General features: G+C 32.3%; 38 protein-coding genes and 1 pseudogene (1 of these 39 cut by a window edge). 27 read left to right on the top strand and 12 right to left on the bottom strand.

All coding sequences use genetic code 11. The annotated features are described in order from the left end of the window. Both H574_RS0105960 and pbpC read right to left on the bottom strand, forming a co-directional pair. A pseudogene (locus tag H574_RS0105960) lies at positions 1–1,001 on the bottom strand (hypothetical protein); the annotation flags it as partial. Positions 1,002–1,183: 182 nt separating this feature from the next. Continuing rightward, positions 1,184–3,535: a penicillin-binding protein 1C gene (gene pbpC, locus H574_RS0105955; protein ID WP_027879693.1), complete on the bottom strand. Its 2,352-nt coding sequence runs from the start codon at positions 3,533–3,535 to the stop codon at positions 1,184–1,186. 88 nt (positions 3,536–3,623) lie between these two features. Here pbpC and H574_RS0105950 point away from each other — a divergent pair, with 88 nt between their 5' ends. Beyond that, the gene (locus tag H574_RS0105950; RefSeq protein WP_051169837.1) at positions 3,624–5,495 is read left to right on the top strand and encodes a T9SS type B sorting domain-containing protein; all 1,872 of its coding nucleotides are present in this window, start codon (positions 3,624–3,626) and stop codon (positions 5,493–5,495) included. A 6-nt stretch (positions 5,496–5,501) separates the two neighbouring features. On the opposite strand, the gene H574_RS0105945 is transcribed toward H574_RS0105950, so the two are convergent. The 3 genes from H574_RS0105945 to H574_RS0105935 form a co-directional block, all read right to left on the bottom strand. Further along, positions 5,502–5,978, bottom strand: coding sequence for a hypothetical protein (locus tag H574_RS0105945; protein ID WP_027879691.1), 477 nt, complete (start codon positions 5,976–5,978; stop codon positions 5,502–5,504). Between the two features lie 42 nt (positions 5,979–6,020). Further along, a complete protein-coding gene (locus H574_RS0105940) occupies positions 6,021–11,594 on the bottom strand; it encodes an alpha-2-macroglobulin family protein (RefSeq protein WP_027879690.1) in 5,574 nt (1,857 codons plus the stop codon). A gap of 106 nt (positions 11,595–11,700) precedes the next feature. After that, entirely contained in the window at positions 11,701–12,768 is a 1,068-nt protein-coding gene (locus H574_RS0105935; RefSeq protein WP_027879689.1) for an isoaspartyl peptidase/L-asparaginase family protein, read from the bottom strand. A gap of 116 nt (positions 12,769–12,884) precedes the next feature. Here H574_RS0105935 and amaB point away from each other — a divergent pair, with 116 nt between their 5' ends. The 3 genes from amaB to H574_RS0105920 all read left to right on the top strand — a co-directional run bounded on the left by amaB (position 12,885) and on the right by H574_RS0105920 (position 16,107). Next, positions 12,885–14,438: an L-piperidine-6-carboxylate dehydrogenase gene (gene amaB / locus H574_RS0105930; protein WP_027879688.1), complete on the top strand. Its 1,554-nt coding sequence runs from the start codon at positions 12,885–12,887 to the stop codon at positions 14,436–14,438. 190 nt (positions 14,439–14,628) lie between these two features. Continuing rightward, positions 14,629–15,543: an OmpA family protein gene (locus H574_RS0105925; RefSeq protein WP_027879687.1), complete on the top strand. Its 915-nt coding sequence runs from the start codon at positions 14,629–14,631 to the stop codon at positions 15,541–15,543. A 12-nt stretch (positions 15,544–15,555) separates the two neighbouring features. Next, positions 15,556–16,107 (top strand): hypothetical protein, encoded by a 552-nt coding sequence (locus H574_RS0105920; protein ID WP_027879686.1) that lies wholly within the window; start codon positions 15,556–15,558, stop codon positions 16,105–16,107. 197 nt (positions 16,108–16,304) lie between these two features. Here H574_RS0105920 and H574_RS0105915 read toward each other — a convergent pair whose 3' ends face one another. The 4 genes from H574_RS0105915 to H574_RS0105900 form a co-directional block, all read right to left on the bottom strand. Further along, positions 16,305–17,435, bottom strand: a complete 1,131-nt coding sequence (locus tag H574_RS0105915) for an ATP-binding protein (protein ID WP_027879685.1) — start codon at positions 17,433–17,435, stop codon at positions 16,305–16,307. 34 nt (positions 17,436–17,469) lie between these two features. Further along, positions 17,470–18,099, bottom strand: coding sequence for an HD domain-containing protein (locus H574_RS0105910; protein WP_027879684.1), 630 nt, complete (start codon positions 18,097–18,099; stop codon positions 17,470–17,472). 3 nt (positions 18,100–18,102) lie between these two features. After that, complete coding sequence (locus tag H574_RS0105905; protein WP_027879683.1) at positions 18,103–18,855, bottom strand: SDR family NAD(P)-dependent oxidoreductase; 753 nt, start codon at positions 18,853–18,855, stop codon at positions 18,103–18,105. Positions 18,856–18,924: 69 nt separating this feature from the next. Then, positions 18,925–19,791, bottom strand: a complete 867-nt coding sequence (locus H574_RS0105900; RefSeq protein ID WP_027879682.1) for an aldo/keto reductase — start codon at positions 19,789–19,791, stop codon at positions 18,925–18,927. A 168-nt stretch (positions 19,792–19,959) separates the two neighbouring features. Here H574_RS0105900 and H574_RS0105895 point away from each other — a divergent pair, with 168 nt between their 5' ends. The 12 genes from H574_RS0105895 (at position 19,960) to H574_RS0105840 (ending at position 32,585) form a co-directional block, all read left to right on the top strand. Continuing rightward, the gene (locus H574_RS0105895) at positions 19,960–20,961 is read left to right on the top strand and encodes an AAA family ATPase (RefSeq protein WP_027879681.1); all 1,002 of its coding nucleotides are present in this window, start codon (positions 19,960–19,962) and stop codon (positions 20,959–20,961) included. A gap of 113 nt (positions 20,962–21,074) precedes the next feature. Further along, on the top strand, positions 21,075–21,941 hold the full coding sequence (locus tag H574_RS0105890) for a DUF58 domain-containing protein (protein ID WP_027879680.1): 867 nt from the start codon (positions 21,075–21,077) through the stop codon (positions 21,939–21,941). Positions 21,942–21,977: 36 nt separating this feature from the next. After that, positions 21,978–23,639, top strand: coding sequence for a BatD family protein (locus H574_RS0105885; protein WP_027879679.1), 1,662 nt, complete (start codon positions 21,978–21,980; stop codon positions 23,637–23,639). Beyond that, entirely contained in the window at positions 23,639–24,643 is a 1,005-nt protein-coding gene (locus tag H574_RS0105880; protein WP_027879678.1) for a vWA domain-containing protein, read from the top strand. The genes H574_RS0105885 and H574_RS0105880 overlap by 1 nt, the downstream gene beginning before the upstream one ends. Before the next feature lie 34 nt (positions 24,644–24,677). Beyond that, a complete protein-coding gene (locus tag H574_RS0105875; RefSeq protein WP_027879677.1) occupies positions 24,678–25,715 on the top strand; it encodes a VWA domain-containing protein in 1,038 nt (345 codons plus the stop codon). 77 nt (positions 25,716–25,792) lie between these two features. Continuing rightward, positions 25,793–26,635: a tetratricopeptide repeat protein gene (locus tag H574_RS0105870; protein WP_027879676.1), complete on the top strand. Its 843-nt coding sequence runs from the start codon at positions 25,793–25,795 to the stop codon at positions 26,633–26,635. 47 nt (positions 26,636–26,682) lie between these two features. After that, complete coding sequence (locus H574_RS0105865) at positions 26,683–28,467, top strand: BatD family protein (RefSeq protein ID WP_027879675.1); 1,785 nt, start codon at positions 26,683–26,685, stop codon at positions 28,465–28,467. A gap of 12 nt (positions 28,468–28,479) precedes the next feature. Continuing rightward, complete coding sequence (locus tag H574_RS0105860) at positions 28,480–29,238, top strand: tetratricopeptide repeat protein (RefSeq protein ID WP_027879674.1); 759 nt, start codon at positions 28,480–28,482, stop codon at positions 29,236–29,238. Between the two features lie 57 nt (positions 29,239–29,295). After that, positions 29,296–29,586 carry a hypothetical protein gene (locus H574_RS0105855; RefSeq protein ID WP_027879673.1) on the top strand — a complete coding sequence of 97 codons (291 nt, stop codon included), beginning with the start codon at positions 29,296–29,298 and terminating at the stop codon, positions 29,584–29,586. Between the two features lie 86 nt (positions 29,587–29,672). After that, complete coding sequence (locus H574_RS0105850; protein WP_027879672.1) at positions 29,673–31,259, top strand: SulP family inorganic anion transporter; 1,587 nt, start codon at positions 29,673–29,675, stop codon at positions 31,257–31,259. A 23-nt stretch (positions 31,260–31,282) separates the two neighbouring features. Then, the gene (locus tag H574_RS0105845) at positions 31,283–31,912 is read left to right on the top strand and encodes a carbonic anhydrase family protein (RefSeq protein WP_027879671.1); all 630 of its coding nucleotides are present in this window, start codon (positions 31,283–31,285) and stop codon (positions 31,910–31,912) included. A gap of 7 nt (positions 31,913–31,919) precedes the next feature. After that, positions 31,920–32,585 (top strand): DUF2490 domain-containing protein, encoded by a 666-nt coding sequence (locus H574_RS0105840; RefSeq protein WP_027879670.1) that lies wholly within the window; start codon positions 31,920–31,922, stop codon positions 32,583–32,585. A gap of 24 nt (positions 32,586–32,609) precedes the next feature. On the opposite strand, the gene H574_RS0105835 is transcribed toward H574_RS0105840, so the two are convergent. After that, positions 32,610–33,161: a CvpA family protein gene (locus tag H574_RS0105835; protein WP_027879669.1), complete on the bottom strand. Its 552-nt coding sequence runs from the start codon at positions 33,159–33,161 to the stop codon at positions 32,610–32,612. A gap of 52 nt (positions 33,162–33,213) precedes the next feature. Between H574_RS0105835 and H574_RS0105830 the strand changes: the two genes are divergently transcribed. The 7 genes from H574_RS0105830 to H574_RS0105800 all read left to right on the top strand — a co-directional run bounded on the left by H574_RS0105830 (position 33,214) and on the right by H574_RS0105800 (position 41,728). Beyond that, positions 33,214–33,570 carry a hypothetical protein gene (locus H574_RS0105830; protein WP_027879668.1) on the top strand — a complete coding sequence of 119 codons (357 nt, stop codon included), beginning with the start codon at positions 33,214–33,216 and terminating at the stop codon, positions 33,568–33,570. A gap of 165 nt (positions 33,571–33,735) precedes the next feature. After that, a complete protein-coding gene (gene pheS / locus H574_RS0105825) occupies positions 33,736–34,755 on the top strand; it encodes a phenylalanine--tRNA ligase subunit alpha (RefSeq protein WP_027879667.1) in 1,020 nt (339 codons plus the stop codon). Between the two features lie 146 nt (positions 34,756–34,901). Continuing rightward, a complete protein-coding gene (locus tag H574_RS0105820) occupies positions 34,902–35,402 on the top strand; it encodes a GbsR/MarR family transcriptional regulator (RefSeq protein ID WP_027879666.1) in 501 nt (166 codons plus the stop codon). A 4-nt stretch (positions 35,403–35,406) separates the two neighbouring features. Beyond that, positions 35,407–36,546 carry an efflux RND transporter periplasmic adaptor subunit gene (locus tag H574_RS0105815; RefSeq protein ID WP_027879665.1) on the top strand — a complete coding sequence of 380 codons (1,140 nt, stop codon included), beginning with the start codon at positions 35,407–35,409 and terminating at the stop codon, positions 36,544–36,546. A 27-nt stretch (positions 36,547–36,573) separates the two neighbouring features. Beyond that, entirely contained in the window at positions 36,574–39,711 is a 3,138-nt protein-coding gene (locus H574_RS0105810) for an efflux RND transporter permease subunit (protein ID WP_027879664.1), read from the top strand. A 4-nt stretch (positions 39,712–39,715) separates the two neighbouring features. Further along, positions 39,716–41,125: an efflux transporter outer membrane subunit gene (locus H574_RS0105805; protein WP_027879663.1), complete on the top strand. Its 1,410-nt coding sequence runs from the start codon at positions 39,716–39,718 to the stop codon at positions 41,123–41,125. Positions 41,126–41,131: 6 nt separating this feature from the next. Further along, positions 41,132–41,728 (top strand): TetR/AcrR family transcriptional regulator, encoded by a 597-nt coding sequence (locus H574_RS0105800; RefSeq protein ID WP_027879662.1) that lies wholly within the window; start codon positions 41,132–41,134, stop codon positions 41,726–41,728. A gap of 56 nt (positions 41,729–41,784) precedes the next feature. Here the strand turns inward: H574_RS0105800 and H574_RS0105795 are convergent, their stop codons facing one another. Continuing rightward, a complete protein-coding gene (locus H574_RS0105795) occupies positions 41,785–42,882 on the bottom strand; it encodes an HmuY family protein (protein WP_027879661.1) in 1,098 nt (365 codons plus the stop codon). Between the two features lie 12 nt (positions 42,883–42,894). After that, positions 42,895–45,027, bottom strand: a complete 2,133-nt coding sequence (locus tag H574_RS0105790) for a TonB-dependent receptor plug domain-containing protein (RefSeq protein WP_027879660.1) — start codon at positions 45,025–45,027, stop codon at positions 42,895–42,897. A 90-nt stretch (positions 45,028–45,117) separates the two neighbouring features. On the opposite strand from H574_RS0105790, the gene H574_RS0105785 reads away from it, so the two are divergent. The 4 genes in view from H574_RS0105785 to H574_RS0105770 are tightly spaced (at most 10 nt apart) and all read left to right on the top strand, a layout consistent with a single transcriptional unit that may run on beyond the window. Further along, a complete protein-coding gene (locus H574_RS0105785) occupies positions 45,118–46,020 on the top strand; it encodes a DUF6607 family protein (RefSeq protein WP_027879659.1) in 903 nt (300 codons plus the stop codon). Positions 46,021–46,023: 3 nt separating this feature from the next. Then, positions 46,024–47,496: an ankyrin repeat domain-containing protein gene (locus H574_RS0105780; RefSeq protein ID WP_027879658.1), complete on the top strand. Its 1,473-nt coding sequence runs from the start codon at positions 46,024–46,026 to the stop codon at positions 47,494–47,496. A gap of 10 nt (positions 47,497–47,506) precedes the next feature. After that, positions 47,507–47,989 carry a DUF2271 domain-containing protein gene (locus H574_RS0105775; RefSeq protein WP_027879657.1) on the top strand — a complete coding sequence of 161 codons (483 nt, stop codon included), beginning with the start codon at positions 47,507–47,509 and terminating at the stop codon, positions 47,987–47,989. 8 nt (positions 47,990–47,997) lie between these two features. Next, positions 47,998–49,831, top strand: the 5' portion of a protein-coding gene (locus H574_RS0105770) for a PepSY domain-containing protein (protein WP_027879656.1). It continues 356 nt past the right edge of the window; 1,834 of the gene's 2,190 nt are visible here — the first part of the coding sequence; its start codon is at positions 47,998–48,000; the stop codon falls past the right edge of the window.

Below are 49,831 nucleotides of genomic sequence, written 5' to 3'. Positions count from 1 at the left end.
ATATCCCAGTTACCATTACTATCTGCAAAAGTTGTTCCTGTCCATCCTGATGGTACATAGTTTGTATCATTTCCAAAATCTTCTGTAAAGATAAATGTTGATGTTCCACTAGAACATGTTACACCTACTGGTGCTGGTGGTGGTGTGTTAAACGTTGTGAAGTTTACTGGTCCTACCCAGTTACTAAACCCATCAGTATCACAATCAGCTCTTACATAAACTTCATAAGCTGTACTTGGTGTTAAACCACTTGCTGGATAAGGATTGTTAGTCGATGTTGTTGTACCATCTGTTGTTGGCTCTCCTGTTCCTGCTGGTTGTATCCAAATTTGCCATTCAGTCTCTGATCCGCCTGCTAACCATGTTATATCTGCAGTGGTATCTCCTGTTGTGACAGCAGTTATACCTGTTACGTCTGCACATGCTGGTGGCATTTGAGAATATAATGTTGGAGAACTAAAACACATTCCCCATCCCCAAATTCCTCCATCATCATAAAAGAGACGATATTTGAAACCAGATAACTGTGTTGCTGTAAAACCAGCTATGTTTAATTGGTCTGTAGTATAAGCTTCAGATGTTCCTGCACAAAAATCATTTGTTGGAGGTGTAGCTGTATCTGCTTGAATTGGTGATCCCCAAGGATTCCATGTTCCTGCATCTGCATCCCAATATTCAACTCCGATAGCATCAGAACTTATCCAGTTGAAAACATAATCTGTGTCAACAAATAGCCAAGTTTCGCCTGCACTAAATGCTGCTGATAAATCAATTACTGGTGATTCTGCTTGTATGGCATCTGTGCTACCACTACCTGCATCATCATCATCAAATGCAAAGTTTGCTGTTGTTGTAGGGTCTGCTTCAAAAGCTGTAGGATCTGTATTGTAGCTTCCAGTTACAGTCCAATTGGTATTGGGCCAGTTTGCTGGCTGATTAATTACCTGAGCTTGTACAATTATACTAAATAATAGTAAAATTAGGAGAGTAGTTTTTTTCATAGGTATGAAATGATTGTGTTAGTTTAATTTATATGATAAACATCCCAAAATTTCATTTGGAATCTTAAAGGTATATTTTTTTGTGAGACTATCTAAATTCAGATAGATATAATGCTCTTTTTTTCGTTGAAATGTTAGTGTTTTGTTAAAATAGGTATTTAATTTTCTGTGTTTTTTCTATTTTATTGAGAAATTTCTATGGTTTTTTTGATTTCGTTGCCGAATTCGTCAGTGACTGTAATTGTATATTTACCTTCTTTTGGTCGTATAGACATGTTGTGAATTGTAGTTGTTTCACCTAAAAAAATATGGTCTAAATACCAATATAATTTAGTATTTGGTTTAGAGTGTGTAACTTTTAAAATCAGATCGTTAGTTTTTTCATTGAAATCTTTAGGTAGAAAAATCTTTTTGATATCTTTAGGATAGATAAATTCCATTGTTTCTTTTTTAGAATTAATGCAATCCTCTCTAAAAGCGGGTAAGGGTTTGTAAAATGGATGTTTGTCTTTATAGTAGTAAGCCATTAAAGGAGGTAAAACAAACCAAGATGTGTTTTTAATTTCGTTTATATTTTCGCAAGAAGAATTTACTTGGAAACTCTCAGTTTTATCTAAATGTATTAATTTATGATAGGGACAAGCTTCTGTCTTTAAGCCACTTTTTTGTATGTATTTTTCATCTATTTTAACACAATTAACAGAAGCTCTATAACCGCTAACAGCGCATATATTTACCTTTTCCATTTCATCAAAAGGTTTTTGAAACCATTGACTATTAGGTAATAAATCAAACACATCAAAAAGTATTGGTGCAGCTGTTTGTACACCAACTAAGCCAGGTCTTCCTTCTCCATCTGCATTACCAACCCAAACACCAACTACATAATCTTTTGTAGTACCTATAGCCCATGCGTCTCTAAAACCATAGCTAGTTCCTGTTTTCCAAGCAATTTGTTTAGAATTATCAAAAAACTCCCAATTATCATCACCTTCAGGTCGGTTTACTTCTTTTAAGCTTTCATAAGTTAAGTAGATGGAAGCGGCATCAAAAAGAGTTTTTTCATTCGATTTTTTACCGAAGTCAATTTCTTCATTTTCAAAAAAAGTTGGTTCGCAAAACTCATTACTAAAATATTCGCTTGAAGTTTCGTTAAAATGATTAATGGTTGAAGAAAACGCCGCATAACTTTTACATAAATCCCAAAGGTTACTTTCTGCTCCACCAAGAACCAAAGATAATCCGTAGTGATTGGCATTAAACCTGATATCTTTAAGGTTAAGATTTTTTAAATAATAATGAAATCTGTCCAAGCCAAAATCTTGTAACATTCTAACAGCAGGAACGTTTAAAGATCTTGATAAAGCTCGTTTTGCTGGTACAGCACCATCAAACTCTTTATTGAAATTCTCTGGAGAATAATCGCCAAATTGTGTTGGTACATCTGCAACTAAAGTATTTGGTAAAATATCACCAGCGTCCAGCATTGCAGCATATAAAAAAGGTTTTAAAATACTACCAGTGCTACGAGGTTTGTTTATAATATCTACACTGTTTTGATGATTTTTATCCGTTGGAGCATTACCTACATAGGTTAAAACTTTTCTAGTTTTTACATCCAAAATAAGGACTGAAATATTATAAATTTCGTTTTGTTTTAAGGTATTATAATGATTAAAAACAATAGAGTTAGTTTGCTGTTGAAGACTCTTGTTAACGCTAGTTTTAATGCGTTGTCCTTTATCGGTTTTTGCAATAGTTTGCAGTAAATGTGGCGCAATTTGTGGTAAAGGATAAGGTTTTTGTGGTAACCTTTCGGATATAGAAAGATTATAAGTTAAACTATCAATAGTTTGATTATCTAAAAGCTTTTTTAGTAATCTATTACGTTTCTTTAATAGTTGTAATTGGTTTTTACCAGGATATATCAAACTTGGTGCATTTGGTAAGACTGCTAATGTTGCACTTTCTGCCCAAGATAAATCTTCAGAATTTCTATTAAAATATCGCCACGAAGCTGCATCTAAACCAACAACATTTCCGCCAAAAGGCGCATGACTGGCGTACAATGCTAAAATTTCATCTTTTTTATGCCTAAATTCTAGCCGCGTTGCTAAGATAATTTCTTTAAATTTTTCCCAATAAGTACGCTGTTTTCCTTTTCGCGATAAGCGTATAACTTGTTGTGTAATGGTACTTCCGCCTCGTTTAATTTTACCAGAATTTATATTTTCTTTTAAAGCTTTAAAAATTGAAATTGGATTAAAACCAGGATGATTGTAAAAGTATTCATCTTCAAAAGCTATGATACAAGTTTTAAATTTATCAGGAACCGAATCATTTTCAGGAAAGCGCCACTGCCCATCGTCTGCAATTATAGCACCTAATAACTCATTTTTATTACTTGTAATAACCGTTGCAGTTGGGTCTTTAAAAAGGTGTTTGGGTAAACAAAAATAGTAAGCCACAAGTAGTAAAAACAATATAATTGTTTTCTTTTTATTGTTCTTAAAGTAGGCTAACAGTCTTTGCATTAAAAAGTTATAGTTTATAACAAAGTTTTAAAAAGTGAATTTAAGCATTTAACATTAAAAATGACTAATTAATATTTATCTTTAAAACGTGAAAAACGATAAGTTACTTCTTAAAATAATTATAATTTTTATTGTTCTATTTTCTTTTGAAGATGGATACGCTCAGTTAGGTTTTTGTAACGGAAATTCTGGAGATCCAATCTTCACAGAAACCTTTGGGACAGGTACAACACAAACACCTTTGCCAGCAGGTACAACAACTTATACCTTTTCTTCTGCAACACCAAATGATGGGTTTTATACAGTTTCAAGTTCAACTGCGTTTTTTGATTGGCACGATGTACCAGATCATACAGAAGGTGATACTAATGGAAAATGCTTAATTGTAAATGCAGATTTTACTGCTGGCGAATTTTATAGAACAACAATTACAGGACTTTGTGAGAATACATCTTATGAGTTTTCGGCATTTTTAATAAACCTTTCAAGAAGTACGGGTTGTGGAGGAAATAATATTCCAATAAATGTAAGGTTTGAAATTTGGGATGATACTGATACTACACTTCTTGCAAGTGGTGATACAGGAGAAATTGACGCACAAGCCACACCAAATTGGGAGCAGTATGGATTAGTTTTTCAAACATTACCAGCGCAAACCGAAGTGATTTTAAAAATGAGAAATAATGGCGCAGGCGGTTGTGGTAACGACCTTGCAATTGATGATATAGTTTTTAAATCATGTGGAGATAATGTAACCATAGAAGATACAAGTAATGAAAGTGATGTTTTTATTTGCGAAACACAAACGCCTTATAATTTAAACTTACAAGCTAATCCTGACGGCACAATTTTTAATACATATGCATATCAATGGGAAACCTCTACAGATGGTATAAATTGGACAGAAATTGTAGGTGAAACCAATCAAAATTTAAACATCAATGTTAATACAACATCTTTATACCGTGTCAAAGTAGCCGAAGATGCTATAAACCTAGCTAATGCTTTGTGTAATGTTATTTCGGATGAGTTTTCTATTACGATAGTACCAACGCCATTAGCACCTGTTAGTAACGGAGATATCACAATTTGCGAAAACGAGAATCAACCTTTAGAAGTTACTGTACCAACAGATGTAACAGTAAATTGGTACGATGCTGTTTCTGGAGGAAATTTACTTGAAGAAAATAACATCAGCTTTTCACCAGAAAATGAAGGTGTTTATTATGCTGAAGCCATTTCGATAAACGGAAATTGTATTTCAAACACAAGAACAGCAGTAACACTTACTTTTTCCCAATCGCCACAAGTTTTTGATGAAGCAGTCTTTTTCTGTCAAGATGAAAGTGTTGAAATAAGTGCAAACATTAATAACATGAGTTACCTTTGGAATACAGGTGAAACAACCGAAAGTATTACAGTTTCAACCGAAGGTATTTATACTGTAGATGTTACAAATCTTGATGGTTGTACAGTCACAAAAACAATAGATGTTACACAATTAGATGCGCCGATAATTGCTGAAGTTTTTACTGAAAATAATGACTTAATAATTACTACCGAAAACCAAGGTAATTTCTCTTATTCTGTCGACGGAATTAATTATCAAAACACTCCAGTTTTTGAAAACCTTGAAGGAGGAAGATATACCGTTTACGTTACAGAAAACAGCGATTGCGGCATAGATACTCAAACCTTTATTCATTTTATAGTACCAAAATTTTTCACGCCAAATAATGATACTTACCATGATACTTGGCGATTAAAAGGCATAGAATTTTATGCGTCTTCTGAAGTGCAAATTTTTGACCGTTACGGTAAATTACTTTTTTATAGAAAGAACAAACCAATCTCTTGGGATGGAATGTTTAGGAAACAACAATTACCAACTTCAGATTATTGGTACGTTATTACTATTAATGGACAACGTCGTGTTGGGCATTTTACGTTGAAGCGATAAAATAATTTAGTCCAAACTATCTAAAAAGGCTTTTAGTTCGTCAATTTTTTGAGAACCGATTAAAAACTTTTTTCCGTTTTTAAGCTCTAAAGCTAAACCCATTTTTCCTTTAATGTTGTAAACGGTTCCGTAATTGGTCCAGAATCTAATTCCCCAACCGCCAACAAAACCATAATTTACAATTTGTGCTTTTTCAACTTCAGACCATTTCACAGCTCTTTTGGTTAACGGGAAGAAGTGTATTTTAATGTCTTGTTGCGTAATTTCGGTTCGCAATTGTATCATCCAGAAAAAAGTAATTAAAGTAAAAACAAATACAGAAAATACAATAAGTCCTTCATCAGACATAGGTTTATCTCCCATAGGTTCTCCTAAATAAAGCTGCTTGTATATACCAACAACAGGTAAAACACCAATACTAAGTAAGATTAGCCAAAGCCACCATTGTGTAAATTTTTGTTTTTCTGTGAATTGTTTTTTCATATTTCAATAATATAAAAAGATTCCCGCTTACGCGGGAATTTGTTATTTCTCAACCTCAATCCATTGTCCTTTATTTCTAACAAAAAACTCGTTATCATACATGGCTTCTGCTTGAATTCCTGGTAAATAATAAGACCCTAAGTAAGACGCATTAAGCATAACGTTAAAGGTTTTAGTTTCCTTTTGTTTTAAATCAAAATAGAAATTAACACGATCGTCTCTAATATCTGTAAATCGGGCTTGACTTGTTGTATTATCTCCAAAATCTGTAAAACGTGTGTTTACAATTTCCCAACCTGAAGGGAAAATTTGGGTTAATGCTACATCATTAACGCTATAGTTTTTAGCATTAGTAATTTGTACTGTTGCAACAAAATCTTCACCTTGTTTAAGTTTTGAGATATCTATTTTATCACCTTTTAGATTTTTAAAGACAACGTTTGCAGTTAAGCCTCTTTGTTCGGTTAACTCTTTGCCTAAAGGTAATTTACCTGAAGTTAATACGCGCACATACACTAAATTATCATAGTTGTTTTTAATGCTAATTTGATTAGCACCATCTTTGATTTTTAAATCGCGTTGTGCTAAAGCATTACTACTATTTACGGTTTCAGATTTACCATTAATACTGTAGTTAATTTTTATGCCTTTTCCGCCATTAGCAATAACCATTTTACCCATTGCAAGTAAACTGTATGCTGTAGTTTGTGTACTCATCCAACGTTGACTAGACAATTCTTTAGCAATAGTTTCGGCTAAATCTTTAAGGCGTTTATCTTTGGTTATAACCATTGTTTCTAGCGCCATAGCACGATTTCGGTCAACAGAACCGTAGGTGTAATAGTTACGTTTTACAGGTTGAAACTCGATATTTGCAGTTTTAGCAACTGCGTTACTAGCTTCGGTTTGACCTGCTAAAGCATAAGCTGCTGCAAGACGCCATTTGGCTTCGTTAGATAATTCTGAAAATTCGCGTAAGCGGTTCATTGCTGCTAAATCAGGACTATCAGCCAATGCTAATGTGTACAATCTGTAAGCTTGTGCTAAATCTGAGTTGTAGTTGCTGTAACTAGGTCTCCAGTTTTGCGCTGCTTCTTTTTGATATTTTATCCAATTGCTTTTAAACGTTAATGGTAATACAAAACCTTTCTTTTCGGCTTCAATCATAAAATGACCGGCGTAACTTGTTCCCCAATCGTTAGCGTTATTTTCTCCAATCCAATAACTCATACCGCCATTTGGTCTTTGGAAATGACCAAGACGTTTAATTCCGTTTTTAATATTATCCTGAATTTTTAATTGTTGATCTTGAGGTAGATCAAAAATATCTGTCAAAAATAATTGAGGGAACACGCTAGATGTTGTTTGCTCTACGCAACCATGAGGATATCTAATTAAATATTCTAAACGACGCGTAAAATCCATTGGAGGTAATGTAGAAAACTCAACCGTTGCGCTATTTGTACCTGTAACACCAAAGGTTGAAAAATCTATAGTTTTACTCTCGTTTGCGGTTAAAGATTCGTTGTAACTTTTAGTAGATATTGGATTAACATTTTCAACATCAATTTCAACTTTGTAAGTTGAAGTTTCGCCGTTTCCAGATGCTACAACTTCAATTGTGTTGATACCTTTTGCTTTGCTAACGTCCAGTTCAAAATATTCCATTTTTTCATCTGGTTTTGCAAAACTTAAAGATTTTGAAGACTCGCCAACTACTGAAATTCCGTTGCTTAATTTTAATTTAAGTGATACGTTTTTCACCTTAGGTTCCATAGCAAAAACAGTTACCGGAAGTGTCACTTTTTCGCCAGGACTTAATTTACGTGGTAGTGATGCTAACACCATTAAAGGTTGTTTAACTTGTACCGATTTTTCGGCATTACCGTAAGCTTCATTTTCTACATGACTAGCCACAACCATAGTTCTTACTGCACCAATATAATTTGGCATTTTTATGGTGTGTGATTTGCGATCTCCAGCCTCTAATTTAAATGGACCTAAAAAGGTAACCACAGGTTTAAAGCGGTTAGCCTTTTTGTTTTTTCCTGCTGCTGCATTGCCATCTCCACCAATAGCAAACACTTGATCAATACTACCGCTGTAAGCGCCAATAACATCATCAAATATATCCCAAGTTTTTACCCCTAAAGCCTCGCGTGCGTAAAATGCATCCCAAGCATTTGGAGTTTTGAATCGGGTTAAATCAAGCAAACCTTCTTCTACGACAGCAAGCGTGTACGTCATTGGTTTGTTATTTTTTTCTGAAATAAATACCGTGTAATCTTCTTTTGGTTTTAAGACACTTGCCATTTTAATTTCTGGATGTAAAATGGTATTTGGATCTTCTACCATTAATGGAATTACACCGTATAAACGCAACGGTAAATCGTTAGCAGTAGAGGCATGTGGTTGCAGTAATGATATGTTTACAAATACGTTTGGCGTCATTTGTTTGGTAATAGGAATATCTACTGTTGTTTCTCCAGTTTCGGTTTTAACCCATCTATGTTCTATAACTTCAGAGCCATTTTCTATACTAATTAACGCACGACCAGAAGTGCCAGACGGGAAAGTGATTTTTGCAGTTTCGCCAACATTGTAATTGTCTTTATCTGCTAAAAACACAAGCATACTTGCAGCTTCTTTGTCGTTTGATGGTTGACGTTTCCACCAATTTTTATAGAAATATGCAGTTTGACCTGTGGAATGTCCAGAAACAGGATCTTTAATTGTGATGTAATAACGACCACCTTCTTCATCAGGAACATTGATATTAAAAGACGTTTTACCTTTAGAATTGGTGTTTAATTTGCTTTCTAAAAATGGTTTGTAAAACGAACTTGAGGTGTATTTTGATAGATTGTCTTCTGAAGAATTCCACCACCAACGCCATTCAATTTTATAAACTTTTACTTCTAAACCATTACGTTGTATAGCATTACCTTGATCATCTACAACAACTAAATCGAAGTTGTTATTAGCATCCGTTTCATAAGAACCGTAACGTTTTGGTTCTGGTGATTTTAAACCAACAAACGAGTTGTAAGGAGCGTAAGGCATTGTGAATGCATCCATAGAGAAATCGCCACCATTTTCAAAAGCTCTGACTAAAAATTGTGCGTTTAACATACCTGGTGCGCCTTTACCAATAGATAAGTTTTTGGTAATGTTGGCTAAACCATCGGCATCTAAATTGCCTTCAAAAATGGTGATTTCTTCAGTATTGAAAGACTTTGCTGGATCTCTAAATTTGTAATCTGGATAGTTTTTAAATCCTGAATAGGAATTAGAAAACTTTGCTTTTACTTCTGCTTTTAAATTTTTTGCTGGTGCGCCATGTAGCCAATTAACGGCTAATTTTCCTTTTAAATTAGAATTGCTTTTTAGGATTTCGTCATTAAAATCTATCTTAATTTTTAGACGGTTAGGTTTAACGGTTTCAACTTTTAACCCTTTATAAAAATTAGCACCACCAACGGTTATTTTTGCATTCCAATTACCAGTTTTGTCTTCGGTAGCTGTTGGAACGGTAAAGGTGTAAACATTGTTTAATCCGTTGCTTTTTACTTCTTTAAAGGCTAATTTTCCGTTAGGATCTGTAATTTCAAGTTTTACTGGATGACCTTTAGGTAGTTTATTTGCCGCATCATTAAGCATAAATGATAAATGAATCGTATCTCCAGGTCGCCAAACACCACGTTCTCCATAGATGTAACCTTTTAAACCACGTTGTAGCGTTGTTCCCGAAACATCAAATTTACTTAAGGATAAAGAGTTACCATCGTTAAGTTTTACATAAGTAGTGTTGTAGCCTTTTGTTACAGTTGCAAAAGCAGCGTGCTTATTAGCGCTTATAGTTGCAAAACCATTACTGTTAGTGGTTGAACTAACTATTTTTTGTTGCTGAAAATTATATAATGCTATAGTTGCTCCTGCTTCTGGATTAGTATTTAAGATATTACTTACTGCAAATAAATAGTTGTTATTAGCTCCTTTTTTAACAATAGTACCAAGGTTAGAGCTAATTAAATTTTGAGCAATAACACGGTTAGAGTTGTAGTACGATTCGTGGCAAGGATTGTTGCGTTCTCTCCAATTGTAATTATCGTTACGGTAGCTATAGGTTAGATTATCCCAATACTCTTCTTCTTTAAGGTCTTCGTCTTCGGTGTTGGTTTGGTTATAATTGTCGTTGTAATAATCGTCGTAATAGTAATCGTCTTCATAGTAATACTCATCTTCGTCATCATTACTACTAGAAGCTGTGGTATTACAGTCGTAAAGTGAATAGGCTTTTTTAAAGTCAATTTCAACTCTATAAATAGCGCCAGGATCTGCTTTTATGTATTTTGAAAGATCTACGCTGTAGGTTTTCCATTTTCCGTCGTTATCTAAAGGGTTTTCAATTAGGTTAATGGTATGTTTTGCAATGCGTCTTCCTACGCGTCTAATAGCTCTACTATTGTTGCTATATAGTTCATTATCTTGAAGAAATTGAAGTACGTTATCTTCAAAAATTTTAATAACTCTAAGATCTACAGCTTTTAAATTTACTGCTTTAAAATTGAATTTTAATTCTTTAGAATTTGGTAAAAACACACCGCTATTTACCAGTTTTACTTGTGGTTTTATATCTTCAAAAGCAATAGTTTGACTGTAAGGTGTTTTTAATTTGTACCCATATGTGTTTTTTATACCTTGAAATACATCAATTTTTAAATTACCTGACATTTTGGATTGTGGATACACTTTAAGCACATTACCATCTACAATAAATTTTGGGTTTTTAGCATTTTGAATAGTTACTAAGCCATCAAAATTTTGTTGTTTTTTTATTGGGTCTGAAAAATTAATAGATAAAAATTGCTCTGGTAATTGAAACACTTCTACACCAACAATTTTAAAGTTGTTAATACCAGGAATGGTTACTTTGTTCTCTCCAGAATTGTCTGCATTTATTGGTTTTCCGTTCCATTTTACTAAAATATCTGCATCATCAATTTTTCTAGTAATACTATCAATTTTAAATTCAAAATATTTTGAAGGAAGCAGTTTTTCATCCCAAACAATGTTTAATTTTTTTCCATCTTGACTGGCTTCAACCAGTAGCTTTGCTTTATCAATAGTAGTGATATCTGCTAATTTTAACGCGCCATTTAAATACTGTAATTCTTTAGTGTAAGATTGTAGGTTGTTAGTTTCAATAATAAAATTTGGTGTAATAGTTTTAAAGCTAAAATCGTAAGTATCAAAACCATCTGGTAAATCGTTATAAAGATCTTTTAGTTTTACAGAAACGGTATATTCTGTGTCTGGCGATAAGTTTTCGTCAGGAATAAAAGTAAACGCGTGGTCATTTACAACTTTAAGTTGTCCTTCTACAAAAGGTTTGATTTTAAAAAGACTTTTGTCTAACTCTTTGTCAGCTTCCCAACCGGCTACAGTTTTTGCAAGACTAACGTTAATATGATCTGCAACAGATACTCGACCAGCAGTTGTGTAACTAATATAATCTCTATATTTAAAAAGATTGTCTGTTTTAGGTGTTTTTTCTTTACATGAAAATGTTATGAAAAAAACTAATAGAATGGTGTAGAAAGATTTTAACTGCATTGATTAATAGGTTTGTAGATGAATGTTTATCAAGAGAAATAGTGTTAAATAAATTACGTTAACATTTTATGATTTAGTTTGTATGAGATGTTAAAAAAAAGATAAATTATTGATTGTAAATACCAATATATAATTCGCCTTTATCATTTATAGACGCACGATACATGCCAGCAGTATTAAAATCCATAACAATATTTCCAAGTTTATCTATAGCTATAATACCGCCATTTCCTCCAAGTTTAGGTACTTTGTTTTGGATCACTTCTTTTGCAGCTTCTTTTAGTGATAATCCTTTGTATTCCATTAAAGCAGAAATATCATGAGCAACCGTAGCGCGAATAAAAAATTCTCCCCAACCAGTTCCAGAAACAGCGCAAGTAGTATTGTTTGCATAAGTACCAGCTCCAATTATTGGTACATCACCAACCCGACCAAATCTTTTATTAGTCATTCCTCCAGTAGATGTGCCAGCAGCTAAATTTCCGTTTTTATCAAGAGCTACACAGCCAACGGTTCCAAATTTTGAATTTTTTATTTCAGCGTCATAAAAAGCTATTTGCTTTTCTTTATTAGTTTCTTTCTCTTTAATTCTTTTTAAACTTTTAAGTCGTTTTTCTGTTTTAAAGTAATTAGGGTCTACAATTTCAAGTTGTTGTTCTTTTGCATACTTTTCTGCACCTTGACCTGTCATCATTACATGTGGAGAAACATCCATGATTTGTCTAGCTAAATTAATAGGATTTTTAACGTTTGTAATAGCAGCACATGCACCAGCATTTAAGGTTTTTCCATCCATAATTGAAGCATCAAGCTCAATAGTTTCTTCATTTGTAAAAACAGCACCTTTACCTGCGTTAAATAAAGGAGAATCCTCTAGTATATTTATTGTTTTTTGTACAGCATCAAGACTGCTGCCTCCTTCTTTTAAAATGTTGTAACCAACCATTACGGCTTCTTCTAATTTTGCTTTGTAGGCTGCTTCATTTTGTTTAGTCATATTCTTTTTTAAAATAGTGCCTGCACCACCATGAATAACTATAGCGAACTCATTTACTTGAGTATTGGTAGTTTTGCTAACTATGTCTGATTCTACATTTTTTGATTTTTCTGTAGAATTGCAGCTTAGGTTTAATAGAAATAAAAGCGATAGAATAGATTTTAGTAAAGTCTTCATTAGATAAAAATTATAGCATTAAAATTAGCAATTTTTAAACGGTTTTTATGCTAAATAACCAATGAAATATTAGTATATTCGCTAAAAATTAAATAATTCGTAAAAAAGAAACATTTATGGAAGCAATTGCTACCGATTTCGGAATAAAAGAAGCTTTAAAACAATTAGGTATTAAAGACGTTAATGATGGTACTTCTACAGGCTCTGATAGCTTTGGAAGTGGTGAGTTAATTTCATCTTACTCTCCAACAGATGGACAATTAATTGGTAAAGTTTCTACTACAACAAGAGAAGACTACGATAAAGTTATAAAAACAGCTCAAGATGCCTTTTTAGAGTTTAGAGCAATGCCAGCACCGCAAAGAGGTGAAATAGTAAGACAGTTTGGTAATCGTTTAAGAGAATTAAAAGAACCATTAGGTAAACTAGTATCTTACGAAATGGGTAAATCTTTACAAGAAGGTTACGGAGAAGTACAAGAAATGATAGATATCTGCGATTTTGCAGTAGGTTTATCAAGACAGTTAAACGGGCAAACTATTCCTTCGGAAAGACCAGGTCACGTTATGAGAGAGCAGTGGCACTCTTTGGGTATTGTTGGTATTATTTCAGCATTTAACTTTCCAGTTGCGGTTTGGTCTTGGAACACTGCTTTGGCATGGGTTTGTGGTGATGTTTGTGTTTGGAAAGCTTCAGAAAAAGCACCACTTTGTGCAGTAGCATGTCAAAATATAATTGCTGAGGTATTAAAAGAAAATAATTTACCTGAAGGTATTTCTTGTATTATAAACGGAGATTACAAAGTAGGAGAATTTATGACAACAGATCATAGAATTCCGTTAATCTCTGCAACAGGATCTACACGTATGGGACGTATTGTTGGTAAAACAGTAGCCGAGCGTTTTGGTAAATCTTTATTAGAATTAGGAGGAAACAACGCCATCATCATTACACCAACTGCAGATTTAAAAGTAGTTGTGCCTGGTGCAGTATTTGGTGCTGTTGGTACTTGCGGACAACGTTGTACAAGTACACGTCGTTTAATTATACACGAGTCTGTTTACGATAAAGTAAGAGACGCTATTGTTGGTGCCTACAAGCAATTAACTATTGGTAACCCATTAGACGAGAAAAACCACATTGGACCATTAATCGATAAAGACTCTGTAAACACGTATTTATCTGCTATAGAAAAAGCTAAAGCTGAAGGCGGAAATGTACTAGTTGAAGGTGGTGTTTTAGAAGGAGAAGGATACGAGTCTGGTTGTTATGTAAAACCAGCGATTATTGAAGCTGAAAATGATTTTGAAATTGTACAAACCGAAACTTTTGCACCAATTTTATATTTAATGAAATATTCTGGCGATGTAGAAAATGCAATCGAAATGCAAAACGGAGTTGCGCAAGGATTATCTTCTGCAATCATGACTAACGAAATGAAAGAAGCAGAAAAGTTTTTATCTTTTGCAGGAAGCGACTGCGGTATTGCCAACGTAAACATTGGTACTTCTGGAGCAGAAATTGGAGGTGCTTTTGGAGGTGAAAAAGAAACTGGTGGCGGACGTGAGTCCGGATCTGATGCTTGGAAGGTTTACATGCGTAGACAAACCAACACGGTAAACTACTCAGACCAGTTACCTTTAGCGCAAGGTATTAAGTTTGACTTATAATATTATTTCGCTTTCGCGGAAGTTAAGCCACATCTAAAAAGATGTGGCTTTTTTATTTTCATAAAATTTAACCTAAAATTTTAGTTTTTTATCGATTATTTGTGTTTAATTCAAATAATTAATAATCAAACAGTTAAAAAATCACGATTTTTTAATAACTTAATACTCATAATATTAAAAACTAACCATTATGAGTAAAAAATCTAGATACCTTCTTGGTATTTTACTTACCATCATAATCGGTACAGTCTTGTACTGGTTTTTTTGTTGTCAATATTGCAGAGGTAATATTGAGAATAAACAAAAAGATGTGTCCGTAGCACCAAAAGTAACTATCAAACCAATTACACTTAATGATCCAGATGGAGATTTCAATTTAGAAATTAAAGACAATTTTAGTTTTAAATTTTCAGATTACCATTTTATCGAGCCAATTTCACCTGAATTAAATCAAGGTTTAGATCAAATAGTAACTTATTTAAATAATCATCCAGACAAGTCACTTGACGTTAAAGGTTTTTACAAGTCTGTAGAGATTAATAACTCGGCATTTCCTACCATTGGGTTGGCACGTGCTAACGTGATAAAAAATCTTATGGCTTCAAAAGGTGTAAATTTTAAAAATATAAATACATATGGTGTTTTAGATAACGATTTAAAACGAGAAAATGATACTATAAATGGAGGTATAAGTTTTGAAATTTCTGCATTTAAAGAAAGAAATTCTGATCAGGATGAAGCTTTAAAAGATTTAGCTAAAAGTATTAAAGCTAATCCGTTAATACTTCATTTTGAAACAGCTCAAACTAATATTGTTCTAACTAAAGAACAACGACAAAAAGTAGCAGATATGGTTGATTATGTATATAAAGTAGATGGTGCAAGTATTACGGTAACCGGACATACAGATAATCAAGGTAGCAGAGATGCTAATATAAAAGTTGGACAAGAAAGAGCAGATTTTGCTAAAAACTATTTAATAGATAACGGTATTTCTTCAAGTAAAATATCAAGTACTTCTTTAGGTCCAGATCAACCTATTGCAGATAACACTACTGAAGAAGGTAGAGCAGAAAACAGACGAGTTGTAATAACCATTAACTAAAAAAATAAAACCATGAGAATATTATTAATTAGCATACCGTGTTGGTTAATTCCTACTTTGGTAGGATTAATTTGCGCAATTTTAGGATACTTATTAGGTAAACTACTAAACAGAAGTAATGATAATAATGAAAATATTGATATTTATAAAAATCGAATTTCTAAATTAGAAACAGATTTAGCAGCTTGTATGTCAAGCAAAGATGTGTCTCATACTTCTGGATTAGCAAATACTATTGCTCCCAAAGCATCAGGTATTGAAGCTGTTGTTTTTAATGCAGATGCAGCTAAAGCAGCTTTAGGGAAAAAAATAAAAGAAAACGATTTAACTGTTGTTGAAGGTATTGGACCAAAAATAAAAGAATTGTTCCATAGCCATAACGTTATAACTTGGAAAGATCTAGCTAATTGTACGGTAGAAAAATGTAAAGAAGTTTTAAAGTCTGGCGGAAAACGTTTTGAAATACATAAGCCAGGTACTTGGCCAAAACAAGCAGAAATGGCTGCTAAAGGCGAATGGCAAAAACTTAAAGATTGGCAAGATCAACTTGATGGAGGTAAATAAGAAACAATAAAGATTTAAAAAGTAAAACCACTTTCTAATTGAAAGTGGTTTTTTTATATAAACCATAATTCAATGCCGAAACTTTATCGGGAGAACTAAGGTTTTTTTAAATGTTAATTAATACATTAAAACATTGTTTAATTAACTAATTTATAGACTGTTTTAAATTTATTTATAACAAATATCTAGATTAACTGTTAACTGTATTTAACCTTTCTTAAAATTCTAATAGCATCTTTATATTTTTGATACACTTTAGGATGCTTTTTTAAATATGGTTTTGCTTCATGAAGTTTATCTATGGCTTCATGAAATAAATTTAGATAACATATAAGATACGTTTCTGGTAGGTTATTTAGATCTCGTAATTCTACTTTATTTAAAGAAATTCCTTTTTTAAGTTTTTCTAAAACAGAATTATTAGTATTGTAAATGTGATGTAATACTTTTTTGTCGTACTGTGGTGGATTGAAAACCAGGGTAGAATCTATATTATAATTTGCATTATCGTTAAAACTAATAACAGTTTCTTCTAAAGGGTAATATTTATAATGATCTTGAATACCTAGCTTTACATAATCTAAAATTGAAAACGAATTTTCATCATATTTTATAGCAACTTCATCTAAAGTTGAATAAAACAATCGTACTTGCTCGTTAACCAGTTCTATATCAACTCTAGAATAAAATGTTTCGTCTTTAACGGTCTTTTTAATACCTGACCAACACACAATAAAATATTCTTTAAAGACAATATATTTTGGATTGTAATCTTGTCTTTTTTGCATAAAATCTATAACTCCATCTAAAATATGCTGAATATTATTTTGTGCATGTTTCTCGATAGAAGCTACAATTTCTGAATTAACATCTTTAATCTCTATGTCAAAAACCTTAGGCATACTAATACTACCTTCTCTAAAAAACACAGAGCCACCATAGTATTTCCAGATGTTTTTTCTTAAAGATGTAATACCTGTACTTGGTCTAATAGTTACTAGACCAACTACTTTGTGATCTGGTAAATGCGGAAAAGGAATATTTTCATATTGTACAATTGGCGGATTGGTTAAATAGGCATTAATTAAATTTTGAATTTTAGAATCGTCAAAAAAATCTACACCAACTATTTTGTTGTCTTCATCTTCTACACCAATAACGATGTAAGAATTGTTTTTTGGGTTAGAGTTTGAAAGTGCACAGACGTGCTTTAAAAATTTAGCTTTTCCTTCCTTTTGACCAATATCAACTTTTCGCTTTTTGTCATAAAAACTGTTCTCATCATTATGAGCTAGTAAGTTTTTAATTAAAAGACGTTTATTGATCATTTGTCTATCATTTCTGAATTGTTAAGTAAACTTTTTAAAGTGTTTCTAATTCTCTTTTTATATTCTCTCTAGCCTTATTTTCAAATTGTATTTTATAAGTTTTTGTAAAGTATAAAGTGTCTCGTTCTAAAAAGTGTTGAAGCACTTTTTTTCGACCAGATTTGTACATAAAATCAGGATATATTTTATACTCTTTTCTAATTTTTTGAGTATAATTTTTATAAGTTTCCCAATTAGATCCAAGAATCGATAAATCTAAATCTAATAGGTAAGCATTATCTTGATTTTGATTTAAAATTACGTTATGTTTTTTAGTTGAAAGGATTAATTCTTCAACTTTTTTAATTGAATTTTTATTAAAACTGAATGATTTAAGTCTGTTTTTAGCAAATGCTGCGCTTTTTTCTTCATTATCTTTTTTGGTTGATTTGTAGATAATATCGTGATACCAAATTGCAAATTTGATTTCTGGAAGATTAGCTATTTCACCTTTAATAGTTTCAAGTTGAACTAGCATATTATGAATATGTTCTAGATTATGATAATATCTTGATTTTTTTGAATACTGAGATTTAATGTCTTCCCAATAGTTATAGATTAAATCTTTATCACTAGAATAATTTGAAGCTAAAGTGATCCATTCATTTTTCAACCAATCTATCATATATTACTCTTTTTTCACAATAGTACTACTAGCTTGTGCTGTACAAAACATCAATACATCTGCAAGGTTAACATGTGCAGGACGTGATACAGCAAAATAGATAACTTCGGCAACATCATCTGCTTGTAAGGCTTTGTAGCCGGTATAAACGGTATCTGCTTTGGCATCTCCTTTAAAACGTACTTTAGAGAATTCGGTTTCTACCAACCCAGGATTTATAGCTGTAACTTTAATCCCAAAAGGGTTAAGGTCAATACGCATACCTTCGGTAATGGCGACAACTGCGTGTTTGCTTCCGCAGTAAACATTTCCGTTGGGATATACTTCTTTTCCTGCTGAAGAGCCTATGTTAATAATATGTCCGCTTTTACGCTCGGTCATATTAGGGATTATGGCTTTGCTAACGTAAAGTAAACCTTTAACGTTAATGTCCATCATTTTATCCCAATCGTCTAATTTTCCGTCTTGTATGGGATCTAATCCGTGTGCATTTCCTGCATTATTAATTAAAATATCTATGGTTTTAAATGTTTCTGGTAAAGAATTTATAGCGTCAAAAACGGCAACTTTATCACTAACATCAAAATTAAGTGTATGTACGTTAGTTTGTTTTGATAAGGCTTTTTTAATAGTGTCTAATCGCTCTTGACGTCTTCCGCAAAGTATAAGATTAATGCCATGTTTGGCAAATTGGTGTGCTGTAGCTCTTCCTATACCGCTTGTTGCTCCTGTTATTAACGCAGTTTTTTGACTCATTTTTAGGTGTTGTTTTAAACACCTAAATATAAGGGTAATAAACTTCTGTAAAAACTTTTTTAAATTAAATTAAGGTACTTTATGACCTTGACAAGCTACTAATATTAAGAACCAATCTTCTAGTTCTAAATTAATTTTAGTAGCAGCATAAGCATCTTTTAAGCGTTGTTTTGTTGTAGTGCCAACTACAGGAATAATGTTTGAAGGATGTTTTAGTATCCAAGCTAATAATAATTGATCTTCGGTAGCATTATATTTATCTAATAAAGCACCTAATTGCTTGTGTATACGTCTTGTTTGCTCTGTATCTTCTTTAAACACATAGCCTAATGGTGACCAAGACATTGGTTGTATATTGTTTAGCATCATGTGGTCTAAGGTACCATCGTGCATTGCTGTATGTTGCGTTAAAGAAAACTCTATTTGATTAACCTCCACACCAACGTATTTATTTAATAAATCGGTTTGACTAGGTGTAAAATTAGAAACACCAAAAGACTTTATTTTACCTTCTTTTTTTAATGTTGATACTGCTTCAGCAACAACTTCTGGTTGTAATAATGGACTTGGTCTATGCAATAATAACAGATCTAAATAATCTGTTTTTAGATGTTTTAAGCTATTTTCGGCAGACCAAATAATGTATTCTTTTGTGTAATTATAGTGTTTTACTTTTAAGTCTGGTCTAGAGTTGCCAATATACTGTATACCGCATTTGCTTACTAACTCTATTTGACTTCTTTTAATACCACTTTCCGCGAAAGCGTTACCAAAATCTGCTTCTGTGCTGTAGTCTCCATATATATCAGCGTGATCAAATGTATGTATGTTATTTTCTAAACAATGATGCATCAAATCTATCATTTCTTGTTTAGACAGTTTTTTTCCCCATTGTCCCCATGTCATTGTCCCTGCTGTAATTTTAGAAAAATTCATACTATATACTTTAGTTTTTATATTTGTGCTAATAATGTAAAATTACTCTTAAAAGACTTATAAATTAAGAACTTTTAACCAATTCTTAACATCGGTAATTGAAAAAAAATTACAATTTGCAGAGCTTGAAATTATTAGAGTTTCAAATTCCTAAAAAACTAATTTATAATGGAAGATACTAGTACTGTTGATATTGCATCAATAAATGCAAAAATTGAAAAGGAAAGCGCATTTGTAGACTTACTTATGCTAGAGATGAATAAAGTAATTGTTGGACAAAAACACATGGTCGAGCGTTTACTAATTGGATTATTAGGACAAGGACATATTTTACTAGAAGGAGTACCTGGTCTAGCAAAAACATTGGCTATTAATACGTTGTCACAAGCAATAGATGCTAGTTTTAGCAGGATACAATTTACACCAGATTTATTACCAGCAGACGTTATTGGTACATTAATTTATAATATAAAGGAAAACGATTTTACTATTAAAAAAGGTCCAATCTTTGCCAATTTTGTTTTGGCTGATGAGATTAACCGTGCACCAGCAAAAGTACAATCGGCTTTATTAGAAGCGATGCAAGAAAAGCAGGTAACTATTGGTGACGAGACTTTTAAATTAGATAAGCCGTTTTTAGTAATGGCAACTCAAAACCCTGTAGAACAAGAAGGAACGTATCCTTTACCAGAAGCGCAAGTAGATCGTTTTATGCTAAAAACGATTATAGATTATCCAAAACAAGCCGAAGAGCAACTAATCATGCGTGCTAATTTAAAAGGAGCTTGGGATAAAGTAAATCCAGTAGTGACTACAGAGCAAATTATAAGAGCACAACAAGCGGTAAGAGAAGTGTATATGGATGAAAAGATTGAAAAATACATCCTAGATATCATCTTCGCTACACGTTATCCAGAACAATATAGACTAGACGATTTAAAACCATTAATCTCTTTTGGTGCGTCGCCACGTGGTAGTATTAACTTAGCTACTGCAGCAAAATGTTACGCATTTATTAAGCGTCGTGGTTATGTAATTCCTGAAGATGTACGTGCTGTTGTACAAGATGTATTACGTCACCGTATCGGAATTACTTACGAAGCTGAAGCAGAAAATGTAACTGCAGAAGATATCGTAAACAAGATTGTAAACGAAATTGAAGTACCTTAATCAGTTGGCATTATTTAGTCAACAGTCTTCAGTAAAGTTTAATTTACCGAATGCTTTTAACTAAATACTATTTAGCACTGCAAACTGCACACTGAACACTGCATACTGAAACAATGGATACTAAAGAAATACTAAAAAAAGTTCGAAAAATAGAGATTAAGACACGTCGTTTGTCTGATCATATTTTTGGAGGCGAATACCATTCGACTTTCAAAGGTCGTGGTATGACTTTTTCTGAAGTACGCCAATACCAATTTGGTGATGATGTAAGAAACATCGATTGGAATGTTACCGCACGTTACAACGAGCCTTACGTAAAAGTTTTTGAAGAAGAACGCGAGCTAACCATGATGCTTATGGTAGACGTTTCTGGATCTGAATTTTTTGGAACAGAACAACAATTTAAAAACGAAATTATAACCGAAATCGCTGCAACTTTAGCCTTTTCGGCAACACAAAATAACGATAAAATAGGTCTGATTTTATTTTCAGATGAGATAGAACTATACATTCCACCAAAAAAAGGAAGATCTCATGTATTGCGTATTATTCGCGAGTTAATCGAGTTTCAACCTAAAAGTAAACAAACCAATATTGCCGAAGCTTTAAAGTTTTTACGCAACGTCATGAAAAAGAAAGCAATTGTTTTTATGATGAGCGATTTTATTGCAGAAGATTACAAGCAAACCCTAAAAATTGCAGCTGGAAAGCACGATATAACAGGGATTAGAATTTACGATAAACATGAAGAAAACATACCAAATTTAGGTATGGTAAATATGCAAGACGAAGAGTCTGGCGAGCTAATGTTAGTCAATACAAGTTCTAAAAAAGTAAGACAAGAATACGCAAAGTTTTATGCAGAAAAGGTCAACTACTTTAAAGATAGTTTTGCAAAATCTGGCGCAGGAAGTTTGTCTTGCAGAACCGATGAGAGTTACGTAAAAAAACTATTAGGCTATTTTAAAACAAGAGGATAAATTATAAGGTTTAGCACAGTCCAAACCTAATTTAATATGAAAAAACAGTATTTAAAATATAGCAAAGTAAACACAAAAGGCTTTTGGTCTTTGATCTTTTTTCTATTCTCGTTTTTATCATTTGCGCAAGTCACATCATCAATAGATTCTACTTCTATAAAAATTGGTGAGCAAATCACCTATAAAATTGAAGTCGAAACCGATACAACAAACCCAGTTATTTTTCCTGAAGGACAAACATTTATGCCTTTAGAAATGATAGAATCCTATCAGCCAGACACTACAAAATACGACGCTAAATATAAACTGATTAAAAAGTACGGTTTAACACAGTTTGATTCTGGTAAATATGTTATCCCAAAGCAAAAAATAATCATTGGCGGAAAGACGTTTGCAACAGATAGTATGTTGGTTGAGGTTAACGATATAGTTGTAGATACAACCAAGCAAAAACTATACGATGTTAAACCAATGATAGACGTTAAAAAACCTTCTAGCAATTGGTGGTTATGGTTATTGTTAACTATTGCATTGGTTGCAACAATTGGCTTTTTAGTGTATTGGTTTGTATGGCGAAAAAGACCATTAACCGAAGAAGAAAAAATAGCACAATTACCACCTTACGATTGTGCAAAATTAGCCTTAAAGCAATTAGATGAAACCAAGTATTTAGAACGTGCCGAAATCAAAGAGTACTATTCTGAGCTAACCTTTATCATCAGAAAATATTTAGATGAAAAAGTTTACGACAAAGCATTAGAAAGTACAACAGATCAATTAATAGATCGATTAAATATTTTGCAAGAAGGTAATCAAATAGAGCTAAGTAAAGATGATATTAAAAATATCGAAGCTATTTTAAAACGTGCCGATTTGGTAAAATTTGCAAAATCTGCTCCAGATATCGAGCTTGCTAAATTAGACAGACAAACGGTAGATACAGAAATAGATCAAGTAAAAGATGCTTTACCAGAACCAAGCGAAGAAGAATTACTTAAAAACGAAGAATACCAAAAGCTAAAAGCTAAAAAAGAAAAGCAAAAAAAAATCTGGATTACAGCAGCAATTGCATTTATGCTATTAATAGGTACTGTTGGTGTTTTTAGTTATAAATACGGTATTAATTACGTTATAGATACGGTAACAGGTAAAGACACTAAGCAATTATTAGAAGGTAATTGGGTAACTAGTCAGTATGGTTTTCCGCCAATGACAATTTCTACTCCAGAAGTATTAAAAAGAGAAGATGTTGAGGTAGAACAAAGTATAGCACGACCAATTACAAAAACAGCATTTAGTTACGTTCTAGAAAATCAGTTTTATGTAACCGTTTCTACCACAACAATAGAGGTTAATCCGCAAGCAGAAAATAAACCATCTGCAGAACAAAATATCCAAAAAGCAATAGAAGATAATTTTAAAGCACTAGAAGACAACGGAGCAAGAAACATCTTGCCTGTTAACGATAAGTTTGTTACACCTAATGGTGTTGAAGGCTTAAAAACATCAGGAACATTAGAGTTTCCTGTTGATGAAGCTAAAGAAAAATACGTATCAGGTCAGTTTGAATTATTAAGTTTTGCTAGTGAAAACGTCATGCAACAAGTTATGATATATTATCTAAAAGATGATGTCTATTTAGACCAAGTTGTAGAGCGTGTTTTAGCTTCAGTAGAATTAAAATCTAAAGAAGAATAATGTTACAAGGTATCACTTTTGAAAATAAAATATTTTTCTGGTTGCTGTTAGCATTACCACTAGCTATACTTTGGTATGTATTAAAACATAAACGTCAAACAGCTGAGCTTAAAATTTCAAGTTTAAAAGGATTTAAAACCAAACAATCTTGGTTGCCAAAATTAAAACATGCATTATTTGCATTACGATTAATTGCATTAGCCTTATTAATTACCGCGTTAGCACGACCACGAACTTCAGAAACTAAAAGCAAAACTAAAACCACAAGAGGTATAGATATTGTTATGGCAATAGATGTATCAGCTAGTATGTTGGCTAAAGATTTGCGTCCAAACCGTTTAGAAGCTTTAAAAGATGTAGCGTCAGAATTTATTAAAGGTAGACCAAACGACCGTATAGGATTGGTCGAATATGCTGGAGAAAGTTACACCAAAACACCAATTACTAGCGATAAAGCTATTGTGTTACGCAGCTTAGACGAAATTAAATATAATACTATTATAGAAGGTGGTACAGCAATTGGTATGGGATTAGCCACTTCGGTTAACCGTTTAAAAGATAGTAAAGCCAAAAGCAAAGTCATTATTTTATTAACCGATGGAGTTAATAATTCTGGAGCAATAAACCCAACTATTGCTAGTGAGTTAGCTGTTGAGTTTGGTATTAAAGTCTACACCATTGGATTAGGTACAAATGGTATGGCATTGTCTCCTGTCGCAATTTTACCAAACGGAAGATTTCAATACGATCGTGTACAAGTAGAAATTGATGAAGAACTACTAAAAAGTATAGCAACTGCAACTGGCGGGAAATATTTTAGAGCAACCAACAACCAAAAGTTAGCAGAGATTTACGACGAAATTAATAAACTAGAAAAAACAGAAATAGACGAGATAAAATTCACAACCTACCAAGAACATTTTAGACCATTTGTTATTGCAGCAATGGTATTGTTGTTGTTAGAATATCTAATGAGAATTACAGTCTTTAGAAGTTTTGTTTAAAAGAAATTCCGCGAAAGCGAAAAAATAAAAATTTATGTTTCAACTAGAAGAAAAAATATGGTTTTGGGCACTACTTATCATTCCGGTGATAGTTGTTTTCTTTTTGTTGCTACTGCTTTGGAAAAAGCAAACCCAAAAAAAGTTTGCAGACAAAGCACTTTTAAAGCGATTAAGTCCAAATCAATCTGTATTTAAATCGGTACTAAAAATAATTGTGTTAAGCTTAGCATTTGCAAGTTTAGCAATAGCATTGGTCAATCCAAAAATAGGAACAAAGTTAGAAACCGTAAAGCGCGAAGGTGTAGATATTGTCTTTGCAATTGACGTGTCAAAAAGTATGTTGGCAGAAGATATTAAGCCAAATCGATTAGAAAAATCAAAGCAATTAGTATCTCAAATCATTAATAACTTAGGTAGCGACCGTGTTGGAATTATTGCTTACGCAGGAAAAGCGTTTCCGCAGTTACCAATAACTACAGATTATTCGGCAGCAAAACTGTTCTTACAAAACATGAATACAGACATGCTGTCGTCACAAGGAACAGCTATCAACGAAGCTATTTTACTTGCAAAAACGTATTATGACGATGATGAACAGACTAATCGCGTATTAGTCATTATTTCTGATGGAGAAGATCATAGTGAAGCTGCAGTGCAGGTTGCAGAACAAGCTAGCCAAGAAGGTATAAAAATCTTTACCATTGGTGTTGGAGAAGCAAAAGGAGGACCAATACCGTTAAAACGAAACGGAATCGTTACTGGATACAAAAAAGACAGTCAAGGCGAAACTGTAATTACTCGTTTAGATGAAACCACGTTAAAAAATATAGCAGCACTAGCCAACGGACAATACATACAAGGAAGAACAACAGATAAGGTGGTAAACCAAATGAAAGACATTTTAAACAAAATGGACAAAACCGAATTTGAAGCCAAACAAATTGCCGATTTTAAAGACCAATTTCAGTGGTTTTTAGGCTTAGCAATTTTGCTGTTTTTTATAGATATTTTCCTTTTAGAACGTAAAACAGCTTGGCTAAAAAAATTAAATCTTTTTAATGAGAATTTATAAAACCCTTAACAGCAACAATTAGAGGTCTTTAGTATATTTACAAGTTGTTTTTTGATAAAAGCAGGCAGTATAAAAAAATGAAAAAAACATTAAGCTACATATTATTTTTCTTCACAATTGCACTTATAGCGCAAGATAAAAATGAAGAAAAAGCATTGCAAAAGCAGACTAATAAAGCATTATCTTATGTTGCAGAAGCTAATGATTATGCTAAAAGTGACGATTTTGTAAATGCAGAAATGGAGTACCGTAAAGCATTATCTACAAAACCAAGCCAGTCAGTTGGAGCTTATAATTTAGCCTATCAATATTACCAAAAAGGAAGCTTAGACGAAGCGCTATACCGTAACCAACAAGCAGTAAAAAATGCAACAGATAAAGTTGAAAAACACAGAGCATTTCATAACATTGGTAATATTTTAATGAAAAAAGAAAAATGTAAAGAAGCGGTAGAAGCATATAAAAACGCACTACGTAATAACCCAAAAGATGACGAGACGCGCTATAATTTAGGTTTAGCTAAAGATTGTGCAAAAAACCAGCAAGACGACGAGCCTCAAGAAGACGATAAAGACGGAGAAAATAACCGTGATAAAGACGAAAACCAAAACGAGGACCAAAAAGAAAATAACGAAAAACAACAAGAAGACCAAGATCAAAAAGACCAGAAAGATCAAGGCGACCAAGATAAAAAAGAAGGTGATCAAGACCAAGATGGTAATCCTAAAGATAATAAAGATCAAGATCAAAAAGAAGGCGATCAAGATAACAAGCAACAACAACCACAACAAGGACAATTATCGCCTCAGCAAATTAAAAATTTGCTAGAAGCTATGAATAATCAAGAACAAAAGGTACAAGAAAAAATAAATGCTCAAAAGGTAAAAGGAGCAAAAGTACAAACCGATAAAGATTGGTAAAAAATTATAAATTTGAAGCTTAATATTCAGAATTAAACCAATTAAAAGTGAAATTAATTAAACACATATTCATTTTATTACTTGCTATTGCACCAATATTTGCTTTAGCGCAAGATGAAGATGCAATAACGTTTCAAGCAAAAGTAAGTAAGAAAAAACTTGGCTTAAACGAACGTCTACGTGTCGATTTTGAGATGAATAAAGATGGAGATAATTTTAAATCTCCAAACTTTGATGGCTTTACCGTAGTTGGTGGACCAAATCAATCTGTTAGTCACTCTTGGTTTAATGGTAAACGTAATTTTTCAAAAACGTATAGTTACTTTTTAGCTCCAAAGCAAATGGGTACATTTACTATAAATCAAGCAACTATAGAGATTGATGGTATAACTTATAAAACATCACCAATTACAATAAAAGTAACAAAACCAATAGAAGTACCAGAAGATCCTAACGATCCAGATTATATCTTAAAAGAAAGTATTCATTTGGTAACAGAAGTATCAAAAACTAACCCATATTTAAACGAGCCTATTACCGTTGTCTACAAACTTTATGTAGCACCAAAAGCAGGTATTAGCAACTTTAGAGAGATTGAAAGTCCAAAATTTAATGGGTTTTGGAGTCAAAATATAAATATAAAAGGATTAAAAGCACAAGAAGGAACTTATGATGGTGAAGAATATAGATACGTTGTATTAAGAAAAACTGTACTATTTCCTCAAAAAACTGGAAAGTTACAAATAGAGCCACTTAGTTTAGACTTAACCATAGATGTTCCAACTAACAAAAGAGATCTTTTTGGAAGAAGAATTACAAATCAAGCACATAGAACTATTACAGCAAACCCAAGGTCTATAAATGTTAAAGATTTACCTTTAGAAGGAAGACCAGACAACTTTACTGGAGCTGTTGGAGACTTTGATTTTAATGTGTCAGTATCTAAAACAGATTTAAATGCAACCGAAGCTTTAGATGCAAAAATAGAAGTTTCAGGTAACGGAAACCTTAAACTTTTTGAACTACCAAAATTTAAGGCACCAAGTGCATTAGAAGTCTATGAGCCAGAACACGAAGAAAATATTAGAACCAACTTATCAGGAATGCAAGGTAAAATTTCTGATAATTATACAATAGTACCTCAGTTTAAAGGCAAATTTCCAATACCACCAGTTACATTTTCGTATTTTGATTTAAAAACAGAAACATATAAAGAATTGTCTTCTGAAGAAATTGTTATTAATGTTTTAGAAGGTCCAGCTTATGCAGATGCCGATAATAATTTACCTACTAATACCTCAGGAAAACAACCGGTAGTTTTAAATGAAAATCAATTTGCATTTATAAAAACTAAGTCTAATTTTTCATCTATAAAAGAAGAGCATTTTTTCAATACAACTGCATTTTGGACAGGATTATTAGCGCCATTATTAGCAATACCTTTAGCATTAGTATATAGAAGAAAAAGAGAAGAACGTAATGCAGATGTTGTTGGTAATAGGTTAAGAAAGGCAGACCGATTAGCTAAAAAATACTTAAGCGAAGCTAAAAAAGCACTAGGTAATAAAGAAGCATTTTATATAGCATTAGAAAAAGCGTTACATAACTATTTAAAAGGACGTTTAAATATTGAAACTACAGATTTGAGTAAAGAAAAAATTAAAGAATTATTGCATAGCCGAAATGTAGAGCAAAGCGTAATTTTAGATTTTGAAACGCTTTTAAAACATTGCGAATTGGCAAGATATGCACCAATGACTCAAGTAGCAATGGAGCAAGATTACAATAATGCAGCTACAACAATTAGCATTATAGATAAACAACTAAAATAAAGTAGTTAGAAGATGAAAAAATTACTTTACATATTAGTCTTTGCACTTTCAACTATAAGTTTAGCTCAAAATAATGAATTATTTGATCAAGCAAACGCATTATATAATGAAGGTAAATTTAGTGATGCAGTAAATAAATATGAAGCTATTATAAAAAATGGGCAACATTCTGCAGAGCTATATTACAACTTGGGGAATGCACATTATAAACTAAATAACATTGCACCTAGTATTTATTATTACGAAAAAGCGCTACAGTTAAAACCTAACGACAAAGAGATACTAAATAACATTGCTTATGCAAAAAATATGACTATTGATGATATAGAAGCAGTGCCAAAATTAGGATTGTCAAGATTCTTCAATAAAGCAATTAACGCTTTAACTTATGATAATTGGGCAACATTGTCTATCATTTTCGTGGTAGCTTTTGTATTGTTGTTTATTACTTACTTTTTCACATTTAGTACTTCAAAAAAACGATTAGCTTTTGTTTCTGGGTTAGGAAGTTTATTAATAGGTTTAATTTGTTTGTCTTTTGCCTTTAAAAAGCAAAACTTAGATACGAATAATAATCCAGCTATAGTTTTTGCAAAAGAAACAGAAGTAAAATCTGAACCTAACATGGGTAGCACAGAAGCTTTTGTACTTCATGAAGGTACCAAAGTTCAAGTTTTAGACACCATTAATAATTGGAAAAAAATAAAACTTGCAGATGGTAAAACAGGTTGGATAATATCTGGAGACATAAAATTACTAAATACTTTTTAGTATATTTAGCTTTAACAAAAACTAAAAAGCTATATTTGTTTCTTACCTTATCAGACTATGTCTAAACAATTAGTATCTATATTTTTTTCAATTTTATTTTTTGGGCTAATTACTGCACCATCAATTATTATTGCTATAGATGCAGATGTAGATGTTTCTATTTTGTATAGCGTCTCTGAAGAGGAAGAAGAAAACAAAAGCATAAAACTAGTAGTAACAGAACAAAAAGAAACTACAGAAAGTATTTATAAAAAAATTGCTTATCAAAAGTTAGACTATTTGTTTAAATCTTACACAAAACCAGCACTTAATTTAATATCTCCACCTCCAGAATTTTTCATATTATAATTTTGTTTATATGAGACTGTAAAGTCTTCTCTTTTATTAACTTTTAAAGTTACCTTGGTAAAAAGGTAACAATCAAACTTTATAATATGTTTAAATATATTAAAAACGATTTACCGGCAAGTATAGTCGTGTTTTTTGTAGCATTACCTTTATGTTTAGGTATTGCTTTAGCTAGTGGTGCACCATTATTTTCTGGACTAATTGCAGGGATTATAGGTGGTATTGTAGTAGGGTCATTAAGTGGTTCTAAAATTGGTGTAAGTGGTCCAGCAGCAGGTCTGGCAGCAATTGTATTAACTGCTATTGGTACTTTAGGTGGTTACGAAAACTTCCTAGTAGCAGTTGTTTTAGGAGGTATTATCCAATTAGTTTTTGGATTATTAAGATTAGGGATCATAGGTTACTACTTTCCTTCTTCAGTAATTAAGGGAATGTTAACGGGTATTGGTATTATCATTATTTTAAAACAAATCCCTCACTTTTTTGGATACGATCCTGATCCAGAAGGTGATTTTGCATTCTTTCAAGTAGATGGTGAAAATACATTTTCTGAAATTTTAAATTCGATTAATCATATTACACCAGGATCATTATTAATTGGTGTTATCGGTTTAGGAATTTTATTATTATGGAGTAATGTGTTATCCAAAAAAGGTAAAATATTTCAATTAATACAAGGTCCATTAGTAGCAGTTGTTGTTGGTATTATTTTTTATGTGTTAACTAAAGATAGTTCAAGTATGGCAATTCAAAGTTCGCATTTAGTTAGTGTACCTGTTCCAGAAGATTTTTCGTCATTTTTAGGGCAATTTAGTTTTCCTAATTTTTCAGTAATAACTAATCCAGAAATATGGGTTGTAGCCTTTACAATTGCATTAGTTGCAAGTTTAGAAACACTACTTTGTGTAGAGGCAACAGATAAGCTAGATCCTTATAAAAATGTAACACCTACTAATCGCGAGTTATTAGCACAAGGTACCGGAAATATCCTTTCTGGTATGATTGGAGGATTACCTATTACGCAAGTAATTGTTCGTAGTTCGGCAAATATACAATCTGGAGGACGCAGTAAAATGTCGGCAATTATTCATGGTTTCTTTTTATTAATTTCTGTAATATTAATACCTAAATTGTTAAATATGATACCTTTGTCTGTGTTAGCTGCAATCTTATTAATAGTAGGTTATAAACTTGCAAAACCAGCTTTATTTAAAACAATGTACAATTTAGGTTGGAAACAATTTTTACCATTTATTGTTACCGTTACAGGTATTGTATTTACAGATTTACTAAAAGGAATTGGTTTAGGTTTAGCAGTTGGTATTGTAGTTATACTAATAAAAAGTTACCAAAACTCACACTTTTTACATAAAGAAGGAGAAGATGTAGACGATGGTAAAATTAAAATGACACTTGCAGAAGAAGTAACCTTCTTTAATAAAGGAGCAATTTTAAAAGAATTAGATCGTTTACCAGAAGATTCTTACTTAGAATTAGACGTAAGAAAAACACGCTATTTAGATAATGATATTATCGAGATTTTAGAAGACTTTTCAATTAAAGCAAAAGAAAGAAATATCAATATCAAGTTAATTTCAGAAAGAGGAACGATAGAAAACCCAGATAGTTTTATAGAGTTCTTTAAATTAAAACCTAAAACACAATTAAACTAACAAACAACACAATAGAAGATACTATGAAAGCACATACTAAAGAAACACAAGCTACAATGACTCCAGAAAAGTCATTACAGTTTTTAAAAGAAGGGAATCAAAGATTTCAGCAAAACTTAAAAGCAAATCGTAATTTATTAGAGCAAGTTAATGATACAAGCGAAGGACAATTTCCGTTCGCAACAATATTAAGTTGTATCGATTCTCGTGTATCTGCCGAGCTTGTTTTTGATCAAGGATTAGGAGATATTTTTAGCGTACGTATTGCAGGTAACTTTGTAAACGAAGATATCTTAGGAAGCATGGAGTTTGCTTGCAAATTAGCAGGAACAAAACTAATTGTAGTATTAGGTCACACAAGTTGTGGTGCAGTAAAAGGTGCATGTGATCATGCCGAAATGGGTAATCTAACCAAGTTAATCCAGAAAATAACACCAGCTGTAAATGCAGTTTCAGAGCCAAAGGATGAGAGTTTAAGAAACTCTAAAAACTTAGAATTTGTAGATGAAGTATCAAAGAAAAACGTAGAACTTACAATAGATCGCATCCATGCAGAAAGTCCAATACTTTCTGAAATGGAAAAAAATGGTGAGATTAAAATTATAGGCGCTATGTACGATATTAATACAGGTGACGTACAGTTTTACGAATAAGATTAACATGAAAAATAACACATTTGCAGCATTACTAGTTTTAGTAATGCTGCCTTTTTTAGGGATAGCTCAAAATAACGATGTAGGTAATTGGTTAATCGTTTTTGGTAACAAACAATTTAATAGCAAATGGAATTTACATGCCGAAGTCCAATACCGTAATTATGATGCTATAGGCGATCTAGAACAACTACTGTTAAGAACAGGAATAGGATACAATCTAACCGAAAATAACAACAATCTACTATTAGGTTACGGTTATATAAAATCTGAAAATTACATAGGTCAAACAGACGATAAAATTAATGTAAACGAACATAGAATTTTTCAGCAGTTTATAACAAAACAACATCAAAACAGATTAAATATAACACACCGTTATAGATTTGAACAACGTTTTGTAGAAGACGATTTTAAAATGCGATTAAGATACTTTCTATCTCTAAATTATCCATTAAATCATAAAAATTTAGAAGACAAAACATGGTATTTATCAAGTTATAACGAGCTGTTTATTAATACCGAAAATGATTTGTTTGATCGTAACAGGATATATTTTGGTACAGGATATAAACTAAATAAAGCTATAAAATTTGAGCTAGGTTGGATGAATCAAATATTCAGTTCAGGATCCAGAGACCAAATAAACATGATAGCCTTTATTAACTTTTAAATTACAATAAGAAGGTAATGGTACTTAAGCTTGCACGTCGTTAGTCTCTTCAGCAGGATCTATAATATCATTATCTTCTTCTAAAGTTTCATCTCCAGACTTAATAATACTAGGAAAAATCATTGGTGCCAAACCCTTAACAGGTTTGTAAAGTAAAGAATCTTCAATATTCTCTTCATCAACAAACGTAATCGTGTTATTCATTTTATCAAAAACAATAAGTAACACACTTAAAATCAATCCAATTTTTAAAGCACCAAAAACAGCACCTAAAAGTTTGTTTAAAATACCTAAAGAGGCAAAATCTGCTAATTTGGTAAGCGCTTTACCAGCCAAACTAATTAGTAAAATAATAACAACAAAAGTTATAGCAAAAGCAGTAATATTAATAGTTTTCTCGTCCCATTCGGTCTTATTCTCTAAAAAATTAGCTACAAAATAACTAAAATGTATAGCACCGTAAACACCACCAACAAGAGCAATAATAGAAGCTAATTCAACAAAAAGACCTTTAAACAATCCGCGTATTAAACCAAACAAAATTAACGCACCTAAAACAATATCTATAACCGCCATAAAGTTTACAATTTCAACAAATATAAACTAACTTTGCAACTTTAATAAAATTATGTCTAGAGACGAACAATTAAAACAACGCTGGGAAGAGATAGTAACCAAATTGTCTAATCAATTTGCAGATGGAGACACCTTAGATTTAGACGCAATAATCTACTTAATTGGTGTGCAAGAGTTGGGACAATTACATCGCAGATTTAAAAAAGATCACAAATTAGATTTAATGCACATAGCCATATGCAAACTACTAGAACCTTACGGCTATTATGAGTTTGATTTTGTTGATGAAGATGGTTGGCCACACTATAAAATAAAAGAGCAATTACCAACACTAAAAGCAGGAGAACAGTCTATTTTAATGAAAGAAGCCATAGTAAACTACTTTTTAGAAACCAACTATATACAATAATTATTACAGCGTTACCCTATCGGGTCAGGCTCTCGCAAGTCGCAATCAAAGATGTGCTCCAACAATTGCTCCATCCTTAACGCGTCAATCCGCCAACAAAAAGCTTACACTAAGTAAGGTGTAAACCATAAAAAATAGTAAATTTGCCCTTTATTTTATGATGTCATGATAGATAAGATTAAAGAACTTATAGCCGAAGCAGAAGCGTTTAAAGCGCAAACCAAAGAAGAGGTAGAAGCATACCGTATTAAACTTTTAGGACAAAAAGGATTAGTAAAACAATACTTTGCCGAGTTTAAAAACGTAGCTAACGACCAAAAGAAAGAGTTTGGACAAGCCATAAACAAACTAAAACAAACGGCTCAAGACAAAGTAAACCAGCTAAAAGAAGAGCTAGATAATAATGCTCCAGAAACAAGCATATCTGGTGATTTATCAAGACCAGGCGAACCATTAATTATTGGTTCTCGTCATCCAATTTCAATAGTAAAAAATCAAATAATAGATATCTTTTCTAATATCGGTTTTAACGTTAGTGAAGGACCAGAAATAGAAGACGATTGGCATAACTTTACAGCATTAAACCTACCAGAATATCATCCAGCAAGAGATATGCAGGACACGTTTTTTGTGCAAACTAATCCAGATATTTTATTACGTACACATACCAGTTCTGTACAGGTACGTTACATGGAAAATAATCAACCACCAATACGTACAATATCACCAGGTAGAGTATATCGTAACGAAGCTATTTCTGCACGTTCGCATTGTTTTTTTCATCAGGTAGAAGGATTATACATAGATAAAGATGTAAGTTTTGCTGATTTAAAACAAACGCTTCAATATTTTACAACCGAGTTGTTTGGAAAGTCTAAAATAAGACTTCGTCCATCTTACTTCCCGTTTACAGAGCCTAGCGCAGAAATTGATGTATATTGGGGATTAGAAACCGAAACCGATTACAAAATAACCAAAGGAACAGGTTGGTTAGAAATTGGTGGTTGTGGTATGGTAGATCCAAATGTATTATCCAATTGTAAAATAGATCCAGAAGAATACTCTGGTTTTGCATTTGGAGTTGGTATAGACCGTATAGCAATGTTATTACATCAAATAGGAGATATTAGATTATTAAGCGAAAACGATGTACGATTCTTAGAGCAATTCAAATCGGCTTTATAATAAATTAACAACGAATTATAGTTAAAGGCTAATATGTTAAGAAATTTACATATTAGCCTTTTTTATTTAACAACAAATTAACTTCGTTTAGTTCGGTTTGTTCCGAACCTGATGTATTTTTGCAGCATAATTTTTTAAAATAATTTATGACGAAAGATATATGTAGCAAAAAAATGGCACTGGTTGAAAAACTTGGTGTGCATTTAGAAGGTAGAGAAAACCTAGCGCCTGTTGCTGCGCGCATTATGGCGTACGTGATTTTAACTGGTAAGCGCGGTACTACGTTTGATGAAATGGTTACTGTACTTCAAGCTAGTAAAAGCACAATTTCTACGCATTTAAACCACTTACAAGATTTAAAGAAATTAGAATACTTCACCAAAACTGGTGACCGTAAAAAGTATTTCATCATTAATAAAGATTCTGTTTTACATCATATTAATGAAATGATAAAAGAATGGGAAGAAGTGGCGGCACTTCATAAAGAAATGAAAGCTTACAAAGAAACCATTAACGAGCATATTACAGATGAAGAAGAAAAATTCGATTTAACCTTTCATAACGATTATTTGCGATTTGTAGAAGATGCTTCGGCTTCAATAGAAAACTTAAAAGAAAACCTAATTAAAAATAAATTCAACCTTTAAAATAATGACAACAAATAAATTAATTTCAATATTAACCATAGCTAGTGTGTTTCTAGTCGTGGTTAGCTGTGGTAATAAAGACAATGCGCAAGCAGCTGCAGCGCAACAACAGCAAGCCTTACCATTTCCGGTAACGCAAATTCAAACCCAAACGGTAGAAGGCTATAACGAATATCCTGTAAATATAGAAGGTATTGTAAACAGTGATGTGCGTGCAAAAACTTCAGGATATATTCAAAAAGTACTAGTAGACGAAGGTGCTAGAGTACGCAAAGGTCAACCACTTTTTAGATTAGAAACGCAATCGTTAAGTCAAGATGCAGAAGCGGCAAAAGCACAAGTTAATGTAGCTCAAGTTGAGGTTGATAAGTTAAAACCTTTAGTAGAAAAAAATATTATTAGTCCAGTACAATTAGAAACTGCTAAAGCCAATTTAGCACAAGCCAAAGCAGCTTACAGTAGTATTGCTGCCAATATTGGTTATGCAACGGTAAAAAGTCCAGTTGATGGTTACGTAGGTTCTATTAATTTTAGAGAAGGTGCTTTAGTAAGCGCTGCTGATGCAACACCATTAACGACGGTTAGTGATATTAGTCAAGTGTATGCGTTTTTTACTTTAAACGAAGCGCAATACATAGACCATTTAAAACGAATGAAAGGTCAAACAAAAGCTGAGCGTATTAAAAATTCGCCAGACGTTAGTTTAGTATTGGCTAATGGCGATATCTATTCTGAAAAAGGGCGTATTCAAACCAGTACTGGTCAAATTAGTGAAACAACTGGTACCATTAAAGTAAGAGCAGCTTTTGATAATCCAAATGAACTTTTAACAAACGGAAACAGTGGTAAAATACGTATTCCTTCAACTTACGAAAATGCAGTAGTTGTACCACAATCGTCAACCTTTGAACAGCAAGGTAAAGTGATGATTTATACCTTGGGTGAAGACAATAAAGTAAGCAGTAAAATCATTGAAGTTGAAGCTAAAGTAGATAATCTTTACGTGGTAAAATCGGGTATAGATGCTAGTACAAAAATTGTAGCTTCTGGTGTTTCAAAATTACGGGACGGTATGCCAATTGCACCACAAGAAATTCCGTTTAACGAAGCCACAAAAAAAGTAGCTACTTTATTTAAAAACTAAATTATCCCTTAAACATATTTATTAGTTATGTTAAAAACATTTATTGAAAGACCAGTGCTTTCAACAGTAATCTCTATTATCATAGTTATACTAGGTGTTATCAGTATAACATCCTTACCTATAGAGGAATACCCAGATATTGCGCCGCCAACTATTAAAGTTACGGCTAACTATACAGGTGCAAACGCAGAGACTGTTTTAGAGAGTGTAATTGTACCTATTGAAGAGCAAATTAATGGTGTAGAAGGTATGACGTACATTACTTCTACAGCATCAAATAATGGTACTGCCGAAATTACTGTGTATTTCGACCAAACTATGGATGCCGATATCGCTGCGGTAAACGTACAAAACCGTGTAGCACGTGCAAATCCGTTGTTACCTTCAGAAGTTATTCAAACTGGTATTGTAACGCAAAAGCAAGAAACTAGTGCATTAATGTTTATTGCTATGTACTCCGATAGTGAAGATTATGATGCTACTTTTATTCAGAATTACTTAAAAATAAACGTAATTCCTGCTATGCAGCGTATTAAAGGTGTTGGTGATGTATCTGTATTTTCACAACAAGATTACGCAATGCGTGTTTGGTTAAAACCTGAAAAATTAGCAGCATATAATTTAATTCCATCAGATATTACAGCTGCTTTAAACGAGCAGAATTTAGAAGCTGCAGCTGGTTCTTTAGGTGAAAATAATGGTGAATCGTTCTCTTATATTTTAAAGTATAGCGGACGATTTAAAGAAGAAGGACAGTATGCAGACATCGTAATTAAAGCTTTAGGAAATGGCGAATATTTACGATTGAAAGATGTCGCAGATATCGAGTTAGATGCGCAATCCTATTCATCTAATGCTACAAGTTTAGGACATCCAGCGGTATTTATGGGAATTTTCCAAACCAAAGGATCTAACGCTGCCGAAATTATTGAAAACATAAAAACCACTTTAGACGATGTAGAACAAGGTTTGCCTGAAGGCTTAAACTTCTTTGTGCCTTACGACACAAGTTTATTCTTAAACGCATCTATAGACAAGGTAATTAGCACACTTTTAGAAGCCTTTTTACTGGTGTTCTTAGTGGTGTTTATCTTCTTGCAAGATTTCCGTTCTACATTAATTCCTGCAATTGCAGTACCGGTTTCTATTATTGGTACCTTCTTTTTCTTAAATGTTTTTGGCTATTCCATAAACCTATTAACGCTTTTCGCATTAGTACTGGCAATTGGTATTGTGGTAGATGATGCTATTGTTGTGGTAGAAGCCGTACACGCCAAAATGGATGAAGGTGAGAAAAAACCAAAAAGCGCCACCTTAAAGGCTATGAGTGAAATTTCGGGTGCTATTATTTCTATTACGCTGGTAATGGCAGCGGTATTTATTCCGGTAACTTTTGTAACTGGTCCAACAGGTGTGTTTTATGAGCAGTTTGGCGTAACCTTAATTATTGCCATTTTAATTTCGGCAGTAAACGCCTTAACCTTAAGTCCGGCTTTGTGTGCATTGTTATTAAAAGAACATAAAGACGATGAAGAGTTAAAAGGAAAAAATGCACTTCAAAAATTCTATACTGTATTTAACAGAGGATTTGATGCAACGGTAAATAAATACGGTAAGTCATTACAGTTTTTATATAAAAATAAGTTTGTATCAGTAATGCTATTAATCATTGCTGGTGTAGGTATTTATTGGGCTGCAACAACAACGCCAACAGGATTTGTACCAAATGAAGATAGAGGAATTATTTTCGCTAACATAGAATTACCTGCAGGTGCATCATTAGATCGTACCGAAGCAGTAACTAAAGAATTATACGCAAAAATTAAAGACCTTGATGGTGTAACAGACGCCAGTTTTATTAAAGGACGAAGTTTAATTAGTGGTGCTGGTAGTAACTTTGGTATTGGTTTCGTGAAGTTAGACGATTGGTCTGAAAGAGAATCTGAAGCCTTATCTGCACAAGCCATAACCGGAAAATTATTTGGTATTGCAGCTACCATTCCTGAAGCAAAAATTATTTTCTTCTCGCCACCAAGTATTCGTGGTTTTGGTAACTCAGCTGGTTTTGAGGTGAATTTATTAGACAAATTTGGTGGTGAATTTACCGATTTAGATAAAGCAAATAAAGAGTTTGCAGCAGCCTTAATGAGTCATCCAGAAATTCAGTATGCGCAATCGGCATTCAATACTAATTATCCACAGTACGAAATGGAAGTTAATGTGCCTTTAGCGAAAGAAAAAGGTGTGGCTGTTAACAGCATTTTCGGGACGCTTCAAGGTTATATAGGTGGAATTTACGCCTCAGATTTTAGCCGATTTGGTAAACAGTATCGTGTATACATTCAGTCCTTACCAGAAGATCGAGCAGATGAAAACGACCTAAACAGTATGTATGTGAGAACGAGTTCTGGTGAAATGACGCCAATTACACAGTTTGTAACCTTAAAACGTGTGTATGGTCCGCAATCGGTAACACGTTTCAACCTATTTAATTCAACAAATATTACAGGTGCAACCAATCCAGGATTTAGTACTGGTGATGCCATTAGAGTTATTGAAGAAGAAGTGGCAAAATTGCCAAGTAATTACACCGTTGCCTATTCTGGTTTAACACGAGAAGAAGTAAATGCAGGTAACCAAACCACGTTTATTTTCATCTTAAGTATTCTGTTTGTGTATTTCTTATTAAGTGCTCAGTACGAGAGTTATATTTTACCATTTTCGGTGTTATTATCGCTGCCATTTGGTGTATTTGGTGCGTATATAAGTACAAAATTCTTTGGATTAGAAAACAACATTTACTTCCAAATTGCATTGATAATGCTGGTTGGTCTGTTGGCTAAAAACGCCATACTTATTGTTGAGTTTGCATTGCAACGACGTAAACAAGGCGAAGGTATAGTAGATGCAGCTATCCATGGTGCCAAAGCACGTTTACGACCAATTTTAATGACATCTTTTGCCTTTATACTTGGGTTAATGCCACTTGTATTAGCCAAAGGTGTTGGTGCCGAAGGAAACAATTCTATTGGTACAGGTGCAGCTGGTGGTATGTTAATAGGAACCATTTTAGGTGTATTTGTTATTCCAATTTTATTCATCTTTTTCCAATGGTTACAAGAAAAAGTATCGCGTAAACCAGAAGTAGAAACAATTGAAGCTTAAAAAAATGAAATCGACTATAAATAAAAATTTTAGTAAAGGCGCATTAGTTTTAATGCTGGTGCTAACACTGCAAAGTTGTTTTGTGGCGAAGGATTACACACGTCCGGAGTTAGAAGAAACAGAACATTTGTACAGAACCGATAACTTACCACAAGACAGTATATCGTTAGCCGATGTATCGTGGAAAGATATGTTTAAAGACCAATATTTAACGCAATATATTGAAGAAGGTCTTCAAAATAACCTAGATATTCGTGTGGCTATTCAGCAAATTGCTATCGCTAATGCGTATATGAAACAAGGTAAAGCAGGTTATTTACCGACGCTAACTGGTACAGCCCAAGCAACACACCAAGAACTGTCTGAAAACAGTCAGTTTGGTGGTTTTTTCTCGTCTGTAGATCAGTACGAATTATCAGGAAGTTTATCTTGGGAAGCCGATATTTGGGGTAAAATAAGAAGTAATAAACGCGCAGGTGAAGCCAGTTATTTACAAACTGTGGCAGCGCATAAAGCTGTAAAAACCGAATTAATTTCGGCAATAGCCTCAACCTATTATCAGTTATTAGCGTTAGATGAGCAATTAGAAATTACTGAAAGAACCATTGCAACCAGAGACAGTAGTGTTTACACTATTAAGGCATTAAAAGATGCTGGAAATGTAACGCAAGTTGCGGTAGACCAATACATAGCGCAGTTTAACAACGCCAAAGCGTTAAAAGTAGATTTACAAGCCGCTATTTTTAGAACCGAAAACACGTTGAATTTCTTATTAGGAAGACCTGCAGAACCAATTAAACGTAGCAAGTTAACCGAGCAACAGTTAGATGAAAACATTACACTTGGCGTGCCAGCAACCTTGTTAAGAAACAGACCAGATGTGATTGCTTCAGAGTATAATTTAATCAATGCGTTTGAGCTAACCAATGTGGCAAAAAGTAATTTTTATCCATCTTTAACCTTAACGGCAAGTAGCGGATTTCAAAGTTTAGAATTAGATAAATTATTTAATGCTAATTCATTATTTGCAACAGTTATTGGTGGTTTAACACAGCCAATTTTTAATCAGCGTAAAATAAAAACACAGCACGAAGTAGCTAAAGCACAACAAGAACAAGCATTGTTAAACTTTAAGAAAACCTTGTTAACAGCAGGAAACGAAGTGTCTAACGCACTTTACGTATACAATGCCGAAACTGAAAAATTTGAATATCGTAAAAATGAAGTTGAAGCGCTACGACAAGCCGAAGCAAACTCAGAGGAATTATTGCAAAATGGTTTAGCTAATTATCTTGATCTGTTAACCGCTAGAGAAAGTGCGCTTAATGCCGAGTTAAACGTTATTGATAACAAATTACAACAATTACTAAGCGTCGTTACTTTATACGAAGCACTTGGTGGTGGTTGGAAATAAAAAGCTATGATTACCAAAAGCGAATTGCTACAGTGTGCAATTGCCAAATTCACAAAATTTGGGAGTAAACACGTGACTTTAGATGAGTTAGCAACAACGCTTGGTATATCTAAAAAGACCATATATTCATTTTTTAAGAACAAAGAAGATCTTGTCGTTGCAAGCATTGAAACTTTATTAAATGAGTATAAAGAAGATATAAATAGAATCATTTCTGAGAATGAAAACGATCCTATTTTGAGTGTTATATTTATCTATAAAAGAGGGTTTGAATATTTAAAATATTTCAAGCCTTCTTTTCTTTTTGGATTAGAAAAATACTACCCAAAAGCCTTTAAGTTATTTAGTGAATTTACTGAGGATTTAGCAGAAAATACTGCAAGTGTCTTGCTTAAAAAAGCCCAATCACAAGGTGATTTAATTGAAAGTGTAGATGTAGATTTATTGGTGAAAATTTACTTTTTTAGAGTAGATAATTTATTGTTTAAAGACAATAATTTGTTTGAGATATATTCAGAAGATATGCTTTTAAGGCATATGGTAATTTATAATTTACAAGGTGTAGTAAATACAAGGTATCAAAATAGATTTTTTAATAATTAAAAAGCCTTAGTTAAAAACTAAGGCTTTTTTCACTTTTTAATCAATTACAATTAACACTATTGTAATAAGCTGTATACAAATTCTGGATAGCCACGTTCTCCGTTTTCGTTAGTTAGGGCTAAGAATTTTAATTTGTAAAGGTTACCATCTGTATCATTAACGATATAAAATACATTGTCTTTTAAAGACGGTAAAGTACCTGGTCCACCACCATTTCTCCAACTACTACCAATAGTTCTTCTATCATTTTCAACAAATAAAGAAGTTTCTACATCGGTTAAAGTAAAATTGTCATAAGATAATTCTGTGTCTACTTCTGTGTCTATCATATAAACAATAGCATTTTCTAAGGTATTATTTAAAACATAATCTGAATATCCATAAGAGCCATAACCAGGTATCTCGTTTGTAAAAACAGTAAAGTTTAAGTCCCATTCTTCTTTTTTAGGTTCTACATTTACAATACTATTGGTATTAAAACTAAAAAATGTAAAATTGTAATCAGCATCTTTAGATATGGTAATTTCTTGGTGTGTAGTATCGTCAAGATTTGCGTATTGTAGGATGTAGTTATTACTATCTTGTAAGATTCTTACTTTTTTCCATCCTCTAGACTCGCCAGAAATTTCAACGCTTCCTGTACTTGCTGTTGCTGTTCCTACTTCGTCACCTAAGTTTACTAAATACACATAATTATTTGAGTTTGTTGCAGAGATTTCAGCGAAAGCTGTATTTGATAAATCTCCATTAGGCGCATCTATATAAGCCATATTTGCATCATCAAAAGTACCAACAGCTACTTGAGGTTGTAAGTCTTGAACTTCTTGATTATTTGAGTTTACGGCATCAATATCTGTTGAAGATAATTGTCCTGCCGCCATAAATATAGAGCTGTTTATGATAACTTTAAAGTCTGATCCTGTATAAAACCCTAAATCCCAAGAATCTCGTTGTACACTAGTCATTGTGTTAGTGCTTAAGTCTATATATACTTGGTTTTGTTGGTTTGGACCACCAACTGTTGGTGCTACATCTGCACCTTCGATAATAACTTGTATTGGTTCTGATGGTAAGTTATTGTCATCATCACTGCTACAATTAGTTAGTGCTAATGAAACTAAACATAGTACTAATGTTAAAAATTTGTTTTTCATTTTGAGTTAGTATTAAAAATTTAAATTATATAATAGTTTGAAATAATATGATCTACCATAGCCTAGTAATAAACTAGAGTTATTTGTGCTGTGTATACCAGATGTTGAGGCTCCATTTATTGCTACAGTGGTAACATCAAAAATGTTTCTGGCACCAATTGTAAAGTCTACTTTTTTATTTAAAAATGACTTTTTTACAGAAGCATCCATCCAACTAAATGCATCTGTAGTGTATTTTTTAAATAATGAATTTCCTTGGTCGTCACTACCTTCGGCAATGTAATTTTCTTGTTTACCATTATGCTTTAGCAATATTGTAAATGCAGTATTCCATTTTTTTACTAAATATGATGCGCTTGTGTTTAATTGCAAGGCGTATAAGTAGTCGTTGTTAGCATTTTCTTCATTATTCATAATTCTTGAAATACCTTGATATGTAGCACCTAAATTAAGTGTCCAATTATCTTTTTTTATTGTGTTTTCTGAAGTAATTCCCCAAAGTCTGTATCCGTCTATATTTATATATTGATATTGTAGTGGCGTTGGATTTATGACAGCTAGTTCTATTTTATCTCTTAAATCGATATAACTTAATTTAATGTTATTTGATAGTGATATATCCTTAAACCAAGTTCGTTTTTTTAAGTTTAAAAATGACGAGAAACCACGTTCTGGAGATAGGTTTTGGTTGCCTCTAATATCATGATTAGAGTCTACTAAATAATAGTAAAGTTCTTCAAAATTAGGTGTACGATACGACGATCCTATACTTGCTCTAATTTCATATCCTTTATTAAGTAGATATCTAGCATTTAATGATGCTAATAATTGAGATTTGAACATGGAGTTATATTCGTATCTTAATCCTGGTCTTAGGGAAAACTTATCTATTAGTTTTATTTCTGCAGATCCAAATACAGCATAGTTTTTTTGTTTTAAGGTTTGGTCTTGTTGTGTTACATCGCCAGATGCTTGTGTATCAAATCCTTTTATAAAACGTGTTTCGTAACCTAATTGATAATTAATTTTGTCACTTTTTGACAGATTATTTATAGTTCCTTTAGAAAAGAAAACATCACTAGATTGATAAGTTTCGTCGGTTTCGTTAGTTTTTTCTTCTGTTAAGATATAATAGTTAAATTGGTTTAAATCTCTTTTCTGTGTTTGATAGGAAAATGTTGCGTTATAGACTGCACCAGTTTTTAAATGACCATTAATATTTAAATTATTTATTAGTCTATTAGTTTTAAAAATTCTGTCTGTAGCAGATGGATTACTTGTTTGCGATTGTACATCTATATTAGCTCTAACAGAAGCGTCGTAATAATTTAATGTTTCATTAAAATATTCGAATTTATAAAAAGCATTAAAATTATCTGAGTTGTAGTTTATAGCGGCTTTACCATTAAATTGTGTTTTAGGTAACCAGTCATAACCTCTTAAACCATCATTAAAATAGTGGTTTTTTCCTTTTTTGTTATTAAAAAAACCAGCAAAATCATTTCTATTGGCACTTATTTTTGCATTCCAAGTATCATTTATTCTATGTCCAATACTTAAGGCTTGAATGTGTCTACCTTTATCAAACCACTCATATTCGTCACTAACAGTTTCTTCTTGTATAAAGGTTTGAATTTGCCAATCATGATCTAGTTTTTTCTTAGTTATAATATTAATAACTCCAGCAACCGAGTTTGCTCCGTATTCTACACCCATAGCACCTTCTACAATCTCTATACGCTCTACGTCATCTAAGTTTATTTGTGTTAAATCAATGTTGTTACCTAATCCATTATCACTAACGATTTGAACATCATCAAGCATGATATTAAAGTATTGGGCATCTAATCCAAAAAATGAAATTGTAGATTTTCCTGTTTGAGCATTAGGGATAATGTTTAAGTTTAAATTAAAATTTAAGACATCAGCTAAGGTGTTAGCAGCTTGTTTATCAATTTTTTCACGGTCTATAACAATAACGTTATGTACCGATTTTTTGATAGACTGAGGATTGTATTGTCCAGTAACAACAACTTCTTCTAACTGTTCAATTTTTGTAGTATCACTAACTTTTTGTTGAGCAAAAAGAAGTGTAACCGAAAAAAAAGAAAAATAAAGCGTTAAAAGTTTTTTATTTAGAATCATTCTTGATTAAATTTGTCACAAATATAAACGTTATTTTAATTCAGTCTAAATAAGAACAATATTTTTTTAAAAAATTAAAATTCATCAAAAATGAAACATTATCTAGTTATTACTTTATTATTCTTTGTAGCATTTAGCGCTACTGCACAATCTAAAAAAGAACAAGATCAGGCAGCTATAAAAAAAATGTGTGGATGTTACGAAGTCACTTTTAACTTTGCAGAAACCTTTAATTACAGTCAAGATTCTTTATATAAGCCATCTAAAACTAAAATAGATAAAGGTTTAGAATGGGCACAATTGGTAGAAGACACAGATAATAAAATTTCAATCCAACATTTATTACAAGTAGGTAGTCCAGAGCAACCATATATAGTAAAACATTGGCGTCAAGATTGGTTGTTCAAAAATAAAGATTTTTACATGTTTGATGGTGATAATAAATGGAATTTTGAAACCAAAACAGAAGATGAGGTAGAAGGACAATGGACACAAAAAGTATATCAAGTAGATGATAGTCCACGTTACGAAGGTAGTGCGACTTGGGTACATGTAGACGGTAAAAGCTTTTGGGAAAGCACAACAACTGCACCATTACCAAGACGTGAGTATACAAAACGTAGCGATTATAATGTAACCTTAAGAGGTAATAGACACGAGATTACAGAATATGGTTGGTTACACGACCAGGATAATGCTAAAATTATTCGTCAAGAAGGCAAAGAAGATATTACTTTAGCCAAAGAGAAAGGTTATAATACTTATGTAAAAGTAGAAGATAGTCGTTGTCAAGGTGCTATAAACTGGTGGAAAGAGCATGACAAAAAATGGGCAACCGTTCGTGCAAAATGGAGCGAAGTTTATAACAGAAATAAGGATTTACATCTAGAAGATAAAGTAGATAATAAAGTATTATTTAAATATTTATTTGATGAAGAATTAACCAACAAAGAAGACATCGATAAAACGATAGAATCTTTTGTAAAAAAATAGAATATGAAACATTTACTTACAACACTTATACTACTCATAAATTTTAGTGTAATTGCGCAAAATAACAAGTTGTTAGATAGAAAATTTTGGTCTAATACAACTACTGTAGAAGCTGTTAAAACAGCTATAGAAGAAGGGAATGATCCCACACAACTAAATCCGAATAGTTTTGATCCAATGGTGTATGCCATATTACAAGATGCACCATTAGAAACATTACAATATTTACAATCTATAAAGGGTAATGATGTTAATAAACTAACTCACGATGGACGTACTTATATTTTTTGGGCAGCCTATAAGGGTAATGACAGTTTTATGCAATATTTATTAGATAATGGTGCAAAAACAGATATTTTAGATGATCACGGATTAACACCTTTAAACTTTGCGGCAAATGCAGGACAAACAAACACAAAGGTGTATGATTTATGTATTAAATATGGTGCAAATCTAAAAAAAGACGTTAATTATAGTGGCGCTAACGCTTTATTACTAGCAGCGCCAAGTGATAAAGATTTTAAGTTAATAGATTACTTTACCAGAAAAGGTTTAGATTTAAATTCTACAGATAATAATGGTAACGGAATTTATAATTATGTAGCCAAAACTGGTAATTTAGAATTGTTACAAAAACTTTCTACTAAAGGAGTAAAAGGTAACGATCAAGCGTTTCTATTTGCTAGCCAAGGAACAAGAAATGTATCAAATGGTTTAGAAGTGTTTACATTTTTAGAAGCACAAGGTTTAAATCCAAATACATCGTCTAATGAAGGCGTAACACCATTACACTACATTGCAGCTAGATCACAAAATATAGATGTATTAAATTATTTAATACGTAAAGGAAATAATGTAAATGCAAAAGATAAAGACGGAAGTACTCCTTTTTTAAATGCAGTTTCAAGAAATTCAATTAAAGTGATAGAAACTCTTATAACACAAGTAAAAGATATAAACGATCATAATATAAAAGGTCAAACAGCTTTAATGTTAGCCACACAAAGTAATACTCTAGAAGTGGTTAAATTATTAATAAGTAAAGAAGCTAAAGTAGATGTTGTAGATGCCAATGGTAACAACTTAAATTATTATTTAATTGAAGCTTTTAGCCCAAGACAGCCTAAAGATTTTGCAATTAAATTAGAGTTTTTAAAATCTAAAGGTTTAGATATTTCAAAAAAACAAAAAGATGGTAATACGTTATTACATCTTGCTGTAAATAAGCAAAATTTAGATTTGATTAAGCAAGTTGTAAATCTAAAAGTAGCAGATGTTAATGCTATAAATAATGATGGTAATACAGCTTTACATTTAGCGGCAATGTCTTCTAAAGACGAAAAAATCATAAAATACTTATTAAGTATTGGAGCAGATAAAACAATTAAAACCGAATTTGGAGAATCAGCTTATGATTTAGCTTCAGAAAACGAGTTATTAGAACAAAATAATGTTTCTTTAGAAATTTTAAAATAAATATTAAATAATGAAATTATTAAAAATAACAATATCAACTATACTGCTATCATTTGCATTATTGTCATTTACCAATATAAATACTAGTAAATACAAATGCATGATTCAATTGACCAATTATACCGGTGAAGGCGCTTATGTTGTAGTTTCTTTAATTAATCCAAATGGCGAATATGAAAAAACACTGTATGTACAAGGCGATGACGACGAGTGGTATTTTGATATTACCGAATGGTGGAAATTTCAAGGTAAGGTTAGAGCTAATATAGATGCGGTAACAGGAGCAACAGTATCTGGTGGACAACGTACAATAAGCATATTAGATATCGAAGATTCTAAATTAAATAAAGGTTATAAACTTAGATTTGAAACAGCTGTAGAAGATCAAGAATATTATACAAGCGATGTCGAGTTTGAGTTAACTACAGAAAATGTCAAAGCAAAACACGAAGGTAAAGGCTTTATTAGATACGTTAGATTAATGCCTAACTAGTATTTTGTATGACCATTTCTATCTGGAGATATAGTCATTTAGCATTAGCTATTACAGCGTCTGTTTTTATTTTATTAGCGTCTGTTACAGGTGTAATTTTAGCATTTCAGCCTATTTCAGAACAACTTCAACCTTATAAAGTAGAAGATTTAAAAACAATTAGTCTAGACCAAACAGTTAATACCTTTAAACAAACATATCCAGAAGTTTTACAAATAGAAGTAGATGCAAACCAGTTTGTATCTGCTTCTGTTGTTACTAAAGATGGTAAAAATCTAGAAGGCTATTTTAATCCTAAAACAGCTAATTATTTAGGTGAAAAAATCTCGCCATCAAAATTTTTTCAATTTACAACCAATTTACATCGGTCTTTATTTTTAAAAAGTACCGGTCGGTTTTTAGTCGCTTTAGGCTCTTTTTTATTGCTTTTAATTGCAATTACCGGTTTTATTTTAGTCGTTAAAAGACAAAGCGGAATTAAACACTTCTTTGCCAAAATTGTAAAAGAAAATCCGTCACAATATTGGCATATTGTACTTGGTCGTTGGTCACTTGTACCAATTATTATTATTACAATAACTGGTGTGTACTTATCGCTTATTAAGTTTGATGTAATTACCGATCAAGCGATTAAACACAATGTAGATTTTGAAGCGTTAGAGGCATCTTCAACAGAAAAATCAGATTCAATATTTGGTGCAATTACTTTAGATCAAGTTAACCATTTAGAGTTTCCTTTTTCTGAGTTTGTCGAGGATTACTACACATTAAAACTTAAAGATAAAGAGCTGCTAATACATCAATATTCTGGTGATATTTTAAGCGAACAAAAAACATCTTTAACGTCTTATTTTTCAACACTAAGTTTAAATCTACATACAGGAAAAGGCAGTATTATTTGGTCAGTAATTTTGTTAATTGCAACCATAAACATCTTGTATTTTATGTATTCTGGGTTTGATATGACCCTAAAACGAAAGAAAAATACTGTAATCCCAAAAAATAAATACACCAAGGATCAAGCAAAATTTATCATTCTTGTAGGATCAGAAACAGGAAGTACTTACAGATTTGCGTCGGCATTATTTAATAGTTTGATCAATGCAAAACACAGTGTTTTTATTTCTGATTTAAACAGTTATTCAACTTACAAAAATGCGGAACATTTAATTGTTTTTACAGCAACTTATGGCGATGGTGAAGCGCCAATTAATGCTAACAAATTTTTAGATACATTAAAAAATATACCACAAAACCAAAGTCTAAACTTTAGTGTTGTTGGATTTGGATCGTTACAGTATAAGGCTTATTGCCAGTTTGCAGAAGATGTAAATAATGCACTAAATAATAGTCAGAATTTCACTCAATTTTTACCGTTAAAAACAATTAACAATCAGTCTTTAGATACGTTTAAAAATTGGTGTATAGCGTTTAATTTGCAAGCGCAATTAGACATAGAATTACCTAAAGTAAAACAATTACAAACACCAAAAAATCTTCAAGATTTTAAAGTAGTTTCAAAATCTGAAATTAACCAGGATCATACTTTTGTGTTGACTTTACAAACCAAAAAAACACACAAAATACAATCTGGTGATTTGTTATCGGTGTTTCCTAAAGAAGATCAAATAGAACGATTATACTCTTTAGGAAAATTTGAAGATAAATTGGTTTTAAGTGTAAAAAAACATCAGTTTGGCGTTTGTTCAAATTATTTTAGTCAGTTAAAAGAAGGTGAAGTTATCAAAGCACGAATTAATAAAAATCCATCGTTTTACCTTCCTAAACACACAAAACATGCTGTTTTTATCGCAAACGGTACAGGAATTGGACCTTTTTTGG

The organism is Mesoflavibacter zeaxanthinifaciens DSM 18436 (assembly GCF_000422365.1).
In the GTDB taxonomy this organism is placed as follows: Bacteria; Bacteroidota; Bacteroidia; order Flavobacteriales; family Flavobacteriaceae; genus Mesoflavibacter; species Mesoflavibacter zeaxanthinifaciens.
This window is presented reverse-complemented; position numbering and strand designations above follow the sequence as displayed.

What these genes read in the sequence shown, in the direction of transcription:
- pbpC (WP_027879693.1), bottom strand. Translation starts at nt 3,535, where the DNA reads ATGCAAAGACTGTTAGCCTACTTTAAGAACAATAAAAAGAAAACAATT.
- H574_RS0105945 (WP_027879691.1), bottom strand. Translation starts at nt 5,978, where the DNA reads ATGAAAAAACAATTCACAGAAAAACAAAAATTTACACAATGGTGGCTT.
- H574_RS0105940 (WP_027879690.1), bottom strand. Translation starts at nt 11,594, where the DNA reads ATGCAGTTAAAATCTTTCTACACCATTCTATTAGTTTTTTTCATAACA.
- H574_RS0105935 (WP_027879689.1), bottom strand. Translation starts at nt 12,768, where the DNA reads ATGAAGACTTTACTAAAATCTATTCTATCGCTTTTATTTCTATTAAAC.
- amaB (WP_027879688.1), top strand. Translation starts at nt 12,885, where the DNA reads ATGGAAGCAATTGCTACCGATTTCGGAATAAAAGAAGCTTTAAAACAA.
- H574_RS0105925 (WP_027879687.1), top strand. Translation starts at nt 14,629, where the DNA reads ATGAGTAAAAAATCTAGATACCTTCTTGGTATTTTACTTACCATCATA.
- H574_RS0105920 (WP_027879686.1), top strand. Translation starts at nt 15,556, where the DNA reads ATGAGAATATTATTAATTAGCATACCGTGTTGGTTAATTCCTACTTTG.
- H574_RS0105915 (WP_027879685.1), bottom strand. Translation starts at nt 17,435, where the DNA reads ATGATCAATAAACGTCTTTTAATTAAAAACTTACTAGCTCATAATGAT.
- H574_RS0105910 (WP_027879684.1), bottom strand. Translation starts at nt 18,099, where the DNA reads ATGATAGATTGGTTGAAAAATGAATGGATCACTTTAGCTTCAAATTAT.
- H574_RS0105905 (WP_027879683.1), bottom strand. Translation starts at nt 18,855, where the DNA reads ATGAGTCAAAAAACTGCGTTAATAACAGGAGCAACAAGCGGTATAGGA.
- H574_RS0105900 (WP_027879682.1), bottom strand. Translation starts at nt 19,791, where the DNA reads ATGAATTTTTCTAAAATTACAGCAGGGACAATGACATGGGGACAATGG.
- H574_RS0105895 (WP_027879681.1), top strand. Translation starts at nt 19,960, where the DNA reads ATGGAAGATACTAGTACTGTTGATATTGCATCAATAAATGCAAAAATT.
- H574_RS0105890 (WP_027879680.1), top strand. Translation starts at nt 21,075, where the DNA reads ATGGATACTAAAGAAATACTAAAAAAAGTTCGAAAAATAGAGATTAAG.
- H574_RS0105885 (WP_027879679.1), top strand. Translation starts at nt 21,978, where the DNA reads ATGAAAAAACAGTATTTAAAATATAGCAAAGTAAACACAAAAGGCTTT.
- H574_RS0105880 (WP_027879678.1), top strand. Translation starts at nt 23,639, where the DNA reads ATGTTACAAGGTATCACTTTTGAAAATAAAATATTTTTCTGGTTGCTG.
- H574_RS0105875 (WP_027879677.1), top strand. Translation starts at nt 24,678, where the DNA reads ATGTTTCAACTAGAAGAAAAAATATGGTTTTGGGCACTACTTATCATT.
- H574_RS0105870 (WP_027879676.1), top strand. Translation starts at nt 25,793, where the DNA reads ATGAAAAAAACATTAAGCTACATATTATTTTTCTTCACAATTGCACTT.
- H574_RS0105860 (WP_027879674.1), top strand. Translation starts at nt 28,480, where the DNA reads ATGAAAAAATTACTTTACATATTAGTCTTTGCACTTTCAACTATAAGT.
- H574_RS0105855 (WP_027879673.1), top strand. Translation starts at nt 29,296, where the DNA reads ATGTCTAAACAATTAGTATCTATATTTTTTTCAATTTTATTTTTTGGG.
- H574_RS0105850 (WP_027879672.1), top strand. Translation starts at nt 29,673, where the DNA reads ATGTTTAAATATATTAAAAACGATTTACCGGCAAGTATAGTCGTGTTT.
- H574_RS0105845 (WP_027879671.1), top strand. Translation starts at nt 31,283, where the DNA reads ATGAAAGCACATACTAAAGAAACACAAGCTACAATGACTCCAGAAAAG.
- H574_RS0105840 (WP_027879670.1), top strand. Translation starts at nt 31,920, where the DNA reads ATGAAAAATAACACATTTGCAGCATTACTAGTTTTAGTAATGCTGCCT.
- H574_RS0105835 (WP_027879669.1), bottom strand. Translation starts at nt 33,161, where the DNA reads ATGGCGGTTATAGATATTGTTTTAGGTGCGTTAATTTTGTTTGGTTTA.
- H574_RS0105830 (WP_027879668.1), top strand. Translation starts at nt 33,214, where the DNA reads ATGTCTAGAGACGAACAATTAAAACAACGCTGGGAAGAGATAGTAACC.
- pheS (WP_027879667.1), top strand. Translation starts at nt 33,736, where the DNA reads ATGATAGATAAGATTAAAGAACTTATAGCCGAAGCAGAAGCGTTTAAA.
- H574_RS0105820 (WP_027879666.1), top strand. Translation starts at nt 34,902, where the DNA reads ATGACGAAAGATATATGTAGCAAAAAAATGGCACTGGTTGAAAAACTT.
- H574_RS0105815 (WP_027879665.1), top strand. Translation starts at nt 35,407, where the DNA reads ATGACAACAAATAAATTAATTTCAATATTAACCATAGCTAGTGTGTTT.
- H574_RS0105810 (WP_027879664.1), top strand. Translation starts at nt 36,574, where the DNA reads ATGTTAAAAACATTTATTGAAAGACCAGTGCTTTCAACAGTAATCTCT.
- H574_RS0105805 (WP_027879663.1), top strand. Translation starts at nt 39,716, where the DNA reads ATGAAATCGACTATAAATAAAAATTTTAGTAAAGGCGCATTAGTTTTA.
- H574_RS0105800 (WP_027879662.1), top strand. Translation starts at nt 41,132, where the DNA reads ATGATTACCAAAAGCGAATTGCTACAGTGTGCAATTGCCAAATTCACA.
- H574_RS0105795 (WP_027879661.1), bottom strand. Translation starts at nt 42,882, where the DNA reads ATGAAAAACAAATTTTTAACATTAGTACTATGTTTAGTTTCATTAGCA.
- H574_RS0105790 (WP_027879660.1), bottom strand. Translation starts at nt 45,027, where the DNA reads ATGATTCTAAATAAAAAACTTTTAACGCTTTATTTTTCTTTTTTTTCG.
- H574_RS0105785 (WP_027879659.1), top strand. Translation starts at nt 45,118, where the DNA reads ATGAAACATTATCTAGTTATTACTTTATTATTCTTTGTAGCATTTAGC.
- H574_RS0105780 (WP_027879658.1), top strand. Translation starts at nt 46,024, where the DNA reads ATGAAACATTTACTTACAACACTTATACTACTCATAAATTTTAGTGTA.
- H574_RS0105775 (WP_027879657.1), top strand. Translation starts at nt 47,507, where the DNA reads ATGAAATTATTAAAAATAACAATATCAACTATACTGCTATCATTTGCA.